38 protein-coding genes and 1 pseudogene are annotated in these 55284 nt (G+C 60.3%); 21 read left to right on the top strand and 18 right to left on the bottom strand.

Annotated elements, in window-relative coordinates; all coding sequences use genetic code 11:
• Positions 1 to 171: 171 nt before the first annotated feature.
• The 3 genes from V2I08_RS14705 to V2I08_RS14695 all read left to right on the top strand — a co-directional run bounded on the left by V2I08_RS14705 (position 172) and on the right by V2I08_RS14695 (position 1683).
• The gene (locus V2I08_RS14705; RefSeq protein WP_349635796.1) at positions 172 to 732 is read left to right on the top strand and encodes a YkgJ family cysteine cluster protein; all 561 of its coding nucleotides are present in this window, start codon (positions 172 to 174) and stop codon (positions 730 to 732) included.
• A gap of 220 nt (positions 733 to 952) precedes the next feature.
• Positions 953 to 1096 (top strand): hypothetical protein, encoded by a 144-nt coding sequence (locus V2I08_RS14700; protein WP_349635795.1) that lies wholly within the window; start codon positions 953 to 955, stop codon positions 1094 to 1096.
• A gap of 410 nt (positions 1097 to 1506) precedes the next feature.
• Positions 1507 to 1683, top strand: coding sequence for a hypothetical protein (locus V2I08_RS14695; protein WP_349635794.1), 177 nt, complete (start codon positions 1507 to 1509; stop codon positions 1681 to 1683).
• Positions 1684 to 2048: 365 nt separating this feature from the next.
• On the opposite strand, the gene V2I08_RS14690 is transcribed toward V2I08_RS14695, so the two are convergent.
• The 9 genes from V2I08_RS14690 to V2I08_RS14650 form a co-directional block, all read right to left on the bottom strand.
• Complete coding sequence (locus V2I08_RS14690; protein WP_349635793.1) at positions 2049 to 2732, bottom strand: Fe2+-dependent dioxygenase; 684 nt, start codon at positions 2730 to 2732, stop codon at positions 2049 to 2051.
• A 14-nt stretch (positions 2733 to 2746) separates the two neighbouring features.
• Positions 2747 to 3508 carry an energy transducer TonB gene (locus V2I08_RS14685; RefSeq protein ID WP_349635792.1) on the bottom strand — a complete coding sequence of 254 codons (762 nt, stop codon included), beginning with the start codon at positions 3506 to 3508 and terminating at the stop codon, positions 2747 to 2749.
• Positions 3509 to 3706: 198 nt separating this feature from the next.
• Entirely contained in the window at positions 3707 to 6148 is a 2442-nt protein-coding gene (locus V2I08_RS14680) for a TonB-dependent receptor domain-containing protein (protein WP_349635791.1), read from the bottom strand.
• A gap of 72 nt (positions 6149 to 6220) precedes the next feature.
• Positions 6221 to 6505: a ribbon-helix-helix domain-containing protein gene (locus V2I08_RS14675; RefSeq protein ID WP_349635790.1), complete on the bottom strand. Its 285-nt coding sequence runs from the start codon at positions 6503 to 6505 to the stop codon at positions 6221 to 6223.
• Positions 6505 to 7227, bottom strand: a complete 723-nt coding sequence (gene phbB / locus V2I08_RS14670) for an acetoacetyl-CoA reductase (RefSeq protein WP_349635789.1) — start codon at positions 7225 to 7227, stop codon at positions 6505 to 6507. The genes V2I08_RS14675 and phbB overlap by 1 nt, the downstream gene beginning before the upstream one ends.
• 19 nt (positions 7228 to 7246) lie before the next feature.
• Positions 7247 to 8257, bottom strand: a complete 1011-nt coding sequence (hemH, locus tag V2I08_RS14665) for a ferrochelatase (protein WP_349635788.1) — start codon at positions 8255 to 8257, stop codon at positions 7247 to 7249.
• The gene (locus tag V2I08_RS14660; RefSeq protein WP_349635787.1) at positions 8254 to 10521 is read right to left on the bottom strand and encodes a molybdopterin cofactor-binding domain-containing protein; all 2268 of its coding nucleotides are present in this window, start codon (positions 10519 to 10521) and stop codon (positions 8254 to 8256) included. The genes hemH and V2I08_RS14660 overlap by 4 nt, the downstream gene beginning before the upstream one ends.
• A 38-nt stretch (positions 10522 to 10559) precedes the next feature.
• Entirely contained in the window at positions 10560 to 10994 is a 435-nt protein-coding gene (locus tag V2I08_RS14655) for a CoA-binding protein (protein ID WP_349635786.1), read from the bottom strand.
• 182 nt (positions 10995 to 11176) lie between these two features.
• Positions 11177 to 12142 (bottom strand): P-loop NTPase, encoded by a 966-nt coding sequence (locus tag V2I08_RS14650; RefSeq protein ID WP_349635785.1) that lies wholly within the window; start codon positions 12140 to 12142, stop codon positions 11177 to 11179.
• Between the two features lie 74 nt (positions 12143 to 12216).
• Here V2I08_RS14650 and hflK point away from each other — a divergent pair, with 74 nt between their 5' ends.
• From hflK to rpoC, 11 genes are all read left to right on the top strand, one after another.
• A complete protein-coding gene (gene hflK / locus V2I08_RS14645; protein ID WP_349635784.1) occupies positions 12217 to 13353 on the top strand; it encodes an FtsH protease activity modulator HflK in 1137 nt (378 codons plus the stop codon).
• A complete protein-coding gene (locus tag V2I08_RS14640) occupies positions 13353 to 14201 on the top strand; it encodes a protease modulator HflC (protein ID WP_349635783.1) in 849 nt (282 codons plus the stop codon). Before hflK ends, V2I08_RS14640 begins: the two co-directional genes overlap by 1 nt.
• Positions 14202 to 14325: 124 nt before the next feature.
• Positions 14326 to 15825, top strand: coding sequence for a Do family serine endopeptidase (locus tag V2I08_RS14635; RefSeq protein ID WP_349635782.1), 1500 nt, complete (start codon positions 14326 to 14328; stop codon positions 15823 to 15825).
• 97 nt (positions 15826 to 15922) lie between these two features.
• The gene (locus tag V2I08_RS14630; RefSeq protein ID WP_349635781.1) at positions 15923 to 17521 is read left to right on the top strand and encodes a helicase HerA-like domain-containing protein; all 1599 of its coding nucleotides are present in this window, start codon (positions 15923 to 15925) and stop codon (positions 17519 to 17521) included.
• Between the two features lie 26 nt (positions 17522 to 17547).
• On the top strand, positions 17548 to 17949 hold the full coding sequence (locus V2I08_RS14625) for a hypothetical protein (protein ID WP_349635780.1): 402 nt from the start codon (positions 17548 to 17550) through the stop codon (positions 17947 to 17949).
• A 99-nt stretch (positions 17950 to 18048) separates the two neighbouring features.
• Positions 18049 to 19353, top strand: coding sequence for an MFS transporter (locus V2I08_RS14620; RefSeq protein WP_349635779.1), 1305 nt, complete (start codon positions 18049 to 18051; stop codon positions 19351 to 19353).
• Positions 19350 to 20279 carry a cysteine synthase A gene (gene cysK, locus V2I08_RS14615; RefSeq protein ID WP_333971415.1) on the top strand — a complete coding sequence of 310 codons (930 nt, stop codon included), beginning with the start codon at positions 19350 to 19352 and terminating at the stop codon, positions 20277 to 20279. The genes V2I08_RS14620 and cysK overlap by 4 nt, the downstream gene beginning before the upstream one ends.
• A 51-nt stretch (positions 20280 to 20330) precedes the next feature.
• On the top strand, positions 20331 to 21626 hold the full coding sequence (locus V2I08_RS14610; protein ID WP_349635797.1) for a cell wall hydrolase: 1296 nt from the start codon (positions 20331 to 20333) through the stop codon (positions 21624 to 21626).
• 67 nt (positions 21627 to 21693) lie between these two features.
• The gene (locus V2I08_RS14605; RefSeq protein ID WP_349635778.1) at positions 21694 to 23037 is read left to right on the top strand and encodes an aminotransferase class V-fold PLP-dependent enzyme; all 1344 of its coding nucleotides are present in this window, start codon (positions 21694 to 21696) and stop codon (positions 23035 to 23037) included.
• A 308-nt stretch (positions 23038 to 23345) separates the two neighbouring features.
• Entirely contained in the window at positions 23346 to 27512 is a 4167-nt protein-coding gene (rpoB, locus tag V2I08_RS14600; RefSeq protein ID WP_310225152.1) for a DNA-directed RNA polymerase subunit beta, read from the top strand.
• A 79-nt stretch (positions 27513 to 27591) separates the two neighbouring features.
• On the top strand, positions 27592 to 31848 hold the full coding sequence (rpoC, locus tag V2I08_RS14595; RefSeq protein ID WP_349635777.1) for a DNA-directed RNA polymerase subunit beta': 4257 nt from the start codon (positions 27592 to 27594) through the stop codon (positions 31846 to 31848).
• Between the two features lie 198 nt (positions 31849 to 32046).
• On the opposite strand, the gene V2I08_RS14590 is transcribed toward rpoC, so the two are convergent.
• On the bottom strand, positions 32047 to 32952 hold the full coding sequence (locus V2I08_RS14590; RefSeq protein WP_349635776.1) for a hypothetical protein: 906 nt from the start codon (positions 32950 to 32952) through the stop codon (positions 32047 to 32049).
• A gap of 34 nt (positions 32953 to 32986) precedes the next feature.
• On the opposite strand from V2I08_RS14590, the gene V2I08_RS14585 reads away from it, so the two are divergent.
• On the top strand, positions 32987 to 34141 hold the full coding sequence (locus tag V2I08_RS14585; RefSeq protein WP_349635775.1) for a hypothetical protein: 1155 nt from the start codon (positions 32987 to 32989) through the stop codon (positions 34139 to 34141).
• Between the two features lie 10 nt (positions 34142 to 34151).
• Here V2I08_RS14585 and V2I08_RS14580 read toward each other — a convergent pair whose 3' ends face one another.
• Positions 34152 to 35075 carry a hypothetical protein gene (locus V2I08_RS14580; protein ID WP_349635774.1) on the bottom strand — a complete coding sequence of 308 codons (924 nt, stop codon included), beginning with the start codon at positions 35073 to 35075 and terminating at the stop codon, positions 34152 to 34154.
• 59 nt (positions 35076 to 35134) lie between these two features.
• Complete coding sequence (locus tag V2I08_RS14575) at positions 35135 to 38452, bottom strand: glycosyltransferase (RefSeq protein ID WP_349635773.1); 3318 nt, start codon at positions 38450 to 38452, stop codon at positions 35135 to 35137.
• A gap of 395 nt (positions 38453 to 38847) precedes the next feature.
• On the opposite strand from V2I08_RS14575, the gene V2I08_RS14570 reads away from it, so the two are divergent.
• On the top strand, positions 38848 to 42702 hold the full coding sequence (locus V2I08_RS14570; protein WP_349635772.1) for a glycosyltransferase: 3855 nt from the start codon (positions 38848 to 38850) through the stop codon (positions 42700 to 42702).
• Between the two features lie 44 nt (positions 42703 to 42746).
• Here V2I08_RS14570 and V2I08_RS14565 read toward each other — a convergent pair whose 3' ends face one another.
• On the bottom strand, positions 42747 to 43133 hold the full coding sequence (locus V2I08_RS14565) for a hypothetical protein (protein ID WP_349635771.1): 387 nt from the start codon (positions 43131 to 43133) through the stop codon (positions 42747 to 42749).
• Between the two features lie 42 nt (positions 43134 to 43175).
• Between V2I08_RS14565 and V2I08_RS14560 the strand changes: the two genes are divergently transcribed.
• Entirely contained in the window at positions 43176 to 43841 is a 666-nt protein-coding gene (locus V2I08_RS14560; protein WP_349635770.1) for a glycosyltransferase family 61 protein, read from the top strand.
• A 115-nt stretch (positions 43842 to 43956) separates the two neighbouring features.
• Here the strand turns inward: V2I08_RS14560 and V2I08_RS14555 are convergent, their stop codons facing one another.
• Positions 43957 to 48111: a hypothetical protein gene (locus V2I08_RS14555; protein WP_349635769.1), complete on the bottom strand. Its 4155-nt coding sequence runs from the start codon at positions 48109 to 48111 to the stop codon at positions 43957 to 43959.
• Positions 48112 to 48822: 711 nt separating this feature from the next.
• Between V2I08_RS14555 and rfbA the strand changes: the two genes are divergently transcribed.
• Genes rfbA through rfbD form a run of 3 tightly spaced genes read left to right on the top strand, consistent with a single transcriptional unit; the run spans position 48823 to position 51103 of the window.
• The gene (gene rfbA, locus V2I08_RS14550; RefSeq protein WP_349635768.1) at positions 48823 to 49707 is read left to right on the top strand and encodes a glucose-1-phosphate thymidylyltransferase RfbA; all 885 of its coding nucleotides are present in this window, start codon (positions 48823 to 48825) and stop codon (positions 49705 to 49707) included.
• Positions 49704 to 50249 carry a dTDP-4-dehydrorhamnose 3,5-epimerase gene (gene rfbC, locus V2I08_RS14545; protein WP_069065107.1) on the top strand — a complete coding sequence of 182 codons (546 nt, stop codon included), beginning with the start codon at positions 49704 to 49706 and terminating at the stop codon, positions 50247 to 50249. Before rfbA ends, rfbC begins: the two co-directional genes overlap by 4 nt.
• Entirely contained in the window at positions 50246 to 51103 is an 858-nt protein-coding gene (rfbD, locus tag V2I08_RS14540; RefSeq protein ID WP_349635767.1) for a dTDP-4-dehydrorhamnose reductase, read from the top strand. Before rfbC ends, rfbD begins: the two co-directional genes overlap by 4 nt.
• A gap of 27 nt (positions 51104 to 51130) precedes the next feature.
• Here rfbD and V2I08_RS14535 read toward each other — a convergent pair whose 3' ends face one another.
• The 4 genes from V2I08_RS14535 to V2I08_RS14520 all read right to left on the bottom strand — a co-directional run bounded on the left by V2I08_RS14535 (position 51131) and on the right by V2I08_RS14520 (position 54916).
• Positions 51131 to 52261, bottom strand: a complete 1131-nt coding sequence (locus tag V2I08_RS14535; protein ID WP_349635766.1) for a glycosyltransferase — start codon at positions 52259 to 52261, stop codon at positions 51131 to 51133.
• Between the two features lie 92 nt (positions 52262 to 52353).
• Positions 52354 to 53010: an ABC transporter ATP-binding protein gene (locus V2I08_RS14530; protein ID WP_349635765.1), complete on the bottom strand. Its 657-nt coding sequence runs from the start codon at positions 53008 to 53010 to the stop codon at positions 52354 to 52356.
• On the bottom strand, positions 53007 to 53813 hold the full coding sequence (locus tag V2I08_RS14525; protein ID WP_349635764.1) for an ABC transporter permease: 807 nt from the start codon (positions 53811 to 53813) through the stop codon (positions 53007 to 53009). The genes V2I08_RS14530 and V2I08_RS14525 overlap by 4 nt, the downstream gene beginning before the upstream one ends.
• Complete coding sequence (locus tag V2I08_RS14520) at positions 53813 to 54916, bottom strand: hypothetical protein (protein ID WP_349635763.1); 1104 nt, start codon at positions 54914 to 54916, stop codon at positions 53813 to 53815. Before V2I08_RS14520 ends, V2I08_RS14525 begins: the two co-directional genes overlap by 1 nt.
• 183 nt (positions 54917 to 55099) lie before the next feature.
• On the opposite strand from V2I08_RS14520, the pseudogene V2I08_RS14515 reads away from it, so the two are divergent.
• Positions 55100 to 55284: pseudogene (locus V2I08_RS14515) on the top strand (UDP-glucose 6-dehydrogenase); the annotation flags it as partial.

Genomic DNA, 55284 nt, shown 5'->3' with positions numbered 1-55284 from the left:
GCAATCCATCGGCACCACAATGGATTGCTTCGCTGCGCTCGCAATGACGATCCGGCTTCAAGTCATCCGGCTGTAGTCGAAGCTGGGCGAGGGGTTCATCACCTCCGCAAGTCGCGTCACACGAACGCATCCCGCTTGCATTCCCGGCACGGCCGAGGCACCCCGACCCGGATGGATACAGAGACCGATCTGGAAACCACCCTGCTGGGGCCAGTCCTGCCCAATCGCGCCTGCGGCGATTGCACGGCCTGCTGCACCATCCTCACCGTCGATACGCCCGGTTTCCAGAAGCCGCCCGGCATCTCCTGCGTCCACCTCGGCGCGCAGGGGTGCAGCATTCATGCCGATCGCCCGCATATCTGCCGGACCTGGTTTTGCGCCTGGCGCAGAGTCGCCGCCCTCTCCGATGCGGCGCGCCCGGACCGATCCGGCATCCTGGTGTCGCTCGATTTCGTCCGCGAACCGCGCAACTGTTTCGAAGGCGTCTCGATCATGGTCCGCATGGAGCCGGGCAGCGACGCGATCACCAATGGCATGGCCGCCACCATCCTCGACGCCCTGTGCGATCAACTGATACCCGTCTGGTTCAGCGACGGGTCGAAGAAGATGTTGATGCACCCCGACAACGAAGTTGCCGCCCTCGTCCTGTCGGGAGACCCGGCGCCTGCTTATTTGAAGGTGGAAGTGGCCGCTTGGCGAGACGGATACAGCGCGTTCGCCACCAAGGGCTAGTGGAGGCGATCGGCGATGTTGAGTGAATAGCGGACACCCATCAAACGCCGTCACCCCGGACCTGATCCGGGGTCCATGAGCCTCACCCTATCAATGACGTCGCACCCCTGAGCTAATGGATGCCGGGTCAAGCCCGGCATGACGGAAAGGGTGGTTAGGCGACAGTCATGTTTTCGGAAAAATTCGTCGATAGCAGACGTTACCCACTTACTCGGAAGGGATGCTGGGGATTGCGCCGGATGAAATCCTCAACGTCGCGCAGGCGTTCTGGCATAGCCTCAATATCTCGCCATCGCGTATGATTGATGAAGCGAAATCCCGCATTCCAGAGCGCTCGAACCTTGGCCCATTGCTCAACGTCTGATTTTCGAGGCACCTTAAACGCACGCCCCGTCCAATGGAGATCAGCCTTGCATTCAGGGCATATGGCGCTCGCTTCGTCAGCCAGCTTCCATGACTTCCGGCATTCGAAGCAAGCATGTGGCCAGAGGCATTCTGGGCCACGATGCCGAGGCGGCGCATATGGCTCATGAACAACTCGGTTTCCCAACGCTCGCCGCAGTTCCATGCGCTCAGATTTAGACAGATCGGCCATTTTCTGAATTTGAACTATGCAAGGGGCGCCGACAATCAAGAATTACGGAACATGGGACGACTGGCAATTTCTGGTCGGTTCTCGACTGCGAGGTTTTTCGGATTAGGGCCACGGGTCGTTTCGCATCAAGATCGGCGCTCGTGCTTGACGGAAAGGAGAGGGTGCAGGATTGGGCTGTCATGACATCACGCACCGTTTGGATCAGAAGAGGGCTTGTTCTGTTTTCCGCAGCGATTGTGCTGCGTGCAATTGTAGAACGGCGACCTGAAAAGCTGCCTATGCTCGCACTGACGGCGGGCATCTTCGTTGTGGTTGTCGTGGTCGGATGGCTCTATTCCATGCTACGTGAGAAGTAGCCGAATGTCAGCTTTCAGGAAGCCAAATGCGGTTGCTGAAAGACTGACGCTGGTCATTATTCCCATTCCTCCTTCGTCAGCCCAAACCGCGCCCCTTTCAATGTAGGATTTTCTCTGGTCTATCCTGACGGATGACGCCCTCGGCCCTTTCCTGCCCTCTCCTCGCACCGCCCCAAACCACGCCGCGTCACCGTCGCGTAGGTGGCGCATGTGTGCCGCGTCACTGTCGCGTCGATGATACGCACCCGGTACGTCGCGCACACTTCAGCGGTACGATTGGCGCAAATCGCTGTGCAATCGCCCGACGATGGTGTGAACTTCGCGCTGTGACCCACTTGGCGCGTCCCGCCCGCCCGAAACGCCCCTCAGGCGTCGGCCCAGCGGCGCAGCAGATTGTGATAGACACCCGTCAGCCGGATCACTTCGTCATGACCCTGGCCCAGCGCGGCGGCGACGCCCTGCACGCTGCGGTCGAGGTCGAACAGCATCTGCCGTGCTGCATCGTCGCGGATCATGGATTGCAGCCAGAAGAAGCTCGCCACTCGCCGCCCCCGCGTCACCGGCTCGACCCGGTGCAACGAGGAGGAGGGATAAAGCACCGCATGGCCCGCAGGCAGCTTCACCTGCTGCACCCCGAACTGCGTCTCGATCGTCAATTCGCCGCCATCATAGGCGTCGGGCGCTTCCAGAAACACCGTCATCGACAGGTCGGATCGCACGCGAAAGCCCGTTCCCGCCTGAATGCGCACCGCATTGTCGACATGCACGCCAAAGGCTTGCCCACCCGCGTAGCTGTTGAACAAGGGCGGAAAAATCTTGAGCGGCAGGGCGGCGGCGATGAACAGCGGCGAGCGGCCGAGCGCGTCGAGGATGGCCTGCCCGGCCTGCTGCGCTGCAAGCGACTCTTCGGGCAATTGCAGGTTGCGCTTGGCGAGTGCCGATTGGTGGCCCGACGTCACATTGCCATCGACCCAGTCCGCCGGGTCAATGAGCGCCCGGATGGCGGCAACGCCTGCCGCATCGAGCAGGTCGGGAATGGCGATCAACATAGGAGAAAAATCCGTTACGCAGCGTCGGTGCGGATGATGAAGGGGATTTCGACCACGCCGCGAACCCGCACCGGCTGCCCGTCGCGGATCATCGGCTTCCAGCGCCAGCGCTTCACCGCGTCCCGTGCTGCCTCATCGAGCCGGGCAAAGCCGCTGCTCTGGCTGACGGCAACCGTCTCGACCGCCCCATCCAGGCCCAGCGTCAGCGTCAGCAGCACCGTGCCCTGCTCGCGCCTGCGACGGCTTTCGATCGGGTAGCGCGGTGGTTTGCCCGCCACCATTTGCGCACTTAGGTCGCCACCCTGGACGATGCTGGGCAGCGCAGGCGCCGCGGCAATCGGCAAGGCCGGGCCGGGCGTCACCGCCATGGTGGGCGCGGCCACCGAGACGGGCACTGGTTCGGGCGAGGTCTGAACCGTCGGCATGGGCGCGGGAGTCTGCACGATCGGCGGCGGCGCGACCACTTGCGGCGCGGAAGGTGGCGGGGGTGGCGATTCCGCAGCGGGCGGCGGCGGTGGCGGAGAGAGGTTCACCACCGTCAGCTTCGCCTCCTGTGCGCGCAGCACATGGCCACGCATCTGGATCAAGGCAGCGATCAGCAGGATATGGACAAAGAGAATGGCAAGGATCGCTAGGATATTCGGCCGCGCCCGCGCACCATATCGGTCCGGTGCGATGGCGGGGGTGGATGGCACCACGGCTGCAACCCATGACGCACCCGGCGGGTCAGGCATGACGATATCATCGTCGATCGGCCGAATTGCGGCATGCAACATGACAGCGCCTCCCTTCCCATCCTCGGTTCGAGTGTCGATATCGCAAAGCCTAATGCGAATCAATTGCGACATTTACATATGAGCAACAAAAGATGGGACGGACGACGATCCGAGGAGGTTTGGCCAATAGGCCGGGACAAAATCGCCGCCCGTCCGCTACCCACGGCACGGGACGCATGCCGGAGGATGGGGCACGCATCAGAACATATAGTTCAGGCTGAACATAGCCGACCGGGTCGGCGCAGGCTGTGCCCAGCTACCGTTCACATTATTGCGCACCGTCGTCACATATTTCTCGTTAGTGAAATTCTGGACGTTGAGTTGCGCCTTGAGCTTGTCCGTGATCGGATAGTTCACCATCAGGCGATGGATGGTGTAGCTTGGTACTTTATAGCCCACATAGGTTCCGGCGGCCAACTGCGCGAGGCTGGGCTGGTTGAGCAGGAACTTACCCTGATAGGTGAGGCCATAGCCCAGCTCCAGACCGAAGCCGAAACGATAGGTGGTGAACAGGCTGCCCGAATGCTTGGGCGTGTTGGTCAGCGCATATCCCGCCGTAGGATCAGGGAAAGCCGGGCTGTTGATCGCGCTGCAATTCCCAACCAGCGGATCATTCACGCCAGGATTAGCCAGGCAGAAGTCGGATACGCCCTGACGGATCTTCGACTTCAAATACATATAGTTGGCGGAAATCGTCCAGTTAGCCGTGATATTGCCCGAAGCACCCAGCGAAAGGCCTTCCACACGCTGGTTGCCGTCCAATGTCTGATCGGGAACATCCACATCGCCCGATTGCAACTTGATCTGGTTACGATCGTTGCGGAACAGCGCCGCTGTCAGCAGCAATTTTGCGTCGAAAAGGTCAGCTTTTGCACCAATCTCATAATTCAGCGTCGTTTCAGGCTTGAGATTGCAGTTGCCGTTCAGCCCGGTCGTCGCGTTAGGGGCGGCGCACGCTCCATCAACCGACACTTTCGAAGGCAGTTTGGAATTGCCGTAGGCGACGTAAAAGCTGGTATTCTCACTTGGCTTGATCACCGCGCCAATGCGGTAGGAGAAGAGATTATCGCTCACCTCCAGCCGGTTGCCGACGCTGCTGATCTGGCCAAGCAGCGGCGATGCGGGCGTCGTATTGTAACTGAAGCTGCGGTTGAATCCGTCGATCTTCTCATATCGAACACCACCGTTAACCTCGAAAAAGTCGCTGAACTTGATCGCGTCAAACAAATAGGCGGCATAGCTGGTCTGCTCGCCGACATTATTGCTCGCCAAGATGAAATTGACCGGGCCGGTATAGATGTTGCTGCCATATGTGTACCCTGCCGGACCCTGGACCACTTCTCCGGGATTGGCGATATTGACCAGCGGGAAGGCCGGGGTCGATCCGTCCGCATTGCGCGGCAATGTGCCCTGCTTCTGGCGATAATGCTCCCACATCGCAGACGCGCCGATGACCAGCGTATGCTGAAGTCCGCCAGTGCTGAAATCGGCACTGATATCAAACTGGTTATAGGCGGTTTCGTTGGTGATCAGACGCTGCACGCCACGCCCGCCGGTCGGCAGGTAATAGCCCGGCGTGGTGGTCGGCAGGCAGGCGGCACTGACGCCATTTATATCCATAGGCTGAAGATTGGTGGACAGGCAGAAACTGCCATTGGGCTGGCTGGTGACCGTGTTCTGCCGAATCTTTTCATAACGGGTCAGGTTGCGGATCTTCAGCGTGTCGCTGAAAGCATGGCTGAAGATCGTCTGCAGGCTGCTCGTCTTGCTGTTCTGCTGATCCAGATTGGCAAAACCATAATAGCCGCTACGGTCGAATTCCGGCAGAAACCCGCCATTATTCGCATAATAGCGCAGGCCATATTGCGGCATCGCCTTGTCATCCAGATATTCACCCTGGACCGTCAGGCTGGTCGGACCATCGATCCCGATGGTGATGGCAGGCGCGATGCCCCAGCGCTTATAATCCTCGACGTCGCGGCCAGGTACGTCATTTTCATGATAAACCGCGTTGATCCGTACCGCGAGCAGGTCGTTCAGCCGCTTGTTCGCATCGATCGTTCCGCGATAATAATTATCGGTCCCTACACCTGCGTTCAGGATTATCTGGTCGTCCGCCAGCGGTCGCTTGGTCACGATATTGATCGTCCCGGCGACAGAACCGCCGCCGTTCATGACCGAGTTGGCCCCGTTGGTGACTTCGACCTGCTCGATATTATAGACTTCGTTGCGGTTGAGGAACGCGCCGGACCGCACGCCGTCGATTGTCACGTCATTTTTTGCGTCCTGGCCGCGCAGGATAATGCGGTCACCATAGCCAAAGCCGCCCTCGCCCGCACCGAAGGTGATACCCGGCACCGTCGACAGAACATCGCGCAGGGTCAGAAGATTTTGCTGCTGGATCGTGGCTTTGCCGATCACCGTGATGGTCTGGGGCGTGTCGAGCAGCGGCCGCACATATTTGGGCGACTCTGCCTTTTCGACTTTTACCGTAGACTCGTCGATCGCCGTGTCCGTGACCGTCATGCCGCCCAACCGTGGGCCGATCGCGCCATCCTGCGCTTGCGCCGAGGTGGCGAAGGCGATCGCGCCTACGCAGGACAGCGCCAGAAACGATGGCGTAGATGCTGTATTCGACATGGATATCAATCCCCCTTATTGCTTGGAGGACCGATTATTGCGAATGCTTCGCAGAGTCAAACGCTATTGCGACTAATTATTATCTTTGTTGCTGACTGTCGCAAAAAGCCAGCAACGGATGGCGCTGGCCAGATTAGGAGGATTGGCGGCGGCCATGCGCATCACATCGATACGGGCTATCAGAGCATTGATGGGAAGCTGAGCTTCGTGAGCAGCGAGCCGCAGCGCGTCCCAGAATACCGGCTCCAGGCTGATCGCGGTCTGGTGCCCGGCGATCGTCACGCTCCGTTTGACCGGAGGGGCAAAGGGCGACCCCATCGGCTCGTGCGAGCTGTCAACAGGGTCGCCCTGGTCCATCAATACATGTGCTGCCCGCCGTTGAGCGACAATGTCGTGCCGGTCACGAAGCCTGCATCCTCGCTGCACAGGAAAGCGACGCCGCGTGCGATTTCGCTGGCTTGGCCGAGGCGCCCGACCGGGATCTTGGCGACGATCTTTTCCAGCACGGCAGGGGGCACAGCGGCGACCATGTCGGTGTCGATATAGCCCGGCGCGATGGCATTGACGGTGACGCCCGCCTTGGCCCCTTCCTGCGCCAGTGCCTTAGTGAAGCCATGGATGCCCGACTTGGCGGCGGCATAGTTGACCTGACCATATTGGCCGGCCTGCCCGTTGATCGACCCGATGTTGACGATCCGACCCCAGCCGCGCTCACGCATGCCGCCGAACGTCGCCTTCGCCATGTTGAAGCACCCACCAAGGTTAATGCGCATGACCTCGTTCCAGTCGTCGAAGCTCATCTTGGCGAGCACGCCGTCACGGGTGATGCCAGCATTGTTGACGACAATGTCGATCGGGCCAAGCTGTTCGGCCACGGTGGCACAACCATCCAGGCAAGCCTGATGATCGCCAACGTCCCACTTGAAGGCGGCGATGCCTGTGCGGTCGGTAAAGGCCTTCGCCTTTTCGTCATTGCCGCCATAATTGGCCGCAACGGTATATCCCATATCCCGCAACGCCAGGCTGATCGCCTCGCCAATGCCCCGCGTTCCGCCGGTCACGATCGCTACTCTCGCCATATGCGCATCCTCTTTCTACTTAAGCGGGCTGGTCGATCCAGCCCGAAAGCTCGCGGCCGATCAGCCTCTGGTACAAAGTGATAGCGTCCGATGAAGCATTTAGACAGGGTAAATAGGCAAATTTTTCGCCGCCCGCAGACAAAAAGGCCTCTTTTGCGCGCAAGGCGATTTCTTCCAATGTTTCAAGGCAGTCGGCGGAAAAGCCCGGTGTTACGACAGCAATATTACGGACACCATCGCGTACCAATCCGGCCAGGGTTGCTTCGGTCTCCGGCTCCAGCCATTTTGCCCGTCCAAAGCGCGACTGGAAACTCATATGGACCGGCAGCGTCAGTGCTTCGCGGAGCAGGCGGACGGTCTTGACCGACTGGCAATGATAGGGATCACCCAGATGCAAGGTGCGCTCAGGCATACCATGGAAGCTGGCGAGAATGGCGTCCGGCGCGAAATCAAGCGCCGCGACATGCGCGTCGATCGTGGTCTTGAGCGCCGCGATATAGGCCGGGTCGTCATGATAGGGCGGCAGGGTGCGGATGGCGGGCTGCCAGCGCATCGCCTTGAGCGCCGCAAAAGCCGCGTCATTGGCGGTCGCCGTCGTGGCCCCGCTATATTGCGGATAGAGCGGCGCGAGCAGGATGCGGTCGCAGCCCGCCTTCTTCATCGCCGACAGGCGCGAGGCGATCGACGGATTGCCGTAGCGCATGGCCCAGTCGACCGTAACGCCCGGCCCCATCGCCGCTGCGAGCGCCAACGCCGTGTCGCGGGTATGGAAAGCGAGCGGCGAACCCTGATCGGTCCACACCTGTTGATAGGCATGGGCGGATTTCCTGGGTCGGGTGGTCAGGATGATGCCGCGCAGAATCGGCTGCCACAGGATCGGCGGCAGTTCGACCACGCGGCGGTCGGACAGGAATTCGCCGAGATAACGCCGCACCGAACCGGCGTCGGGCGCATCGGGCGTGCCGAGGTTGATGAGGAGGACGCCGACTTTGGGGGTCGGAATGGCGGGATGGTTGGGGGGCAGGGTCATATCGTGGCCAATAGCGGAAGGTTGCGCAAACGCTGACCTGTCCATGTGTACAATGCATTGGCAATAGCAGGGGCGACCAGCGGCGCGGCAAGATCGCTGACGCCGACCGGGGATGCGGTGCTGCGGATCAGTTCGACCGTCACTTCGCCGATATCGGCCAGTTGCGGCAGGTTCATCCGGCCCAGCATGGCGCGGGTCGGCAGGCCGCGCGCATAGGAAACGGACGCCCCCATCGCAAAGGCGAGGCCATAGATCAGGCCGCCCTCGACCTGCTGCCGGGCAATGTCGGGATGAACCTGATCGCCGACATCGACCGCCGCGATCATGCGGCTGACGCTCAGCCGGTCGCCGCGCATTGATGCTTCGACCATCACGGCGGCATAGCCCCCCTGCAGGACGTGCGCGGCGATCCCCTGCCCGCTGCCCGCTATACCGCCCTGCCAGCCGCCCATTGCCGCTGCGGTGGACAGGCAATGGGCGAGGCGCGGATTGCCGCCCAGCATCTGGATGCGGAAGGACATCGCCTCCATCCCCGCGAGGTGCGCGAGTTCATCGACGAAACTTTCGGTGAAGAACGCGCCATGCAGATGGGCGTTGCCCCGCGCGAAGCCGAGCGCCAGGCCGACATCGGCGGGATAATGATCCACCGCCCAGTTGGGGATGGCATAGGGCGGGGCCATGCCTGCGACCGCCAGTCGGGATGCCTTGTCAGCCGTCTGCGCCGCCGCCGCGTGGGGTAGCGCGCCATCGGCAATCCGTGCCCAGGTTTGCGCCATGGCGCAGGGCGCCGCGACCTTGGCCAGCCAGCCCTCGATCGCGCCGTTGCGGCCGATCTTCGCAGCCATCCGGGCCTGCGCGGGCGCGGAGGGTCGGTCCTGCACGACATCCTCCAGCCGCGACCAGAGCAGTTGCACCGGGCGGCCCACATCGCGCGCGATCAAGGCGGCCTGAACGCCGACGTCCCAGTCCATCTTGCGCCCGAAGGAACCGCCAGCGTGCAGCGGGTAAAGAGTGACGGCGGTTTCGGATAAGCCCAGAGCAGCGGCAATGGCGGCACGCGCCAAGCCGGGTGCCTGGGTCGCCATCCAGACTGCCGCGCCGTCCGGCCCCACCCGCGCGGTGGCGCACAGCGGTTCGAGCGCCAGGTGAAGTCCTGGATCGACACGATATTCGCTGGCCAATATCGTCGCGCCTTCGAACACCGGGAGCAGGTCGCCCTGGGCATAGAGGCGGCGGCCCGCCGAGCCGGAAAAGGCCGCTTCCAGCGCGGCGTCGATTGCAGCGCTATCGACCGGCTTGCCGCGCAGGGTGAAGACCGGATCGGCGAGGTCCAGCGCCTTGTTCGCCGCCCACCAGTTGGTCGCGACGGCAGCGACCCAGCGTTCGGTGCGGACCAGTTTGAGGAAACCGGTGACGGCGCTCGCCGATCGCTCGTCCAGCCCGGCGAAGATCGCGTCGCCGATCGGCCCCTGCCGGATCGAGGCATGGACCATGTCGGGCAGGCGGATGTCGGCGGCGAAATTATGGCTGCCGTCGATCTTCGAGGGGGTGTCGAGCCGGGGGACATCCTGCCCCGCCAACCGCCCGTCCTGCCCCTGCCGCAGCGGCAGGATGGCGGGGAGGTCGAACTGTGCCGCTTCCTCGACCAGCTCGCCGATCTTCAGCCGCCGTTCGCTGCCGTCGGAGACCAAGCCATCTACGATGTCGCAGCTTTCCCATGGCACCGACCAGCGCGCCGCCGCCGCCTTGCACAACAGCACCCGCGCCGCCGCACCGGCATCGCGATAGGCGTCATGGAACATCGGGACCGATGTGCCGCCGCCGGTCAGCATCAGGCCGCTGCGCGTTGCATATTGGCCGATCGCCCAATCGCCTGCGTCCCCCAGCAAACGGGTCCAGTCGCTCGCCAGCCATTCGCGCGCCAGCAGCGTGTTGGCGTAGAGCGGGCTGATCGGCGCGCTTTGCACCGCGACCGTGCGCCAGTCTGCGCCCAGTTCGTCGGCCAGTATCTGCGGCAGGACGGTCGTTACCCCTTGGCCCGTTTCGGTTTGCGGCACGATGACGATGACCTGCCCTGTTCGGTCGATCTTGAGGAAGGCGTTGACGATCGTTTCGCCGGGACCGGCATTGAGGTTGGGCGGGTACTCGCGCGGCCAGACAGCCCATGCAATGAGCAATCCGGCTGCTGCACCACCGCCGACCAGCAGCGTGCGTCGGTCGATGCCCTTGCGGCTGTCCGATATTGTGCGCGAGGGGCGGGCCATGGCCGACTGATAGGGGCGCGATGGCCGGGTGGAAAGCGTTAATCGGCGCTGATTGGCGCGATGCCAAGGCGGGGTATTTCGATCGCTGGGCAGCGGTCCATCACCACCTTGAGGCCTGCTGCTTCGGCGCGGGCAGCGGCGGCTTCATCCATAACGCCAAGTTGCATCCAGACAGATTTCGCGCCGATGGCGATCGCGTCGTCCACCGCTTCTCCGGCGGCATCGCTGCGCCGGAAGATGTCCACCATGTCGATCGGTTCGCCGATGTCGGACAGGCGACCCCAGACAAATTCGCCATGGACATGTTCGCCCGCAATCTGTGGATTGACCGGCAGGACGCGATAGCCATGGTCCTGAAGGAAGGCCATGACGCGATAGCTGGCCCGTTCCGGCCGATCGGAGATGCCGACCAGCGCTATGGTGCGGGTTTCGGTGAGCAGGGTGGCGATGTCCTGCGGGGCGGTCAGCGGCATGGAAATTCTCCTTATGCAGCCAGGACGAGCCAAGGACCGGGACGTTCCCGATGATGGAGACGGATCGCTTAACTTCGCACATTTCCCGCTGATTTTGACATAATCTTGCGCGTCCCTGATCCTATCGCAAAGTCATAGTGCGCGGACATCCGACCATAGCCTGTTGCCCCGCTGTAGGACAGTCACACCGCACCATCGAGCCACGCGGCCACCTTCTGCGCGATGGCCCGGAAGGCTTCGGCGTGGATGCCCTCGCCCGCCGCCGGGGGATCGCCCGCGTCGGACTGGCGGCGAATGTCGATGGCGAGCGGGATGCGGCCAAGGAAGGGCATCCCCATGTCGCCTGCCGCCGTCTCCGCGCCGCCAGTGCCGAACGGGTCGGAGATTTCGCCGCAATGGGGGCAGGCATAGCCCGCCATATTCTCGACGAGGCCGATCATCGGCACGCCCGCCTGCGTGAACAGGCTGACCGCGCGGGTCGCGTCGATCAGCGCCAGATCCTGCGGCGTCGAGACGATGACCGCGCCGACCGGCTTATGTTTCTGCACCATGGTCAATTGAATGTCGCCGGTGCCCGGCGGCATGTCGACCACCAGCAATTGCGTCTCGCCCCAGTCCGCGTCGATCAGTTGCGACAGGGCATTGCCGACCATCGGCCCGCGCCACGCCAGCGCCTTGCCCGGTTCGACCAGATGCGCCATCGACAGCATCGGAATGCCGAGCGTGCCGGTGACGGGGATCATTTTCTTTTCGCGGGCCTGGGGCTTTTGATCTTCGCTGCCCATCAGTCGCGCCTGTGACGGGCCATAGATGTCAGCATCAACCAATCCGACCCGATGACCCAGGCGATGCAGCGCGATGGCAAGATTGGCCGACAGGGTGGATTTGCCCACCCCACCCTTGCCCGACGCCACGGCGATGATTCGCAGCGGCTTGCGTTCCGCCGTCTGGGCGATGCGGACATCAGTGACGCCCGGCACGGTCAAGCCGCCTTCGCGGATTGCGGCAACAAGGCCGTCGCGCCGGTCGGGCGTCAGGCCGCCGACATCCAGGGCGATCGTCATGATGCCGTCCTTCACGCGCGGCGTGCTGGCACGGCCATCGGTCAGAGCGGTCAGGCGGGCGGTAAAATCGGCAATATCGGTCATGACGACGCCCTGTAGGAAATAATCGCTCCTAAGGGCACTGTTTTTCGCGGGCCAGCCTTCCTATAGAAGAGGACATGAAAAGATTATTCGGGTGGATGCCCGGCATCGTGAGCATGGCGCAGGGCCCCTGGGGCGGCAAAGGCGACGGGCCGGAGAGTAATGACGGATCAGGCGGCAAGGGCGCGGGCGGCGGTGGCGGCCCGCGCAATCCCTGGACCCAACCGGGACGCCCGACCGGGCAACGCGGCCCATCGGCGATCGAGGAGATGCTGCGGCGCGGCCGCGACAGCTTTGGTCAGGGCGGCGGCAATGGTGGCGGTTTTGGCGGCCTGCCCCAAAGTCCCAATGGCAAGGCGCTATGGCCAATCGGGATCGCCATCCTCGTCATCCTGTGGCTGGTGTTGACCAGTTTCCACCGTGTCGGGCCGCAGGAACGCGGTGTCGTAACATTTCTGGGCAGCTACAGCCGTACTCTGACGCCGGGCATCAGCTTGACCCTGCCTGCCCCTTTCGCAGCCGTGACGATCGTCGATGTCGAAGAGATTCGGACCATCGACGTTGGATCGACCACGGCCGAGAATGAAAATCTGGTGCTGACCGGCGACCAGAATATCATCGACCTTGCCTATTCGGTGCGCTGGAACATCCGCAATCCCGAATTGTACCTGTTCCAGCTATCCAACCCCGACGCCGCCGTGCGCGAAGTCGCCGAAAGCGCGATGCGCGCGGTGCTGGCCAGCGTCAGCCTGGACGATGCGCTGGGCGCGGGTCGGACCGCGATCGAACAGCAAGTCGAACAGCGGATGCAGGAGATTTTGGACGGGTATCGCTCCGGCATCCGCATTCAGGGCATCGCGATCAAGCAGGCTGATCCGCCAGCGGCGGTCAACGATGCGTTCAAGGCCGTGTCGGCCGCGCAGCAGACGGCGCAGACCTACCTCAACGAAGCTCGCGCCGCCGCCCAGCAGGTGACGGCCAAGGCGCAGGGCGAGGCAGCATCCTTCGACAAGGTCTATGAGCAATATCGCCTGGCACCGGACGTGACCCGCCGTCGCATGTATTATGAAACCATGGAGGGCGTGTTGGCGAACGTCGACAAGACCATCGTCGAAGGAAGCAATGTGACGCCCTATCTGCCTCTGCCTGAAATCAAGCGGCGCGCTGCATCAGATGCGGCGGCGACAGCCACCCCCAGCACGGGAGGCCAGTAATGCCCGCATTCCTGCGTAACCCCGTCGCGCTCGCCCTGATCGTTCTGGCGCTGCTGATCGTCCTGGGCAGCACCGTTGCGATCGTACCTGAAACCAAGCAGGGCGTGATCGTCCGCTTCGGTGATCCCAAGGCGATCATCAATCGCTATCGCCAGAATGAAACCTTCGGCAACACGGGCGCTGGTGTCATCATGCGCTGGCCGTTCGTGGATCAGGTGGTGTGGATCGACAAGCGCGTGCTGTCGGTCGAAATGGAGCGCCAGCAGGTGCTGTCGACCGACCAGTTGCGATTGCAGGTGGATGCTTTTGCCCGCTATCGCATCGTTGACCCGCTGCGCATGTATATCGCGGCTGGCAGCGAGGAACGGGTGTCGGAGGCTTTGCGCCCGATCCTGGGTTCCGCACTGCGCAACGAACTGGGCAAGCGCCCCTTCGCCGCGTTGCTCAGCCCGGAGCGCGGCCAGGTGATGCAGAATATCGAGGCGGGCCTTGATCGTGTCGCGCGCCAATATGGGGCTGAAATCGTCGATGTGCGAATCAAGCGCGCCGACCTGCCCGACGGCACGCCGCTTGACAGCGCCTTCACCCGCATGCGGACAGCGCGCGAGCAGGAAGCGCTGACCATCCGCGCGCAAGGGGCCAAACAGGCGCAGATCATCCGGGCGGAAGCGGACGCCAATGCCGCGCGCATCTACGCCGCCAGCTATGGCAAGGACCCGGCATTTTATGATTTCTATCGTGCAATGCAGAGCTACCGCTATACATTCTCGCCCGACAGGTCGGGTGAAACCAATATCATCCTGTCGCCCAACAATGAGTTCCTGCAACAATTTCAGGGGCGGCGGTGAGTTGCCGCAGATCATTACGGAACCAGCGTCATTCAATGAGGGTTAAGGGAAGGCAGCGCATTTTCAGGCTTCGTCAAAGTCCCGCCTTCCAATCCCTTCGCAGTTCATGAGAGGACCGTCACGAGTGCGTTACGCTTATGCCATTACCGGCGCCCTGTTGCTGGGCGGCACCGCCATTGCCGTTACCACCAGCTCCAATGTTGGCGCCCAGACCGCACAGAATGAAGGCCTGACCGCTGCCGCGCCACAGGGCGCTCCGGCAAGCCTGGCCGACATGGTCGAGAAGTTGCAGCCCGCCGTGGTCAACATTTCCACCAAGCAGCGGGTGCAGGTGCAAAATCCCTTTGCGGGCACGCCTTTTGGTCAGTTGTTCGGCCAGGGCGGCGGACAACCGCAGACGCGGCAGGCCCAGTCCCTGGGATCCGGCTTCCTGATTTCGGCTGACGGCTATATCGTCACCAACAACCATGTGGTGTCCGCTGGCGCGGAAGGTGCCACGGTGGACTCCATCACCGTCACCTTGACCAACAAGACGGAATATACTGCCAAACTGGTGGGCCGTGATCCCGCGACTGATCTCGCCGTATTGAAGATCGATTCGCCCAAGCCCCTGCCCTTCGTCAAATTTGGCGACAGCACCAAGGCGCGGGTCGGCGACTGGGTCGTCGCGATCGGCAATCCCTTTGCCCTGTCGGGAACGGTGACGGCGGGGATCATTTCGGCTGTCCATCGCAATACCGGCGGTGGCTATGAAAAGTTCATCCAGACCGATGCGTCGATCAACCAGGGCAATTCCGGTGGCCCGATGTTCGACATGCGCGGCAATGTGATCGGCATCAACAGCCAGATATTGTCGCCGTCGGGCGGGAATGTCGGTATCGGCTTCGCCATTCCTTCAGAGCAGGCCGCGCCGATCGTGGAAACGCTGCGCAAGGGCGAAACCGTCCGTCGCGGCTATCTGGGCGTGCAGATCAGCCCGCTGGGCGAGGATCTGGCCGAATCGCTTGGTCTTGCCAAGAATCGTGGTGAGTTCGTGCAGGGCGTCGAGCCGGGCAAGGGCGCGGAGAAGGCCGGGATCAAGGCGGGTGACGTCATCGTCAGCGTCGCGGGTCAGGAAGTCAGCCCGGAACAGAATCTCTCCTCCATCGTCGCGTCGCAGCCGATCGGTTCGCGTGTGCCGATCGTGCTGATCCGCAATGGCCAGCGCCAGACGGTCAATGCCGTGGTGGGCGAGCGGCCGTCCGAGGATGAACTGACCAACTTCGCGCCGCAGCAGGATGAGGATTTCAGCCAGCAGCAGCAAAATCCGGGTCAGGCGGCGCAACAGTCGCTGGGCATTTCCGCGATTCCGTTGACGCCGGGCATCATCCGGCAGTTGGGCATTGCGGCGGATACGCGCGGCGTGGTCATTACCGGCGTGGATGGTTCGACCGACGCGGGAGCCAAGGGGTTGCGGCGCGGCGACGTGATCATCACCGCCAATAACCGCCCGGTCGCCAGCCAGGCGGACCTGGACGCGCAGGTGAAGGCCGTTGCGGCACAGAACCGCAGCGCGATCCTGTTGCAGGTCTTGCGTCGTGGCCAGTCGCCCATCTTCCTGCCCGTGCGGTTGCGGGACAAGTAAGCCGCTTCCGCGCTTGCGGAACTGGTCTGACTAAGCGTAATTTTCGTCATCCCCGCGCAAGCGGGGGTGACGTTTTTTTTGGGGGGCGCAGGGCGATATGGGCGAAGGCATTTTCATCGGACTGGGCGCGCCGGAAAAAGACGGCGGCGTGCGCCAGTTGCTCAACCTGCGCCGCGCCAACCGGCATGGCCTGATCGCGGGGGCGACCGGGACCGGCAAGACGGTGACGTTGCAGGGCATTGCCGAGAGTTTTTCCGCGCTGGGCGTGCCGGTGTTCCTGTCCGACGTGAAGGGCGATCTGTCGGGCATTGCGATGGCGGGTTCGCCGACGTTCAAAAATGCCGACAAGCTGGTGGCGCGGGCGGCCGAGATTGGGCTGAGCGACTATGGCTATAGCGACAATCCGGCGATTTTCTGGGATCTTTATGGCGAACAGGGCCATCCGGTTCGCACCACCATCAGCGAAATGGGGCCGCTGCTGCTGGCGCGGTTGATGGGGCTTAACGAGACGCAGGAAGGGGTGCTGACGGTTGCTTTCCGCTATGCGGACGAAGAGGGTTTGCTGCTGCTCGACCTTGGCGATTTGCAGGCGATGCTGGCCTATTGCGCGGAGAATGCCGGGACGCTGTCGGCGCGCTATGGCAATGTGACCAAGGCGAGCGTCGGGGCGATCCAGCGGCAATTGCTGCAACTCGAAGCCCAGGGCGGCGACCATTTCTTTGGAGAACCCGCGCTCGACATCAACGATATGCTGCGGGTCGACGAGCAGGGCCGTGGCTATATCAACATATTGGCCGCCGACCGGCTGATGCAGAGCCCGAAACTTTATGCGACCTTCCTGCTGTGGCTGTTGTCCGAACTGTTCGAGACGCTACCGGAAGTCGGCGACCCGGACAAGCCAGTGCTGGTCTTCTTCTTCGACGAGGCGCATCTGCTGTTTGATGATGCGCCCAAGGCGCTGACCGACAAGATCGAGCAGGTGGTGCGACTGATCCGGTCCAAGGGGGTCGGCGTCTATTTCGTGACCCAGAACCCGATAGACATTCCTCAGGACGTGGCGGGCCAGTTGGGCAACCGGGTGCAGCATGCGCTGCGCGCTTTCACGCCACGCGACCAGCGGGCGATCCGCGCGGCGGCGGAGACGTTCCGTATCAATCCCGACCTGAACGTGGAAACCGCAATCACCGAGTTGAAGGTGGGCGAAGCGCTGGTGTCACTGCTGCAAGCGGATGGATCGCCAGGCATCGTGCAGCGCACGCTGATTGCCCCGCCCCGGTCGCGGCTCGGCCCGGTCAGCGCGAAGGAACGGGCGATCATCCAGTCGATTTCGCCCTGCGACGGGAAATATGACGCCGCCGTCAATCGGGAGTCGGCAGAAGAAATATTGGCGGCGCGAGGCGAGGCTGCGGCCGCCGCTGCGCTGGCAAGTAAGGCGCAGGCGGAAGCGGACAAGGCCGCTGCCGCGCAGGCCAAGTTGGAGGCGAAACAGCGCGAGGCGGCAGCGCGGGAAGCGGCCAAGCCGTCCGCCATCGACAAAGCGGTTCAATCCGCAGCACGATCGGCGGCATCCTCGGTCGGTCGGCAGGTCGCCAATGAACTGGGCAAGGCCGTGTTCGGATCAAGCCGACGCAAGGCATCGGGGGGCGGCATTGCGGGCAAGTTGATGCGCGGGATATTGGGTGGCCTGTTCAAATAAGCTATGAAGGCATCAACAGGGAGGAGATGGACGTGAAAGCAAATGTGACACTCATCATGATGGCGGGGTTCTTACTGGCGGCTCCCATTGATGCCCAAATAGTTACACCGCCGCGCGACGTGATTGGCGCGGCCATTGTCAGCGACATCGCCAGGGACAGACAGGCGGAGCGTGAGGCCAGGCGTCAACCCTATGCCACGCCCGGATATGGTCCGATCGCGTCGGCGGCAGCGGCGGGCGATGCCTGCGCCGCGAAGGCACGGCAACAGGCGGGGCCGAACGCCGCGCTGGTCGGGCGGCCCGTGGCGAGCAGCATGTCGACCGGATGGGAGGTAGAGGGCAATATCGGCTTGCCCGATGGCGGGAGCATCCCGTTCATCTGCTCGGTACGCAACGGGTCGGTCACTGGCATAATCCTGCGACAGTAAAGCGCGCGAAGCCCGGTCATCGGGCGATAAAGATATGCTCTCCCCCTTCCCGTCGCGCGCGATTGCCTAATCCTTGCGCGGGCGGCTAAAGCGCTGGGCATGACCGCCCCTTCCCCGCCTCGGCACCCGCTGCATTATCCCAATTTCAGGGCCTATCTCGTCGGGCGGTGCGCCGCCGTACTGGCGCAATATGGCATGATGATCGTGCTGGGCTGGCAAGCCTATAATATCGCGCGGGAGACGATGACGACATCGGGCGCGGCGGCGCAGTTGGGGCTGATCGGGCTGGCGCAATTTTTGCCGCTCTTTTTCCTGACGCCGATCACCGGCTGGGTGGCGGACCATTATGATCGGCGGATGATTTCGCGCACGACGCTAGCGGCACTGGCGCTGGCGGCGGGGTTGCTGGCCTTTGCGACCTTTGAGGGCTGGGTCAGCCTGCCGCTGATCTTTGGCATCGCCGTTATCGTGGGGATTGCGCGCGCGTTCAATGGCCCGGCCTATGGCGCGCTCGCGCCCAATCTGGTGCCGCCGGCCGTGTTGCCCAACGCCATCGCCATATCCGCGGTGGTGTGGCAGGCCGGGTCGATCGTGGGACCAGCGCTGGGCGGCTATGCCTATGCGGCGACGCCCTGGGGCGCTTATGCGCTGGCGGCGCTGCTCTATGCCGTGGCGTTCGGGGCGATGATGATGATCGGCCCCGTGCCGCAGGCCGTGCGCGACCGGACCCGCCATCCGATCCGTCAGATGATCGACGGGCTGCATTATGTGCGCACCAACCGGCTGGTGCTGGCGACGATTACGCTGGACTTGTTCGCGGTGTTGCTGGCTGGCGCGACCGCGTTGTTGCCGGTCTATGCGCGCGACATATTGCAGGTTGGGTCGACGGGCCTTGGCCATCTGGCCGCAGCGCCGGGCATTGGCGCGGGGCTGGTGGCGCTGTGGTTTTCGATCCGGCCGATGAAGCGCGAGGTTGGCCTCAAAATGCTGGTCGCCGTGATGGTGTTTGGCCTGGCCACCATCGTCTTTGGCTGTACCGCCTTCCTGCCGCGCAGCATTGCGATGGAGGTCGGGCTTGGCGCGCTGGTGGTGCTGGGCGCGGCCGACATGGTGTCGGTGTTCGTGCGCCAGTCGCTGGTGCAGTTACATACCCCCGACGCGATGCGCGGGCGGGTGTCGAGCCTGTCGCAACTGACCATATCGGCATCGAACGAACTGGGCGAAGCGGAATCCGGTTTTCTTGCCGCCTTGGTCGGGCCGGTTGTCGCTGTCATTGGCGGGGGCATTGGTGCTATCGTCATCACCCTGTTCTGGGCGCGGCTCTTTCCCGAATTGCGCCTTGCACGCACCTTCGACCCACCCGACATAAGGGCGGCGGACCATAGCCAGGAGAAGGCCCTATGAAAGTCACCTCGATACTCGAAACCATCGGTCACACGCCGCATATCCGCATGGCGCGCTTGTTTGGCGACGCGCCCGAAGGCAGCGAAGTGTGGATCAAGTCGGAACGCTCCAACCCCGGCGGGTCGATCAAGGACCGGATCGCGCTGGCCATGATCGAAGCCGCCGAGGCGTCGGGCGAATTGCAGCCGGGTGGCACGATCATCGAGCCGACATCGGGCAATACCGGCGTGGGGCTGGCCATGGTGGCGGCGGTCAAGGGCTATAAGCTCGTTCTCGTCATGCCCGAAAGCATGTCGATCGAGCGGCGGCGGCTGATGCTCGCCTATGGCGCGAGTTTCGACCTGACCCCGCGCGAAAAGGGGATGAAGGGCGCGATCGAGCGCGCGCTGGAACTGGTGGCGCAGACGCCGGGTTCCTGGATGCCGCAGCAGTTTGAAAACCCCGCCAATATCGCAGTCCATGCCCGCACCACGGCGCAGGAGATATTGGCCGACTTCGCCGAAACTCCGATTGATGCGCTGATTACCGGGGTGGGCACTGGTGGGCATATCACCGGCACGGCGGAAGTGCTGAAGGCGGTCTGGCCGGGCATCAAAATCTATGCGGTCGAGCCGACTTTGTCGCATGTCATCAGCGGTGGGCAACCGGGGCCGCATCCCATTCAGGGCATCGGCGCGGGCTTCATTCCGGCCAATTTGCATACCCAGTTGCTCGACGGGGTGATCCAGGTCGATCCGGCGGATGCCAAGGACTATGCCCGGCGCGCGGCGCGGGAGGAAGGGATGCTGGTCGGCATTTCGTCGGGGGCCACGCTGGCCGCGATCGCGCAGAAATTGCCCGACCTCCCCGCAGGCAGCCGGGTGCTGGGCTTCAACTATGATACTGGCGAGCGCTATTTGTCGGTGCCCGATTTCCTGCCGGAATAAGCGGTCGTTACGACACTCGTGAAGAAGAGCGATACGCCTCACCCCTTGGCGATGCTGTTCTGGGCGCTGATGTTCGTCGGCCTGCCCATGGGGGTGGCTGGCTGGGACAGTCGGCAGAGTGTGACGGGTGATCCATCAGGCTTTGCGGCGGGGGCGGAAGGGCGCGCGGTGCGGCCGCCCAGCCCGCCGCCGCCGGTCGAGCCGGTGGCGGTCTATGCGCTGGATGCGGACAGGGCGCGGGCACTGAATGCCGCCATTCCTTTCTCGCGCCTTGCCAATCCCCCGGCGCGGCCTTTCCTGTTTTCGGGATCGGAGACGGATCTGGCGCGGGCGGTCGATTGCCTGGCGGCGGCGGAACTCTATGAGGCGGGCGATGATCCCGTTGGCGAGCAGGCGGTGGCGCAGGTGGTGCTGAACCGTGTGCGCCATCCCGCCTTCCCCAAGACGGTGTGCGGCGTGGTGTTTCAGGGGCAGGAACGGCGGACCGGGTGCCAGTTCACCTTTTCCTGCGATGGCGCGCTGGCGCGGACGCCGTCGCCAGCGGCGTGGGAACGGGCGCGGGCGATTGCGCGGGCGGCGCTGGCCGGACAGGTGTTCGCCCCGGTCGGGCATGCGACCCATTATCATACCAATTGGGTGGTGCCCTATTGGAGCGGGAGCCTCGACAAGATCGGGGCGGTCGGCACGCATCTCTTCTTCCGCTGGCGCGGATGGTGGGGCACGCCGCCTGCCTTTCGCCGGGGGAGCGCGGGTGGCGAGCCGTTGATCGGGCGGATCGCCAAATTGTCGCTGGCGCATCAGGGGGGCGAGGATGGGCTGCCCGACGGGACGGTTGCGCCGGTCGAGACGATCGCCGCCAGTGCGCTGGCGGCGCAGCCCAAGCAGGCGATCGGCGAGGCGATGCTGGGGCGGACGATCGCGGGCGTGCGGCTGGCGGTGCTGGGGCCGGATGGCACCAGTTTTCTGGTCGAACTGCCGCGCGGTGGCGCGCCCGACCAATGGCCAGAGCTTGCCAAGACCTTTTGCGCGGGGCGGCCCGAATGTCGGATCATGGCATGGCGGGCAGGTGCTGCCCCGACAAAGATTCCGCTGAGCGATGGGCAACTTGAAACGATGAGCTTTGCCTATATCCACAATAGCGCGAGCGGGTTGCAGCGGGCGCTGTGGAATTGCGCGCAGACACCGCGCGCCAGCAAGGCGGAATGTATGCGCCAGCGGGTGCCGACCGCCGCCCCTGCCCCGTCGCCCGATGCCGCGCTGGCCGGGGTGCGGCGCAAGGAACGGTTCGAGACGGTGAAGATCGCGCCGCTGGAGTCAGCGAAGAGTACAGCGACCCGGACAGACTAAACGCATAGTGGCATGGCCACGCTCATTCGTTATGATATGCTGTTACATTATAATGTGAGGGCAGTTTATGGTGACGCGGCGGGCATTTCTGGGCAGCGGCGGGATGGCGGTTGGCGGGGCGATGGGGCTGGCTGTGGGCGGCGGAACAGCGCAGGCGCAGGGGATCGTTACGGATACGCAATGGCCTGAGGAAGCGCCGTTTCGCTTTAGCGGCGACATGGCGGATTTCGACGCGGCGCAGGCTGCGCTGGCGAAGCTCTATGCCGTCAATCGCGATGTCGCGACCTTCGATGCGGCCTATTATGGGGCGATGACCCTGCCCGTACAGGCGGCCTATGCGGCGCGGTCCAACTGGGTCAATCACAATCATGCGCTGTTCCTGCGCAATGGCGCGCCGGGTCATCCGCGTGATGTCGAACTGGACAAGTCGCGCGCGGCGGTGGCGACGATGCTGGGTGCGTCGGTCGAGGAGATCGCGCTGGCGGGCGGCGGGACCGAGGCGCTGTACGCTTTGATCGCCAATTATGCGCGGCTCAAGGCCGGTGATGCGGTGATCTATGCCGATGTCGATTATGATGAGATGCAATTTGCCTGCGACTATCTGGAGCAGAGCCGGGGCGCGCGGATCGTCCGCTTCGACCTGCCCGAACCGCATACGGAGGCCAATATCCTGGCCGCCTATGAGCGGGTGCTGAAAGATACGCCGCGCGCCAGGCTGCTGTTGCTGACGCATCTGTCCAACCGCAACGGGCTGGTGCCGCCGGTCAAGGCGATCGTCGCCATGGCCAAGGCGCGCGGCGTCGATGTGATCCTCGACAGCGCGCAGGCGGTCGGCCACCTGCCCTTCACGGTCGAAGAAACGGGCGCGGACTTTATCGGCTTTTCGCTGCACAAATGGCTGGCCGCGCCTTTGGGGACCGGGGGCATCTATATCCGCAAGGACCGGCTGCAGGACATAGCACCATGGCTGGGCAACCGCATCCATGGGGCGGACGATATTCGCGCGCGCATTCCGACGGGCACGGTGGATTTCGCGGCGCGGCTGACGGTGCCCTATGCGATCGCGGTGCAGGAGGCGATCGGCTTGCCGGCCAAGCATCGCCATCTGCTGGCGCTGCGCGATTACTGGATCGACCGGGTGCGCGATGTGCCGGGCGTACAGATCCTATTGCCCGAACGGCCGGGGCGGCATGGCGCGGTGGCGGCGTTCCGTTTGCCGGGCATGGGTGGGCCGGACGATGCGAAGAAGGCGGCGGCGCTGTTCCTCAAAAAATATGGCCTACTGGTGGTGGCGAAGGCGGGGCTGGCGTCCGGGCCGGTGCTGCGCTTGACCCCTGCCCTGTTCAACACGAGCGCCGAACTCGACCGGCTGGTGGCGGCGATCCGGGCGGAACGCGGGCTGTTTGCCTGACACCCCCCTTCCCAAAGCCGGACAAGCAGACTATATGGGCAGCAATCCGGTCGTCCTGTCGCCAGCCTTGGCAATGGGTCGACCGTCTCCCGCATCGTCCGGGGACCGGGGCCGGTTAGCGCGTGGCCAAGGGCAGTATTGGGCGAAAACGGCGAGTCATCAGGTGCTGACAGTGCGGATCGGACAGTCCCGACCCGCACTTTTTTGCGTGGAATGAAGAGGCGCGAATCGCCCCTTTCTCCATCGCGCTTCGACTGAATTTTCGCTGGGATGCGGAAAAATGCGACGAATGAAGGCAAGGACCAAGCATGGCGACCAAAGCTCTCCCCCCGATCAGTAACACCGGCGCGAAGAAGCGCATCCGCAAGGTGTTCGGCGACATCCACGAAGTGGTGCAGATGCCGAACCTGATCGAAGTGCAGCGGGAGAGCTATGAACAGTTCCTCCGTTCGGACCACTCGATCGGCTATGTATCGGGCCTGGAAAAGACGCTGCGCAGCGTCTTCCCGATCCGCGATTTCGCGGGCACCGCCGAAATGGACTTCGTCCATTACGAGCTGGAAGACCCGAAATATGACGTCGAGGAATGCCGTCAGCGCGGCATCACCTATGCAGCGCCGATGCGCGTTACCCTTCGCCTCATCGTGTTCGAAGTCGATCAGGACACCGAAACCCGCTCCGTGCTCGATATCAAGGAGCAGGACGTTTACATGGGCGACATGCCCCTGATGACGGGCAACGGCACCTTCATCGTCAACGGCACCGAGCGCGTGATTGTCAGCCAGATGCACCGTTCGCCGGGCGTCCTGTTCGACCATGATCGCGGCAAGACCCATTCGTCGGGCAAATATCTGTTCGCCGCGCGCGTCATTCCCTATCGTGGCTCGTGGCTGGACTTCGAGTTCGACGCCAAGGACATCGTCAACGTCCGTATCGACCGCAAGCGCAAGCTGCCGGTCACGGCGTTGCTGTTCGCGCTCGGCCTGAATGCCGAAGAAATCCTGGGGCATTTCTACAACAAGGTGACCTTCGTCCGTGGCGAAGGCGGCTGGCAGATTCCCTATACGCCCGAAGCATGGCGTGGGCAAAAGCCGTCGTTTGACATCGTGGACGCCAAGTCCGGCGAAGTCATCTTCCCGCTGGGCACCAAGATTTCGCCCCGCGCCGCCAACAAGGCGGAGAAGGACGGCCTGACCCAGTTGCTGATCCCGACCGAGGAAGTCTATGGCCGCTACAGCGCCTATGACCTGGTCAATGACGCAACCGGCGAAATCTATGTCGAAGCCGGTGACGAAATCAGCCCGGAAAATCTGGAAAAGCTGGACCAGGCGGGCATCGACCGTCTCGAACTGCTCGACATCGACCATGTCACCACGGGCCCTTGGATCCGCAATACGCTGAAAGCCGACAAGGCCGAAGAGCGCGACCAGGCCCTGAGCGATATTTATCGCGTCATGCGCCCCGGCGAGCCACCGACCAAGGAAACCGCCGAAGCGCTGTTCGCCGGCCTGTTCTTCGATCCCGAACGCTACGACCTGTCGGCCGTGGGCCGCGTCAAGCTCAACATGCGCCTTGAACTGGACGCCGAAGACACGGTCACCACCCTGCGCGTCGAGGACATTCTCGCCGTCGTCAAGGAGCTGGTGAACCTCAAGGACGGCAAGGGCGACATCGACGACATCGATAACCTCGGCAATCGTCGTGTGCGTTCGGTCGGCGAGCTGCTGGAAAACCAGTATCGCGTCGGGCTGCTGCGCATGGAGCGCGCCGTCAAGGAGCGTATGTCGAGCGTGGACGTGTCGACGGTGATGCCGAACGACCTGATCAACGCCAAGCCTGCCGTGGCCGCCGTGCGTGAATTCTTCGGCAGCTCGCAGCTGTCGCAGTTCATGGATCAGACCAACCCGCTGTCGGAAGTCACCCACAAGCGCCGCGTGTCGGCGCTTGGGCCGGGCGGTCTGACGCGCGAGCGCGCAGGCTTCGAAGTCCGCGACGTTCACCCGACCCATTATGGCCGTATCTGCCCGATCGAAACGCCGGAAGGCCCGAACATCGGTCTGATCAACAGCCTCGCGACGTTCAGCCGCGTCAACAAATATGGCTTCATCGAAACGCCCTACCGCAAGGTGATCGACGGCGTGGTAACCGATGACGTCGTCTATCTGTCGGCGATGGAAGAGGCCAAGCACACGATCGCGCAGGCGAACGCGGAGCTGAACCCCGACAACACGCTGGCCGAAGACCTGATCTCGGCGCGTGAAGCGGGCGAGTTCCTGATGGCACCCAAGGATCACATCACGCTGATGGACGTCAGTCCCAAGCAGTTGGTGTCGGTTGCGGCCTCGCTGATTCCGTTCCTGGAAAATGATGACGCCAACCGCGCACTCATGGGATCGAACATGCAGCGCCAGGCGGTGCCGCTTGTCAGCGCCGAGGCCCCGTTCGTGGGCACCGGCATGGAAGGCACGGTTGCGCGCGATTCGGGCGCAGCCATCGCCGCCAAGCGTCCGGGCATCGTCGATCAGGTCGATGCGACCCGTATCGTCATCCGTGCGACCGGGGACATCGAACCCGGCCAGTCGGGCGTCGACATCTACACGCTGCAGAAGTTCCAGCGGTCGAACCAGGACACCTGCATCAACCAGCGCCCGCTGGTGAATGTCGGCGACCTGATTGAAGGCGGCGACGTGATCGCCGATGGTCCGTCGACCGAGTTTGGCGAGCTGGCGCTGGGCCGCAACACGCTCGTCGCGTTCATGCCCTGGAATGGCTACAACTATGAGGATAGTATCCTCATTTCCGAACGCATCGTGAAGGATGACGTCTTCACCTCGATCCATATCGAGGAGTTCGAGGTCATGGCGCGCGATACGAAGCTGGGGCCAGAGGACATCACCCGCGACATCCCGAACGTCGGCGAGGAAGCGCTGCGCAACCTCGACGAAGCGGGCATCGTCTATATCGGCGCCGAAGTGGAGCCGGGCGACATCCTGTGCGGCAAGATCACCCCCAAGGGTGAATCGCCGATGACGCCGGAAGAAAAGCTGCTGCGCGCGATCTTCGGTGAAAAGGCGAGCGACGTGCGCGACACGTCGCTGCGTCTGCCGCCGGGCGTTGCGGGCACGGTCGTCGAAGTGCGCGTGTTCAACCGTCACGGCATCGACAAGGACGAGCGCGCCATGGCGATCGAGCGGGAGGAAATCGACCGCCTCGCCAAGGATCGCGAAGACGAACGCGCCATCCTGAACCGCGCAACCTTCAACCGTCTGCAGGAAATGCTGACCGGCCAGGTCGCAACGGCCGCGCCCAAGGGCGTGAAGAAGGGCGTCGAGATCGACGAAGCCCTGCTGAGCGAAGTCGAACGGCATGAATGGTGGAAGTTCGCGGTTGCGGACGACATTCGTCAGGCCGGTATCGAAGCCGTCAAGGCACAATATGACGAAGCGGTGAAGTCGATCGTCGACAAGTTCGAGGATCGCGTCGACAAGCTGCAGCGTGGCGACGAACTGCCGCCGGGCGTGCTCAAGATGGTCAAGGTGTTCGTGGCGGTGAAGCGCAAGCTGCAGCCGGGCGACAAGATGGCCGGTCGTCACGGTAACAAGGGTGTGATTTCGCGCATCCTGCCGGTCGAGGACATGCCGTTCCTGGAAGATGGCACCCATGTCGACATCGTGCTCAACCCGTTGGGCGTGCCGTCGCGCATGAATGTCGGGCAAATCTTCGAAACGCATCTGGGTTGGGCTGCCCGTGGCATCGGCCAGCAGCTCAAGCATGCGCTGGAAGATTGGCGTGAGGCCAATCCCAACCCTGAGCCGGGCGTCATGCCCGACGCGGTGCGGGATCGGTTGCTGACCGCTTATGGTCCGCAATATGCCGACGAGATCAACGCCCGCACGGCCGAGCAGATCGTCGACCTGGCCGAACATCTGCAGCGCGGCGTGCCGATGGCAACGCCAGTATTCGACGGCGCCCGCGAAGCGGACGTGTCGGCGATGCTGGAGCTGGCGGGGCTGAACACATCGGGTCAGAGCGACCTGTATGACGGCCGCACCGGCGACAAGTTCGACCGTAAGGTCACGGTGGGCATCATCTATATGTTGAAGCTCCATCACCTTGTCGACGACAAGATCCATGCCCGTTCGATCGGCCCCTACTCGCTCGTCACGCAGCAGCCGCTGGGTGGTAAGGCGCAGTTCGGTGGTCAGCGCTTCGGGGAAATGGAGGTCTGGGCACTCCAGGCCTATGGTGCCGCCTATACGTTGCAGGAAATGCTGACGGTGAAGTCCGATGACGTGGTCGGCCGCACCAAGGTCTATGAGGCGATCGTCAAGGGTGACGACACGTTCGAGGCCGGTATTCCCGAAAGCTTCAACGTGCTGGTCAAGGAAATGCGCTCGCTGGGCCTCAACGTCGAACTCGCGACGATGGACGCGATCGCCGACGAGGACGACGGCTTCGCGGCGGCGGCGGAGTAAAGGGATGGCGGGCGCTGCCTGACCGCAGCGCCCCTTCCCCTCAGCCCATCAGAATTTCCCTCTCCATGAGGACATGAACATGAATGAACTGACCAACTTCGCCAATCCGGTCGCCAAGACCGAGACGTTCGACCAGATCCAGATCGGCCTTGCCTCGCCAGAGCGCATTCGGTCCTGGTCCTTCGGCGAGATCAAGAAGCCCGAAACCATCAACTATCGCACGTTCAAGCCCGAACGCGATGGCCTGTTCTGCGCGCGCATCTTTGGTCCGATCAAGGATTATGAATGCCTGTGCGGCAAGTATAAGCGCATGAAATATAAGGGCATCGTCTGCGAGAAGTGCGGTGTCGAAGTCACGGTGAGCAAGGTGCGCCGCGAGCGCATGGGCCATATCGAACTGGCCGCCCCGGTTGCGCATATCTGGTTCCTGAAATCGCTGCCGTCGCGTATCGGCCTGCTGCTCGACATGCAGTTGAAGCAGTTGGAGCGCGTCCTCTATTTCGAAAGCTATATCGTCACTGAGCCGGGCCTGACCCCGCTGGAAAAATATCAGCTTCTCAACGAAGACGAACTGCTCGACGCGCAGGACCAATATGGCGAAGACGCCTTCACCGCCGGGATCGGCGCGGAAGCGGTCAAGATCATGCTGATGGATCTCGACCTTGAGGGCGAAAAGAAGATCCTGCTCGAAGAGCTGGCGACGACCAAGTCGGAGCTGAAGCCTAAGAAGATCATCAAGCGCCTTAAGGTCGTCGAGAGCTTCCTGGAATCGGGCAACCGCCCCGAATGGATGATCCTGGACGTCGTTCCTGTCATCCCGCCAGAGCTGCGCCCGCTGGTGCCGCTGGACGGTGGTCGTTTCGCGACGTCGGATCTCAACGATCTCTATCGCCGCGTCATCAACCGCAACAACCGCTTGAAGCGGCTGATGGAACTGCGCGCGCCGGACATCATCGTCCGCAACGAAAAGCGCATGTTGCAGGAAGCCGTCGACGCCCTGTTCGACAATGGCCGTCGCGGCCGTGTCATCACCGGCGCCAACAAGCGTCCGCTCAAGTCGCTGTCCGACATGCTCAAGGGCAAGCAGGGCCGCTTCCGTCAGAACCTGCTCGGCAAGCGCGTCGACTATTCGGGCCGTTCGGTCATCGTGACTGGTCCTGAGTTGAAACTGCATCAGTGCGGTCTCCCTAAGAAGATGGCGCTCGAACTGTTCAAGCCGTTCATCTACGCGCGTCTGGATGCCAAGGGTCTGTCGATGACCCTGAAGCAGGCCAAGAAGTGGGTCGAGAAGGAGCGCAAGGAAGTCTGGGACATCCTGGACGAAGTGATCCGCGAGCATCCCGTGATGCTGAACCGCGCGCCCACGCTTCACCGTCTGGGCATCCAGGCTTTCGAACCCGTGCTGATCGAGGGCAAGGCGATCCAGCTTCACCCGCTGGTCTGCTCGGCCTTCAACGCCGACTTCGATGGCGATCAGATGGCCGTCCACGTTCCGCTGAGCCTTGAGGCCCAGTTGGAAGCGCGCGTGCTGATGATGTCGACCAACAACATCCTGTCGCCTGCAAACGGCAAGCCGATCATCGTGCCGTCGCAGGACATGGTGCTGGGCATCTATTATCTGTCGATGGAACGCGAAGGCGAGCCGGGCGAAGGCATGCTGCTCGCCGACATGCAGGAAGTGCATCAGGCGCTGTTCGCCAAGGCGGTGACCCTGCACAGCAAGATCATCAGCCGCGTGCCGCAGACCGACGAGGCGGGCAACAGCTACCTCAAGCGCTATGAGACAACGCCGGGCCGCATGTTGCTGGGCGAATGTCTGCCCAAGGCGCACAAGGTGCCGTTCGACGTCGTCAACCGCCTGCTCACCAAGAAGGATGTGGGCGACGTGATCGACGAGGTCTATCGTCACACCGGCCAGAAGGACACGGTGCTGTTCGCCGACGCCATCATGGCGCTGGGCTTCAAACATGCATTCCAGGCCGGCATTTCGTTCGGCAAGGACGACATGGTGATCCCGGATTCGAAGACCGCGATGGTCGATGAAACCAAGGCGAACGTGGCCGACTATGAACAGCAATATCAGGACGGCCTGATCACCCAGCAGGAAAAGTACAATAAGGTGATCGATGCCTGGTCGCAGTGCGGCGACAAGGTGGCGAACGCCATGATGGACGAGATCCGCGCCCAGCCCAAGGACCCCAAGACGGGCCGCCTGGCACCGATCAACTCGATCTATATGATGGCGCACTCCGGTGCCCGTGGTAGCCAGGCGCAGATGAAGCAGTTGGCCGGTATGCGCGGCCTGATGGCCAAGCCTTCGGGCGAGATCATCGAGACGCCGATCATCTCGAACTTCAAGGAAGGCCTGACCGTCCTTGAATATTTCAACTCCACCCACGGCGCCCGCAAGGGTCTGGCCGACACCGCGCTCAAGACGGCGAACTCCGGTTATCTGACCCGCCGTCTGGTCGACGTCAGCCAGGATTGCACGATCGTCGAGGAAGATTGCGGCACCGAAAAGGCGCTGGAGATGAAGGCGATCGTCCAGGGCGGCAGCGTCATCGCATCGCTTGGCGAACGTATCCTGGGCCGCACCACGGCCGAGGATATCGTCGATACCAAGGATGGTTCGGTCATCGTGCCGATCGGCACGCTGCTCGACGAAGCGCTGATTACCCAGATCGAGGCGATCGGGACGCAGTCGGTGAAAATCCGCAGCCCGCTGATCTGCGAGAGCAAGATGGGCGTCTGTGGCAAATGCTATGGTCGTGACCTTGCCCGCGGCACCCCGGTCAATATCGGCGAAGCGGTCGGCGTCATTGCGGCGCAGTCCATCGGCGAACCGGGTACGCAGCTCACCATGCGGACCTTCCACATCGGCGGCGCGGCGAACTTCAACGAAACGTCAAACCTGGAATCGATGGCGGACGGCACGATCGAATTGCGTGACATGCCGACCATCACCGACAAGATGGGCCGTCGCCTGAGCCTCGCCCGCAACGGCGAGATCGCGATCATCGACAGCGAAGGCCGCGAGCGTGAAACCCATCGCCTGCCTTATGGTGCCACCATCCTGTTTGCGGATGGCGACACGATCAAGAAGGGCGATCGCTTTGCCGAGTGGGACCCGTTCACCATGCCGGTGATCACCGAGCGTCCGGGTATCGTGAAGTATGTCGACCTGATCGACGGCAAGACGCTGGCCGAACAGACCGACGAAGCGACGGGCATCGCCCAGCGCGTCGTCACCGAACATCGTGGTGCCGCGCGCACCAAGGAGGATCTGCGTCCGCGCCTGACCCTGCTGGACGATGGTTCGGGCGAAGCCGCCCGCTATATGCTGGCGGTCGGTGCGACCCTGTCGGTCGAGGATGGTGCCACGGTGTCGGCCGGTGACGTGCTGGCGCGTGTCAGCCGCGAAGCGGCCAAGACCCGCGACATCACGGGCGGTCTGCCGCGCGTGGCGGAGCTGTTCGAAGCGCGCAAGCCCAAGGACAATGCCATCATCGCCAAGGTGTCGGGCCGCGTCCAGTTCCTCAAGGATTATAAGGCGAAGCGCAAGATCGCCATCAATCCAGAGGATGGCGGCGAGCCGGTCGAATATCTGATCCCCAAGAGCAAGGTGATCGACGTCCAGGAAGGCGATTTCGTCAAGCGCGGCGACAATCTGATCGGGGGTTCGCCCGATCCGCATGATATTCTCGAAGTGCTCGGCATCGAGCCGCTGGCCGAATATCTGGTCGCCGAAATCCAGGAAGTCTATCGTCTGCAGGGCGTGAAGATCAACGACAAGCATATCGAGACAATCGTTCGTCAGATGCTGCAGAAGGTCGAGATCATCGAGTCCGGCGACACCACCTTGCTGGTGGGCGAGCAGGTCGACCGTGAGGAAATGGACGAGATCAACAGCAAGCTGGCACCGGGCTTCCTGCCTGCCGCTGGCAAGCCGGTGCTGCTCGGCATCACCAAGGCGTCGCTGCAGACCCGTTCGTTCATCTCGGCCGCGTCGTTCCAGGAAACCACCCGCGTCCTCACCGAGGCGGCGGTTCAGGGGAAGAAGGACACGCTCATTGGCCTGAAGGAAAATGTCATCGTCGGCCGGCTGATCCCGGCGGGTACGGGCGCTGGCATGAACCGGATGCGGGTTGCCGCTTCGTCGCGTGACGCGGCGATGCGCGCCTCGCTGCGGGCCGCGAGCCAGATCGACCTGATCGCGCCCAAGACGGCGGCGGCCGAACATGCCGCCGAACTGCGCCAGGGGCCGGAAGCGGCGATCGGCGACGATCCGCTGGGCGCCGTGCAGGGTGAAGACTTCACCACGCAGGACGCGGAGTGATCCGATAGGGTGCGGGGGCCACATGCCGTTCAGGCTGTGGCTCCGGCGCTGACGGTGCCTTGAGCGCCTACCAAAAAGCCCGCCGCAGCGTTTGACGCTGCGGCGGGCTTTTTCGTGGGGGTGCGGCGGGGATGGGAGTCCCCTGCCCTGACCGATCAGCGGTCGATGGTCACATCGTCGAAATAGTCGGTCTGGTAGTTATTTTGTGGATCGCCAAATCTCTACATCATCAAAATACACAATTTGCCGTCCCGTTCTATCGGGTGTCCGGTAGATTCCAAGATCGATACCTAGTGTATCAGACGAACCAAATTTCTGAGGAGAGAACCCAATAGGGCCATTATATGCCACCTTCTGTTTCCCATTCAAAAAAAATTTAAGGTTTCCGTTTGGCTGATCACCGCTAGGTTTAAAAGTGAAAGACACTCTGAACCGGTTCCAATCGCCAACCTTAACCTTTCCTCTGTATATAACTGAACTATCTCGTAGATCATAAAACTTGAATTTATTAGCGCCTGGATATCTAATCGACAAAACAAACTCTTGATATTCGGGATTTTTAATTGCTCTCCGACTTAGGGGCACAATGTTAATTGAGAGAACTGGTCCAGCCGGAACGTAGCTCATATTCGCAGAAAGCGATTTATTGTTTAACGTTTGTGAAACTTGAAAGTGCAAGAGACTATGGATTGGTGTCGAATAATGTTGGCCGAGCTTCATAGCAAAACGAATATTTGTTTCGCGATTATCATTGATCCTAATGATACCATCTTTTCCACCCGGCACAATTTTATGATGGGACCATACATTAAATAATATTTTGTTCTTTTTTGAATTGGGTGCCGAAGGTGCCATTGACACCTTAAGGCACGCTGGCGGTGAATAACAGTCTGATGACACAATTTGTGGAGCGCTTCCTAACACCGTGCCAGGATCGATCGTTGCAAACAGTTTCTGACCCGATGAGACTATTTGAGGCTGCACCTTGCCTTCAATTCTTTCTCCATTGTCAAAATTCAGCTTGCGGTTAGGTTGCGATTGCTGAGCATGAATGATGTTTAAAGATGAACTCACTGCGAGGCAGATCGCAATCTTGTACCACATTCAACTTATCCTTCATTGGCAAAGCGCGAAATATATGATCAATTACCCGTTGCTGTACTCGAAGGCAGATTATATGCTTAGCAACATGCAAGCCCCATCACGAAAATTGACTGTTCAGACATGCAGGAAAACATGCGTCTATCCATACCGTTTTGATCAAGGCAAGTTTATTGGAGGCTTTTGCGCCGAGCAAGTAGTCGACAACGCTCGTATGCCGGGTGCCCTTGAGCCACGAGATGTGCCATTAGCCGTAGCCTCGCCCCCTCGTCATCATTATGAGGGCCGCTATCTCTATGCTGGCCCACTCTGGAATCACTTTGGGCATGTCTTAGTCGATTGCATCCATCGTCTATGGGCCGTGCTCGAAAATCCAGATCGCTATGTCGGCATTGTATTTTCCAACGTCCAAAACCTCAGGCCTAGTGACACCCCGCGTGTCCCTTCATTTGTTCCGGCTTTGTTTGATTTGATGGGATTACCCTCGTTACCAACTATCTTGGTCGATGAAGCAAGCTTATTTGAAACCTTAGATGTTCCACAACTTGGTAGTGTCTACAAGATCGGCCTGTCTCCTGCTTATGAACCTTACCTCCAACGCTACCAAGAAACGATATCGCAAAAGACATCTCTTTTTAAAGGGAAGACGCCAGCGAGAATCTTCTACGGGCGCAGCCACGCATTGCGAGATGGAGGTGTTATCGGTTCAACATTTTTCGAAAAAATGTTGGCACACGCGGGGTTTTCATCCTGTATACCTGAAGAGCTGAGCTTACGCTTCCAATTTGCTCATGTCTTGCAAGCTGAAGAGATTGTTTTTGAAGAAGGAAGTTCAATCCACATAACAGAACTCCTTCTCAGCGTCGCGGCAAACGTGCGAATGCTCCCTCGACGACCCAACCCACACGTATTCCGCAAAGCGTTGGATCCTCGCTGCCCCTCTTTCTTCGTATTGGCCAAGGGAGAGAACGTTGCGCTGCTTCCGGACAGAAACGGGAAGATGTCGCCTGCCTCGCTAACGTTTTACAAAGATGGTAGAACAGTATACGCGGGATTAGAACAGGCCTTTAACCTGCCGACTTTCGACCAGAAGCTATATCACACTACGGAGCTTGAAGATTTGCGATCAGCGCCTGCGAAGAATGCAGCGTTAACTCAATCTCGAAATCTGATTCTTCAAACCTATAGATGATCGAATTTCATTAAACTCTCATCAACTTCGGGAGCATCGATCTCGCGATAATTCTGATCTGATCGACGTTTAGGGACAGTTGAGGTTCTAAATCCTGTACAAGATTTTCTTCCAATTGGAGGGCTTGCGATGCGGGAATTAGTCCATTGATTTCGCTGATTGTGCCTTTGTTTCTCTCAATAAACGCCCTCCAAGAACTCGCCGGAGGCAAAATTGTATCCGCCTTCAAGTCCGGCAATTCTTCACATACCAAATCGGAAAACAAATCGCCTGATTTCCCAAATACCTTGTTAACCTCTTGTTGAAATACCAGTTCCGCAAAAGTTAGTGATCGATTAACAACCGGATAAGGCACAGAATACGTATTCTTAGACCCCATCCACTCGGAAATGACTTTTGATATCCTTTTTTTGCAAAGAGAATAATTATAAACCGTTAGCTCTAACTCAGGATTCTCTAGAGATTTCTTTATAAAAACCTCAACACTGCGATAAAATTGAAATTTTTCAATGTATTCTGCTATAGTGCCAGTGTATCCACTGCGTTTTACCGCCTGCTGATAAGAAGAAGACAACATTTCATCTGGATTTCGGACAAAAAGAAGAATTTTTATATTATCATAGTGCTCTTTCAGCGATAAAATATTTTTACGATTGAGCCATTTTCTTTCTAGCGCAAACAAAAACTCTGAACTATACAATGTAGACAAATCTTCATTGCCGCGACACACATGTAATACATCGCCAGGGTTCTGTAAAAATATTGATCCATTCCCCGAAGAAATCTTTCCTTCGGATGATCTGTCGCTTTCTAAGACAGGATATAGGATCGACAAATCCTCTTTAAGCTTATCGCGATGTGTCGACAATATAGATTGAATATAGCTGCTACCGGTCTTTCCATGGCCGACATGCAAATAAAGCGATTTTTCCATCAAATACTCCAGGGAGATACCTAGATGGCATCTCTCAGTTAATCTCTGCAACCTAAATTTTAACCAGCTTGAGCGATCGGTTCGCTCTCGGCCTCCACGATCTTCGCCCGCCAGCAGGCAATGCCCGTTTCTTCCAGTTCCGGGCGGTCGATCTGATATTCGGCGACGGTGAAGCCGTCCCTGGTATAATGATCGACATCGTCGCCGGGGAAGGCGTTGCTCCAGCGCGCGGCGTAGCTGTAGCGGTTGTGGGTGATAAAGCGACCGCGGCCCTTGGTGCGGCCTTCATGATGGATGACGGTGGAACCCGCCACATATTCGAACACATTGGCCCCATGGCCGACTCGATAGCAAAGGTCGATATCTTCCTGGCCGTTGATGAAGACCGGATCGAAGCCGCCGACCGCCGCGAAATCCGTAGCGCGCATCGCGAAGCAGGCGCCGGTGATGGCCCGGAAGCGGCGATTATCCTTTACCAGCGGGGAATCGGCGGCTTCATCGACATAGATGGGATAGCCAAGCGCCGTCTTGCCGGAAAAAACCACGCCCATGCACTGGAGGCGCCCGTCGGGGTAGAGCAATTTGGGCTGCGTCCCCTTGACTTCCGGGTCGGCGAGCGGGGCGAGCAGCGGCTCCATCCACCCGGCCTGCACTTCGGTATCATTGTTGAGGAAGACGACCCGCGCGCCCTGCGACGCGGCAAAGCCGACATTATTGCCGAGCGAGAAGTTGAGATTGTCGAAATTATGGATGACGGTGACCCGCCCGTCCCGCTCCGCCCAACTGTCGAGCAGGCCCGACGTTTCCTCGTCGCTGCCATTATTGACCATGATGATCTCGACCTTCGCCCGGCCGCAATGGCGGACGAGCGCGTTGAGACATTTGTTGGTCAGCGAATATTGGTTGAAGACGCATACGATGATCGAGACGAGGTCGGGATCGCGCTGCGGCGCCTGGCCGCGAACGCTGTGCCAGTCGATCACCATCTGGTTGAGCGAGAGGAAGCGCTTTTCCGGGCCAGCGCGATAGCCGTTATGCGCGATCGGTTCGCCGACCGGCGCGGTGCGCCACGCGGGGGGCGTCGGCACGGGGCCGCCCTCGAACGCCTTGGCCGACAGCGCGCGCAGCGCCTTCATCCGGCCCGACCCGAAGGCGGATTTTACCCGGCGGGCATAGTCGGGATAGCGTTGGTGAACGATCTCCATCGCGCTCTTGATGAGGCCGTCCTTTTCGCCGCCGAAGCTGGCGGTGCGCTGGTGGAAGACATAGGCATGGGGGGTGATGAAATTCTTCCACCCGGCCTTGATCGTCCGCATGCAGAAATCATTTTCCTCGCCATAGCCGCGCGGGAACGTCTCTTCGTCGAACAGGCCGATATGGTCCATCAGGTCACGGCGGATATAGAGGCAGAAGCCATTGCCGGTCGGCACGTCGATCGGTTCGGAAACCTGGGTGAAGGCGATGATCCGCTTGGCCCAGTCGTCATGGCTCATATCGTCGGGCTTGGCATTGACGATATTGGCGACCGGGAAGGAGAAGCTGCCCGAATTGTCGCCCATGGCCGTGACCGTGCCCGCCTTGGGCGTGCCAAAGGCAATCTTGCGCATGCCTTCGATCCAGCCGTCATGGACGATCGTATCGCTGTTGAGCAGCAGGATATCGTCACCCTCGGCCCAGCGGATGCCGCGATTGATGGTGCGGGTGTAGCCCATATTCTGCGGGTTCACGAGCAGATGGAAGCCGGGATGGCGGGCGAAGCGATCCAGCAGGGGCTGCACCAGTTCGTTGCTGCTGCCGTCATTGATCATCAACACGCGGTCGCGGGTGAGATCGGTCTTGGCCAGCACAGAGGTGAGGCAGCGCTCGACCGCTTCGGGCGCGTTGTAGACCGGCACGATGATGGTGAGTCGGCGCGTCTCATCGTCGCGCAGCGGGATTTCCTCCGCCAGGATCGCGGACAGCGCGTGGCGCAGATTGTTGCGCAGCACCACTGGCGAGAATTGGCGGAGGATTTTTTCGCGCCCGGCTTCGCCCATGGTCGCGATCAGGCCGGGATCCTTGCATAGCGTGTTGACGCGCGCGACCACCGCCTCGACATCCTTGTAGCCGACCAGGAAGCCGGTCTGGCCATCGTCGATCAATTCGGGCACCGCGCCCCAGCGATAGCCGATCACCGGCCGCCGCGCAGCCTGCGCCTCGGCGACGGTACGACCGAAGGATTCGGCGAAGTGGGAAAGCGCCATCACGACATTGAGCTGCGCCATCGCTTCGGCCGGGCTGTCGGCATAGCCCGCAAATTCGAGATTGCCGGGCAGGCCGGCGGCCTTCAATTCCTCGACATAGGCATTTTCCGGGCCGATGACGCGGAAGCGGGCGTTAGGCACCAGTTCCTCCGCCCGGCGCGCGACCTCCACGAAATCGGCAATGCCCTTTTTGGGGATGTTGGAGCTGACGATGCCGAACACCACATTCTCGCCCACGACATTGGGCATGTCGAGCGAATCGACCTTGGCGACATTGGGGACGTGGAAGCTGCGCCGGCTGTGCGCGAACAGCTTTTGCGTCGCGGCGGAATTGGCGATGACATAATCGGTCTGTTGCAGGATGCGCTTGATGATCCCGGCCGCGTCCATCCCCATGCGGTCGCACAGATGCTCGTCATGGTCGATCAGTTCGCGGGCATGGATGGCGGTCAAGCGACCGGCGCGGCGCGCGGCGATCAGCGGATCGACCAGGACGATGGTGTTGCAATAGACGAGGCTGATATTGCGCCGTTCGATGATGTGGATGAAATCCTCGATCGAGGTTTCGTCGGGCCCGCGATTCTTCGTCCACTGGAAATAAGGGAAGGAATAGAGGCCGCAGCTTTTCTGCCGCAACAGCTCGATATAGTCGGGATTGCCTTCGCGCGGGACAGCCACATAGACGTTGAGCTTCATCTGCGCGAGCGCGTCGATGAAGCTGCGTTCACCGCCGAACATCTGCGGATTGACCTCATGCGCGCACAGCAGCACCGAAGGCGCGGTGTCGATCACATCGATCGCACCCTGACGCCAGGCGGCGGGGTCGGCCGCACGGCGGCGCGGGGCGATCTTGCGGCCTTCGCGCTGTCCGTTCTTGGCATAGTGGGCCAGCGGATTGGCACCTGCGTCGCGGACGTCGGGGTTGACCTCCAGATAGGCGGTCGTGCTGAAATGGGGCGACGGATCGCGCTTCAGCCGCGCGCCAAGCCAGAGATAATGTTCGACCGGGTCCATCTGCAAAATGCTGACATCCGGATAGGTACGCAGATACCATTCCTCATCGAACAGACCCGATTGCTTGATCCGCGCTACATCCTGCGCAGACACTGCGGCGGCCACATTGATCTGACTCACAAAATCCCCCGTACAATCCATATCGATTCAACGGCACCGAACCGCCCAGACCGGCACGCTCCCCCATTGCGACCTGTATGGCATCGCTCTTTCCATCACGGAAAGACATGCATTGTTATCGGGCGAGAAGGATAGACCGAAAGAAGCAGAAGATCAACGCAAGTGCGAAGTCATTTATCATGCAACGCATCATTAAGTAACAAAGGCGAGCGGCCTGACGCATAGCCACAGCATTGCAAATTTGTGATGAGGGCGCGACCATCTCGCTGCACTGCGCCAAATTTATGGAAAAAGTGGGGTGGACGGTCGATCACATTTATATATCAAGAGCGCGACACATCTCACCTCCGGTCATCAAGTGCTTTTGCTTGCGACACAATAATCAGAGTGGCTGTATGAACGATACCCTGCCCCAAATCGCGCCAAATTCCGAAGAGTCGGCTATACCGCCAAGCTTCATCGGCCATATTGACGAGATTAGAAATGGCGTCGTCATAGGGTGGGTGAAGGCGGAACATATGGATGATCCGTTGACCATCGACATTCTGATCGAGGGCCAGCGGGTCGTCACCGGCTTGTTGGCCGATGTGTTACGGCCGGACGTGATGGCAGCCGGCTTTGACCAGGCCTGTTGTGGATTTGCGGGCACGCTGCCTGACGCGCTGCCGGATGGCACGGTAATTCAGAACGGCACGGCAGTGCTGGTGGACATCGTTCTGGCATCCGATGGATCGTCCGCGCTGAGCGGGATGGTAACCATGCAATCCGCGCCTGAGGTGGTGGAATTCGAGCCTGAGCAATCCGCGCCTGCTTATGCCTGCAAGGCCCGGATTGAAAGCGTGTCGAAATCCGAACTGCGCGGCTGGGTGGTCAATACGCTCGATCCCGCCGAATGTTTTTCGGTCGATATCTTGATTGATGGCGTATTGTTCAAGGCAGTTCGTAACGAATATCGACGTAATGATCTCTTACGCGCCGGACTGTCGGACGGCATCGGGGGTATCCGTGCAACTCTTCCGCTCGCAGATCTGGGATCGGGCACCTATGCCGTTTCCCTGCGAATGCCAGACGGTCAGATAGAAACGCAGACAGTCACGATCGAAGGAGCGAGGCGGCGAAGCCCTCGCCATGGCCAGACCGCGCCCATCATGCCGCAGGATACGGCAATCATCGTTCCGGTCTATAATGCTTATGATGATGTGGAGAATTGCATCAATCGCCTCGCCGCCTTTACGCCGGGCGATGTCGAAATCCTGTTCATCGATGATGCGTCGCCCGACGGTCGGATAGCCGAACTGATGGAGCGCGCCCAAAGCTATCCGAACATGCGCGTTTTACGTAACGAAACCAATCTGGGCTTTACGCGCACGGTGAACCGGGGATTGACGGACGTCGGACAGAAACATGCTGTCTTGCTCAACAGCGACGCGCGCGTCACGCCCGGCTGGCTGGAGGGCATGTTGACGGCTGCCAGTTCGCGTCCCCGTGTCGCCACCGTCACTGCCATGTCGGATCGCGCGGGTGCCTTTTCCGCACCCATGATCGGCAACGACAATGAATTGCCGCCGGGCGTCGATGAAGTCACCTATGCGCGCGCATTCCGCCGCAGGAGCATGGGCCTCTACCCGATCGTGCCGACCGGCAACGGATTTTGCATGTTCGTTAATCGGGCGTGCATCAATGAAATCGGCGCGCTGGACGAAGCGGCCTTTCCGCGTGGCTATGGCGAGGAAAACGACTTCTGCATGCGGGCGGGTCGAGCCGGTTGGTCAAATCTGATCGACGATCGTACCTATGTTTTTCATGATCGATCCAAAAGCTTCGGCGAAGCCAAGACCGATCTGATGAAAGCGGGCCGCGCCGTCATTGACGCGCGATATCCGGAATATAAGACGGCTATTCGTGCCTATTCGACCGATCCTGACCTCGGCCTCGCGCGGATGCAAGCGCGGCTGGCCCAACGGGACTGTGCTATTCCACGCGAAACGCAGCCCCGTCTATTGTTCGTGGTCGCCACTCAAACCGGAGGAACCCCTCAGACCAACCTGGATCTGATGGGCGCTCTTGCTGACGGATTTGATTCCTGGCTGATGCGGTGCGACAGCAAGCATATTTTCCTGATGCGTCGCGAAGGCGATAATTTTGAGGAAGTTGCGCGGCACGAACTTCAAGAGAGATTGGAGCCGATCCGCCATACCTCCTCGGAATATGATGCGGTTGTTGCGGAGTGGCTTCGCTGCTATGATTTCGAACTGGTACATATCAGACATCTCGCCTGGCATAGCTTGAACCTGCCGCGCGTGGCCAAGGCACAAGGCTGCACGGTCGTTTTCTCATTTCACGATTTCTATGCTCTTTGTCCCTCGATCAAACTATTGCGTACCGACGGGACATTTTACGGCGGCGACCTTGAAAAACTCAACGGCCTGGCTCTTCCCGAATTGTGGCCGGTGGAAAACATGCCACCCGTTGACGCGCAATGGATCAGCTATTGGCGTGAGCGTTTCGAGCAAGCACTTGCGCCATGCGATGCCTTTGTGACGACATCAGAGAGCGCCCGTGATACAATTTTGACATATCTCCCCGGCATTTCGTCCGAGTGTTTTCATGTCATCCCGCATGGACGCAATTTCTCCGAACTGTGTTTCCTGCGGAAACGCCCCCGCCACGGCGAGCCTTTGCGTATCCTTGTTCCTGGGAACATCAGCATGGCCAAGGGACTGGGAATTATAAGGGATTTGTTGAATGAAGACAGGGCAGGCCTGATCGAATTTCACGTGCTCGGCAAGATCGACAGCACGCGAGGAATTAGCCACCCGCGCCTTATCGTCCATGGCACATATAAAAGGGACGAGTTTGCGAAGCGCGTGAAAGCGCTGAACATCCATCTCGGCGCGGTATTCTCGGTATGGGACGAGACGTACTGTCATACTCTAACCGAATTATGGTCTGTTGGCATTCCACCTTTGGTATTTGATTTTCCGACAGTGGCGACCCGCGTGCGCAAAAGCGGCGCTGGATGGGTGCTACCACACGAAAATATTCAAGACCTGTATACGCAGATACTGACCCTGGCCTTTGATCCAATCGAACAGGATCGCGTGGATGCCGCAATCGCCGCATGGCAGGATATGACGGGACCGGGCGAAACCACGCAGTTGATGGGAGGCCGCTATCTTAACGTATATCGCCAAGCCCGTGGGCTCAAACCCGCCCCAATCATAGCCGTAACGGCCCCTTCGGAGCGTCGGTTGCAACGGGAGAACGCCTCCACCGATGTTCGTGTGTGGGAACGCACCCGCAATGGCTTCGAGCGCGATGCCGTCTTCGTGCGGATGGCGCCCGACAGCCTGCTCGCCAATTTGCACGCCAAATCGATCGACGGGGCTATCATTCAGCGCAACGTCATTCCCGCAACTATGGTCGACCCGCTTATAGCTGCGTTCAAAACGGCGGGAGTGGGCTATGCGGTGGATCTCGACGATAATTTGTTAGATGTACCCGCAGACAAAGATCCCAACGGCAGCTATGAAGCTTACGCCCCCTATCTGCGTCGTTTATTGACCGAATCCAAGGGAATAACTGTATCGACGCCACAGTTGATGACCCATTTGGCCGATATTAATAAGCAGATTGATATATTACCCAACCGCATAAGTGAGCCACTTTGGCGAGGCTATAGCGAAGCGCGACAACCTGATACTATTATACGCGCGCTATATTTTGGTAGTGTGACGCATGGCGAAGATTTAGCAATGATCCATCCTGCGCTCGAACACATTGCTGCTCAATACCCGAATTTTCGCTTGGCTGTGGTAGGTGTTCATAATGACTCATTGCCGGAGTGGGCGGAACGGATAGCTGTGCCTGCTGGGGTCGAAAATTATGGCTACTTCGTGCCATGGCTACGGGAACAAGCGAAAGATTTCGATTTCGCGATAGCGCCGCTGATGGATACCCAATTTAATCAACATAAAAGCGGACTGAAGGTCATGGAAGCCACTGCGCTCGGCCTACCAGTCTTGGCGTCAAATGTCGTATCCTTCCAGAATATGGAGGCAGAGATCGAGAGTCTGACGCTGGTCGACAATGACGTTCATGCCTGGACCGCAGCACTGGAAGCTGCGCTTAAACAGGCAAAGTCTAACCTATCCAAGCGCGATGCGATCAAGAAAAGCGCCTTGCAGTCATTCGGCCTGCAAAAGACCCTCCCTCAATATGATGCTCTGATACTGAATATTTTGATGTGAGAGCGTTTGATTCACTTTCAGAAGAATGAAATTTGTAATAACCATTATAAACGATGACCGATAACCATATTTTCCAAGTAGAGGATGCGGCCAAATGTGGAGCGACGCTCCGCAGGCTCGATCGCGTACACACCTATCCGAGCATGATGCCGCAGTTCGCCAATGTCGAACAGCTTAAGGGTGTTTGGCAAAGTCGAACCGAAGCGGTCCTCAAGCGGGATGTAGCGCGGCTGCCGACCGCCTTTTTGGCCACCATGCGCAATGCCGTTGTCTTCCAGAATGGATTTGTGCGGTCTGAACAGGGTGTGGTTGTCCAGGAGACAATTGTCGATGGGCGCGACATTGCGCCGCCTGACGATAATGCCATCGTCCGCCGTGAAACTCGCCCCACGCTGCTCTTGCGGAAAGCGGGGGATAGCAATGTCGCACACTGGCTTGGGGAGTTATTGCCGCGGGTGAGAGAGTTCCGGGCCATGTTCCCCAACCAGTCGATGCTGTTTGCGGTGCCCGCCAATCCAGCCAATATGCGGGCGATGCGCCAGCGGACGCTGCAATGGATGGGTGTGGACGAAGCGGACATCCTCTGGCTGGGAGCGGAACCGACGCAATTCGACCTGCTTCATTTCATCACGGCCAATTCGATCCACAGCCACACCCATGATTTTACCGGGCTGCGCCATATATCCGCACAAATCCTGGCCCAGGTGCCGCATGGTAAGGTGCATCGCCGACTTTATATCAGCCGAGACGATGCGACGCGGCGCCGATTGTTGAACGAACCCGATATTCTGAGCCAGTTGACGAAGCGTGGCTTCAGCGCGGTCGCGACACAGGCGATGAGCATCGATGAACAGGTTGCCCTGTTTGCCGAGGCGGAAATGGTCGTGGGGACAACCGATGTCATGATGGCCAACATCTTGTGGGCCCCTGAACACTGCGAAGTCGTGACGCTCAGCCCCGATCATGGGCATGAATTTTTCTATTGGGACATGGCCGGCATAAGGGGCCAGACATTCTCTTTCATTTTCGGCGAGAGCGCAGATCCATCGCAATTGGGGAATGCCGATTTCACCGCTGATCCGGCGCTGCTATGCAAGGTAGTCGATGCTGGATTAGCGCGTATTGCGCGACGAAAATAGGAAGGGTTCTGCCGTTTTCGCCGCGCGATTGATGATCGTCAGGCAGCAGTCTGCGCGGATTAGGGCGTGGCCATAGCCGCCGAGCGGCTGGCCGCGCTCATTCTGTTCCTGACCGTCAGAAAGATGCCCGACGCAATGCCTCCGTCGCAGCGTTGGGGGAACGCCCTTCCCCAAGGCCGTAATTTATGAAGTGAAGCACCGGGTCCATGCCGGAATCGGCCACATCGGAATAATTTGCCAGATACCAATCGGCGTCAAACTCCGCATGGTCCTTCACGATGCGGCGCTGACGCTGCTCTGTCATTTTTGCGGTCAAAGCAGGAAAGGGCAATACGGCCTGGGCAAGCATCGTCTGAAGCGTCTTGGACATTTGCTGATACACGAGCAGGCTGGCGGCGCACGCACCCTCGACCTTTCGGTCCCTTTCACTTACTTCGGCTTGCTTGGCCAGCATTGTCGCCCGCAGCATTTCCTTTTGCCGACCGGCCTCCTCTTTCGCCTTCTCCAGGTCGGCCAGCACGGCCCGATGCGCGGCTTCGGCTTTCATTAACCGTATATTTCTATCCTGCAGAGTTTCCTGCGCGCGGTCAATTTCCTCACCATGCTTGGCCAACTCAATACGCAATTGCGCCTTCGCGGCCTGTTCTTCGGCAATGCGGCGTTGATGCTCGGCCAAACCCTCTTTCAACTGCGAAATCTGCAAATAGCGTTTATTCGTCTCATTTTGATTATCGTCGATGATCGTCGAGAGTTGCCGGATACGCGCATCCTTCTGCTCCACCACGGTCTGCTGTTCCGCAAATCCCTGGCGCGTCTCCTCCAATTCACGGCTGACACCAGCCAGATGCGCGCTGCGCTGTTCGAGCGTATCGCTCAGCGCTTCGACTTGCGCGCCGCGTTCGCTGGCGAGCCGTTCCATCTGTTCGAGCGCCTGACGATGCTTGTCCAACTCGCCCTGTACGGCCGCTAGCTTGGTCCGTCGCTGTTCCAGGGCCGTTTCCAGTTCGGCGACCTGCTTATCCCGGTCACTGACGGACTGCCGCATCTCGTCCAGCGCGCTGCGCTGTCGCACCTGTTCGTCTTGCGCCGCCGACAGGGCCGTTTCGCGGGCGCGGATCTGGTCTTCAAGCTCTCCGACCTTCGCATCACGATCGCCGACGGCGGCACGCATGGTTTCAAGCGCTTTGCGATCCTGTTCGAGGGCATTCTCTAGCGCCGCGAGATCCGTCGACTGACCGGCAACCGTCGTTTCCAGATCCAAAATGCGGGCCTGCCGCTCTTGCGCTGTTCGATTGATCGTTTCCAATGTCCGCGCATGCTCATCAAGCGCGTTCGATATCGCGGCTTCATGCGCGCGAATCTGACTTTCAAGCTCTCCCACCTTTGCATCACGATCGCCAATGGTAGTGCGCGCGTCCTCCAGCGCTTTGCGATCGCGTTCGAGAGCCGTCTTTACCGCTGCGAGATCCGTCGACTGACCGGCAACCGTCGTTTCCAGATCCAGAATGCGGGCCTGCCGGTCATGCGCTGTCCGGCTGATCGCTTCGAGCGCACGGGCATGGTCGTCCAATGCGAAGCGCGCCGCTGAAAGATCGCCCTCGCGCCGCGCCAATTCTTCACTGACAAGCGCAATTTCCCCAAACCGAGCCTGAAGCGCTGCCTCCGTCTCGGCGCGGTGCCGCTCCAGTTCAGCGGCCTTCCGGCCCGCTTCAGCGAGCTGATTTTCAAGCGCCGCCTGTCGATCGGCCCAATCGGCACGGTCTTCATGCGCCTGCTTGCTGGCAGCCAATAGCGCTTCGGCGGCCTGCTCTGTTTCAAGCTGACGCTGGCGCAGGGCACTTTCGGTTTGCGCCAGCCGGTTCTGCAAATCCGCAATTTCAGCTTCATTGGCGGCGCGCAGCGTTTTGAGCTGTTCGTCCAACTGCCGCGAACGATCTTCCCATTCGCGGGCGATCTGCTCGGTCTGGTTAACCTTCATCTGGCTGTCGGCGACGGCCTGTTCCGTCTCCGACAGCGCTTGGGTCAAGCTGGCCAAGTCCTGATCGCGGCTTGCGATCGCCTCGTCCTTTGCCGCCATCGCCCGATGCAGCGAGTCAACCATCTGGTTGCGTTCCGCGAGAGCCGCCCGCGCCGCATCCCGTTCCTGCCGCGCTGTCTGATAGCCTTGTTCCAAGGCCGCCTGGGCCTGCTCCAGGGCCTGAGCGCGCTGGGTCTCCCTCCCCAAATTCGCTTCAAGCGCGCTGTTCGCTGCGCTCAGCGCATCGCGCTGCTGCCGGGCTTCTGCCATAGCCTGGTCAAGGGCGAGCGCCTGCGCTTCCAGCGCCGCAACCTCCTGCAACGCCTCGGCCTTCTCGGTCGCGAGCAGTGCGCGCTCTTCGCGAAGCGAATCGCGCTCCTGCTGAGCGGCGAGATACTGCCCTTCCAAGACGCGCGTTTCTTCCTGGCCTTGTTCAGCCTGCTGATGCGCGGCAGCAAGTTGGGCTTCGAGCTCGGCCTGGGCGGAAAACAATTCCGCCTGCTTCTCTTGCGCCTGTGCAACGGCAGCTTCGAGCGCCAGCTTGTCAGCCGCGAGTGCCGCATTCTGCTCGGCGGCGGCTGCCTGCTCCGCTTCCAGTCGGGCGCGCGCTTCTCTTAGGGCATCCCGCTCCTTCTGCGTGGCAAGATGGCGTTCCTCCAAGGCGATTTTCGCCCGCTGAATCGAATCGGCCTGTTGCCGGGCTGCGGCAAGTTGCGCTTCAAGTTCGCTCTGGCCGGTGACCAGTTCATTTTGCTTCTCTTGCGCCTGTGCAACAGCTTGCTCCAACGCCAGCTTGTCAGCCGCGAGCGCCGCATTCTGCTCGGCGGCGGCTGCCTGCTCCGCTTCCAGTCGGGCGCGCGCTTCTCTTAGGGCATCCCGCTCCTTCTGCGTGGCAAGATGGCGTTCCTCCAAAGCGGATTTGGCGCGCTCAATCGCCCCTGCCCGTTCCAGTGCGGTTGCCGCCTGAGCTTCAACTTCGGCATGAAGCGCTTTCAGCGCATCCCGGTCCTCGCTGGTTTCGGCCAGCATGGCCGCCAACGCTTGCTTCTCTGCGGCAAGCGCAGCCTGTTGCTTGGCGGCCTCCGCCTGATCGGCTTCGAGCCGAACGCGCACCTCCCTTAAGGCATCGCGCTCCTTCTGCGTGGCAAGATGACGTTCCTCCAAAGCGGTCTTGGCCCGCTGGATCGAATCCGCCCGTTCCAGTGCGGCCGCCGCCTTGGCTTCGATGTCTGCGCCCTGCGCCTTGAGCGCATCGCGGTCCGCGCTGATTTGGGCCAGCGTCGCTTCCAGCGCCTGTTTTTCGGCAGCAAGTGCATTCTGCTGAGCGACCGCCTCCGCCTGTTCGGATTCCAGTCGGGCGCGATCTTCCCTTAGGCCATTGCGCTCCTTTTGCGTAGCGAGATGGCGCTCCTCCAAGGCGATTTTGGCTTGCTGAATAGCATGGGCTTTTTGCTCGGCAGCCTTCGCCTTCGCCTCAATCTCGGCATGGCTGGCCTTTAGCGTGTCAAAATCCTGACTGGTTTGGGCCAGCGTGGCTGCCAACGCCTGTTTTTCGGCCAGCAGCGCATCGCGTTCGCCCTGAGTTGCCCGTTCGCGCTGTTCCAGTTCGGCCTTCGCCCGCTGCAAGGCATCCAGTTCGGCCTTCGAAGACTCGGCCTGCTTCTCAATTTCGATCTGACGCGATTTGATTTCATCGCGTTCCTGTTGAATCTCAGCGACCCGCGCAAAACGCTCGTCATTGTCTTTCGCTATGGAAGCAAAAGCATGTCCGGCAACATTAAATTCACTCCGAACCGAGTCCAATATTGCCCGACCCGCTTCATTTTCTCCATTAGCAGCAAAATCGCTAAAAACAGTGAAGCAAGTTTCAGCCCACTTCCCACCATAGCTCAGCGCTCGAAGCGATTTTGCGCTATCTTTATGATGGCGCATATTATCATTCAAGAAATTCGCCAATTCACGTCGTGCTTTATCAGAATTACGCGGCCAATATAGTCCAAGCGCTTCTTCCGAACGATTGATAAAGCCGCTGGTATCCTCCAGCAATTCGTCATAGCTGGTGAAAAAGCGGCGCATGCCGCGCGTGGCGCGTTCCCCGTCGAGCATGTAACGCAGCCACATGAAGACGCCGCGCGACATCAGAAATTTGTTACGCCGTTCCAGCGAGCGAGCAACCTCTACGGGGTTGCGCAATGTATGAATCGCGACCGGCTCGATATCCAATTGCTCAAAAATCGTACGCCAAAAAGGCATCAAGACGCATAGACGCGGGTCCTTGAACACAAAAAGTGGCGACTCGCCGAATTCACTTTGCATCAGATCAATGGCGCGATCGCGGAATCGCTGCATGGCAGAGGAGCGGAACCAATCCGGATTAAATTCCTGCCATTCGCACCATTCCGAGCCTCCCGAAACGAGCATTTCTTCATTCAAGTCTTTTATCGGCTTCGATTCCCAATAGCCGGGCGAATTCCATTGGTCGGCCCCTATTAATTTGGGCGGCATATCACACCCAAGCAGGTTCAGGGTGCGGGAGAGGGCGCTAGTGCCGGAACGATGCATGGCCACTACCAGCACGGCGGTCCGCTTCGTACCCATGCTCATAGGTTGGGCCTGCTGTTGCGGCGCAGCGACAGAGCGTCCCCGTGACGGTTGCTTGTTCGTCGCGTTTGCATCCTTAGTCGAAACTGTATCGTTCACCTAAAGCCTACCCCTATTTGCCTTGGTCGCCACATCTCTGACCGCCAGACCCTTCCTGTCAATGACAAACCCCCGCTCTTCGCTAGATCAGATGCCCTACGCAAAGGGCGTGACGATTTGCTGACGGCACCAGCCGGCCGATGCGCGGCAAAATGCATCCAATCAATATCCAGCATCTCTTGCCCCATGTGGCATCGCAACATCATCTTGCAATCGTCTCAAGCGCAATTTAGACCCGCGAACGCCTTTCATGGGGAGTGAGACGTGCGTAAGGGAATAATATTGGCGGGTGGTTCCGGCACAAGACTATATCCATTGACCAAGGGCGTCTCCAAGCAATTGATGCCGGTTTATGACAAGCCGATGATATATTATCCGCTCTCGACATTGATGTTGTCGGGGATTCGCGACATCATGATCATCACGACACCCCATGATGCACCGTCTTTCCAGGCCTTGCTTGGCGATGGCAAGGAATTGGGCATCAACCTGACCTATGCCGTGCAGCCAGAGCCCAAGGGGTTGGCGCAGGCCTATCATATCGGTGCCGATTTTGTTGGCAGCGATCCTTCCACGCTCGTTCTGGGCGATAATATATTCTATGGTCACGGCCTAATCGACCTGCTGAATCGCGCGAGCGAGCGTGAGAGCGGGGCCACGGTCTTTGGCTATTATGTCAGTGATCCCAAGGCCTATGGCGTCGTCTCTTTCGACGCGAATGGCCGGGCCGAGACGATCGAGGAAAAACCCGAAGATCCAAAGTCAAACTACGCCGTCACGGGCCTGTATTTCTATGATGGCCGGGCGGTCGACATGGCGCGCGACCTGGCTCCTTCGCCACGCGGCGAGCTGGAGATTACCGATCTCAATCGCCTGTATCTCGAAGAAGGTTCGTTGTCGGTCGAAATCATGGGTCGCGGCTATGCCTGGCTCGATACCGGAACGCATGGGTCACTGCTCGATGCCGCGCTCTATGTGCGTGTGACCGAAGACCGGCAGGGATTGAAGATTTGCTGCCCCGAAGAAATCGCCTGGCGGCAGGGCTTCATTGATGACGCCCAGTTGGAAGCGGTGGCATCGCCGCTGCGCAAGAGCGGCTATGGCAATTATCTGATGGACCTTCTCAAGGGCAAGGGTGCGATCGCATGAACATCGTGGAAACCGCCATTCCCGGCCCGCTGATCATCGAGCCGCGCGTGTTCGGCGACGATCGCGGCTTCTTTTATGAAAGCTGGAACGCGGACGCTTTCAAGGCCGCGGGGCTGGACCTGGACTTTGTGCAGGACAATCACAGCAAGTCGGCGCGCGGCGTACTGCGCGGGCTGCATTTCCAGAACCCCAATCCGCAGGGCAAACTGGTCCGCGTAGTCGCCGGGCGGGTCTGGGACGTGGCGGTGGATATCCGCAAGTCCAGCCCGCATTTCGGCAAATGGGTGGGGCTGGAACTGTCCGCCGCGAACAAGAAGATGTTCTGGGTGCCGCCCGGCTTTGCCCATGGCTTCATCAGCCTGGAGGATGGCACCGAATTTCTCTACAAATGCACGGCCACCTATGATCCGTCGGCCGAACATTCGCTGATGTGGAACGACCCGGCGGTGGGCATCGAATGGCCGCTGGAAGGGATCGAGCCGATCCTGTCGGGCAAGGATGCGCAGGGTCAGGCGCTGGGCGAGATCGAGGCTTTCGCATGAAGGCGGTGATCGTTGGGGCCAAGGGCCAGTTGGGACGCGGTTTGCAGGCGACGGCACCGGCCGGAGCCGTGCTAAGCTGCGTCGATGTCGATGAACTCGACATCACCCAGGCTGACGCGGTGCAGGCCTATCTGGCGCAGGAAAAGCCGGACCTGTTGCTCAACGCCGCTGCCTATACGGCGGTCGATAAGGCGGAGCAGGAAGAGGATCTGGCACTGGCGATCAACGGCACGGCGGTCGGCACGCTGGCCGATGCCGCACGCGCCGTTGGCGCACGGTTCGTCCATGTCTCCACCGATTTCGTGTTCGATGGACTGGCGGGCGTGCCCTATGCGCCCGATGCGCCAACCGCCCCGTTGAGCGCCTATGGCCGCACCAAGCTGGTCGGCGAGCAACTGGCCGGTCCCGATGCGCTGATCGTGCGGACGGCGTGGGTTTATGCGCCGACGGGCGGCAATTTCGTGCGTACCATGTTGCGCTTGATGGCCGAGCGCCCGGAAGTGCGCGTAGTGGCCGACCAGATCGGGACACCGACCTATGCGCCGGGCCTTGCCGCAGCGCTGTGGACGATGGCGGGCGCAGGCGTCACCGGCCTGCACCATTATACCGATGCCGGGGCCGCGAGTTGGTACGACTTTGCCGTGGCGATCCAAGAGGAAGCGCTAGCGATCGGCCTGTTGACGCAAAAGGCGACGATCATTCCGATCCCAACCAGCGCTTATCCGACGCCCGCCACGCGGCCGCATTATTCGGTGCTGGACAAGGCATCGACCTTCGAGGCGCTGGGTGGCCCGACGCCGCATTGGCGCGACAATTTGCGAGTCATGATGGCGCAGATCAAAGAACAGGGTTGAAGGCAAAAGCCCCGGTCAGACTGACAGTCAGGCAGGGGCTTTTTTTTGCTCCAGACCAAGGGCGTGCAGCAGGATGGCGACGCTATCGTCCCACTCCTCGCCGACAGGAATCGGCGGGTCAGCTTCCTGCAATGTGGCGAGGATGCTGCCTGCAAGTGCCGCCGGGCTATCGTCATCGAAGTAGAAAAGCCCCGGTCGCGCCAGTTCGCGGAAGACCGGCAGGTCGCGCGCCAAAACCTTGCGCCTCTGCCGCAACGCCTCGACGATCGGCAGGCCGAAGCCTTCACCGCGTGAGGGCATGACGACGAGGGCGGCGCGGGCATAGAGCGCCGCGAGCAGTTCGTCCGAGGCTTGACTAAGCCATGTCAATCGATGGTCGCTTTGTGCCTCCAGCGCAGCCAGACGCGCCTGCATGGCTTGCATGCGCCAGCCTGGCCGCCCGACGATCAGGACATGGGGTGCTTCGGCGGGTTGCGTTTGCCAAAGATAGTCCATGGCATCGAGCACGCAATCATGGCCTTTGCGCGGTTCGATCGTGCCGACCATCAATATGGTGCGCGCCTGTTCGGCGCGGGCTATTGCCGCCCGCCCCTTCTCCCCGATGCCGCGGCTGGGGTTGGTCGCATCCACCGCGCCACTGAGCGGCATGACGGTCACGGTGATGGCATCGCGCCGCGCGATCTTGCTGGCCGCCAGCCAGGCGTGAAAGTCAGAGGCAACCTGTTGCGAAATACAGATGGCCCGATCAGCCATGCGGCCCACCACGTCGATCCATTTCCTGAAATTACGCCCTGTGCTGCGCGGAAACCAGTGCGGATGCTGCAGCGGCAGCAGGTCGTAGATCACGATATTGATGGAAGCTCCAGCGCGACGCCAGCGCCCCAACTGCCGCTGGTGCCGCGACAAACGATGGGCGGCGAGATCAAGGCCCAGAAAGATATCGCCCGGCCCAGCGTGCATGAGCGGCGCATCGGCAGACGGCAACGACAGGACGCCACTGGCCGCATCCACCGTGGCCAATGCATAGCCCCGTCTTGCCGTAGCAGCGACCGGCAGGACAAGGATGCCGTCCAGTTGCATACGGGCAAGATGGAGCCAGATGGCACGTACTACCCGTTGAATGCCGGTTCCGGCATCATGTTGGGCGATGGTGGACATATCGACCAGGAGACGGCATGGGGCGGCTGGAAGCGGGTCCGTCCGCCGGGCTGCCGAAGGAATTATCCGATCGAGCAGTCCTGCAATCCAGTTCATTCCCGCTCATGCGCCTTATAAAAGGCGTAAGCTTCATCCATATCCGCAAAATTGGTCAGCGTATTTTGCGCCAACACACCGGCGCGATCACAATGTTCGCGAATATAGCCATCATTATGCGACACGATAATCATCGACCGATCACGCCGCTTGACGAACAGTTCATCATGACATTTCTGCTGAAACCGCGCGTCGCCGACCGCAACGATCTCATCGATGAGGAAACAGTCAAAATCCACAGCCAGCGATACACCGAAGCCAAGGCGAGCGCGCATGCCAGCGGAATAGCTTCTAATCGGCTCGTTCATATAGGCACCCAGTTCGGCAAACTCATCGACCAAGGCGATTATATCCGGGATATCCTTATTGTAGACCCGGCAGATGAAACGCACATTGTCAGCGCCGGTGAGCGACTGTTGAAAAGCGCCCGAAAATGCCAGCGGCCAACTGATCGACATGTCGCTGACGATCCGGCCTTCATTTGTCTGCTCGATGCCGCTGATGACGCGGATCAGCGTCGATTTCCCTGCACCGTTCCGACCCAATATCCCGATCTTTTCGCCCCGCCCTATGGTCAGATCGACGTTCCGGAAAACCCATCGCGGGCCACGGCGGGTTTCATAAGCCTTCCCGACATTTTGTAGCTGAATCATGCGGGTACCAAATTACGGCTTGCACGCCGTATCTCCGCCAAAGCGAATAATGACAGGCCAAGATTGCATAGGGCCATATAGCCCAAATCATAATAGGGCGTGAAATAGGACCCGAAGAAGCCGTCGCGGACGCATTCAACGCCATGCACCATCGGCAGATATAAAATCCACTGCCGGAATTCGGCAGGCAGCGACTCTACGAGAAATGCCGCGCCTGATAGAGGGAACAGAAGATAGGCCATCGGGTGCCAGAATTTATCGATCAATTCGCTTCGATTCGACAAGGCTCCCAGGAACATACCCAAAGATGAGCCAAACCACACCAGCATCACCCATCCGAGCACGACCTTGAGTGGATCTTCCGGCAGCTTAATCCAGCCGACAGCCGCGAAGAACAACGTCAAAATGAGAAAGGAAATGCCCACGCCAACGGCTTCAAGCAAAAGGCGCGCGGAGAATATATCAATAACCTTGACGTTGCGATGATACATTAACGACAAATTAGGTTCAATCGAACCAACAAGGCGTGACGGCATGTTGCGCCATACCAGCACGCTTGAATAGCCCGTCAGAGCGAAGGCAGAAATCGGCAGATCGGACCCGTGGACCGCTTTGGTTGCAGTCCACAGCAGCGTGACACCGATGGTGAAGATCATTGGCTCCACGAACAGCCAGAGAAAGCCGATATTATGCCTGCCATAGCGGGTAATAACCTCCCGCATCAACAATGCACCAATCACTCGCCGCTGAATCGCCCAGGATTGCAGCAGACTGGCCGGCGGTGGCTCGTGCATCTGCGCCATTAGTCGCGATGTTCCTTGACGCCGCTGACCAGCATCGACAGCACGGCCCAAATTACCAAGCCGACGACGAAGGTGCTCAATATGCCCCGCAGTCGTTGCGGCTCGGCGGGATAATCGGGCTTGCTGGGTTCTACGATCCGTTCGACATAGGCCCGTTTCCGACGCGCTTCGTTGCGCGCTTCCTGAAGCGAACTGATAGCCGCGCCAAGTTGCCGGTCGGCCAACTGGCTTTCGAGTTGCAGACGCTGGAATTGCGCCGCCGTCGCCGCCAGGGATTTCTGGTTGCCCGCGACCAGACCCGTCTGCTTGTCGATCTCGCGATTGAGCGACTGAACGCGGTTCTGCAATACAGGTATTTGCGGGTTTTGCGGCGTGAAGGCCCGTAACTGAATCAACTGGGTCTGCGTCGCAATCATCTCATCCTGCAGTTTCGAGATCATCTGCAACTGGACGGTCGCCTGTTTTTCAGGATCCACGACGCCTTCGCGATTGCGATAATCGGATAAGGCCAGAGCCGCCGTGCGCGCTGCCGCCTTCGCCTCATTCAATTCATCGGTGGCATAGTTAATGAGGTCAGAGCGGGCACGGCCGTTCAATTTATTCACCAGCGCTTCGGCCTGAACCAGCAGGCGGCGATTGATCTCGTGCGCATCCTGCGGGGTAAAGGCCCGCACCCGCAAGGCAGTGATCGACGAGGTGACGTCATGGGCCACCTCCACCTTCCCGCTATAATATTTGTACAGCTTTTCCTTTACGCCGCCCCGGTTGAAGGGGTTGAAACGATTGAGGATGGATACATTATCGTTGCCATAGGCGTTGGAAACCAGATTGTCCCGGTTCAGTGCCGCAAGGGCATCGCGCGAAATGATATAATCCTTCGTCGCATAGCCCTCATTGGCGTCGTTCGACATCCCGCCTGCTCTAAACAAAGCACCAAGACCGCTCGTGTTGCTCTTTTCAGGACTACGAACGACAAACCGCGACTCCGACATATAAACGTCGGAACTCATCGTGAAATACACGATGGAGATCATGGTCGGGACAAGTACCGTCACGACAAAGAGAGTCGGCAATTTGCCGATACGTTCAGGAATTTTGATCATCAGTACCCGGCATACCCTTTGTTCGCTCTCGTGTTAGGAGGTGCGTTTCTCAAAGTCCAGTGGATTGAAACCAGCATGCGACAGCCTGTGATCACTGGAAAACAGGGGCGCACGCTCTCTTTATAATATCAAAATCGCGTGCTAGGGCGCAGCCTTACCTTACAGCGGGGATCGTCCAAGGCTATGAAAATCACGATGATCGGCACGGGTTATGTGGGCCTTGTGTCAGGGGCCTGTTTTGCGGATTTCGGCCATGATGTGGTCTGCGTGGACAAGGATGCGGGCAAGATCGCGGCGATCGAAGCGGGACGGATGCCGATTTTCGAGCCGGGCCTCGACCAGCTCGTGGGCAATAATGCCGAGGCGGG

Origin of the sequence: Sphingobium sp. MK2, from assembly GCF_040170545.1 — a bacterium.
GTDB lineage: Bacteria > Pseudomonadota > Alphaproteobacteria > Sphingomonadales > Sphingomonadaceae > Sphingobium.
This window is presented reverse-complemented; position numbering and strand designations above follow the sequence as displayed.

Bases quoted from the DNA above. Each gene is read 5' to 3' on its own strand.
- V2I08_RS14590 (WP_349635776.1), bottom strand. From the start codon at position 32,952: ATGTGGTACAAGATTGCGATCTGCCTCGCAGTGAGTTCATCTTTAAAC.
- V2I08_RS14625 (WP_349635780.1), top strand. From the start codon at position 17,548: ATGGACGTGAAAGCAAATGTGACACTCATCATGATGGCGGGGTTCTTA.
- V2I08_RS14555 (WP_349635769.1), bottom strand. From the start codon at position 48,111: ATGCCTTTTTGGCGTACGATTTTTGAGCAATTGGATATCGAGCCGGTC.
- V2I08_RS14535 (WP_349635766.1), bottom strand. From the start codon at position 52,261: ATGTCCACCATCGCCCAACATGATGCCGGAACCGGCATTCAACGGGTA.
- V2I08_RS14630 (WP_349635781.1), top strand. From the start codon at position 15,923: ATGGGCGAAGGCATTTTCATCGGACTGGGCGCGCCGGAAAAAGACGGC.
- phbB (WP_349635789.1), bottom strand. From the start codon at position 7,227: ATGGCGAGAGTAGCGATCGTGACCGGCGGAACGCGGGGCATTGGCGAG.
- V2I08_RS14680 (WP_349635791.1), bottom strand. From the start codon at position 6,148: ATGTCGAATACAGCATCTACGCCATCGTTTCTGGCGCTGTCCTGCGTA.
- rfbC (WP_069065107.1), top strand. From the start codon at position 49,704: ATGAACATCGTGGAAACCGCCATTCCCGGCCCGCTGATCATCGAGCCG.
- V2I08_RS14605 (WP_349635778.1), top strand. From the start codon at position 21,694: ATGGTGACGCGGCGGGCATTTCTGGGCAGCGGCGGGATGGCGGTTGGC.
- V2I08_RS14610 (WP_349635797.1), top strand. From the start codon at position 20,331: ATGCTGTTCTGGGCGCTGATGTTCGTCGGCCTGCCCATGGGGGTGGCT.
- V2I08_RS14690 (WP_349635793.1), bottom strand. From the start codon at position 2,732: ATGTTGATCGCCATTCCCGACCTGCTCGATGCGGCAGGCGTTGCCGCC.
- rpoC (WP_349635777.1), top strand. From the start codon at position 27,592: ATGAATGAACTGACCAACTTCGCCAATCCGGTCGCCAAGACCGAGACG.
- V2I08_RS14695 (WP_349635794.1), top strand. From the start codon at position 1,507: ATGACATCACGCACCGTTTGGATCAGAAGAGGGCTTGTTCTGTTTTCC.
- V2I08_RS14525 (WP_349635764.1), bottom strand. From the start codon at position 53,813: ATGGCGCAGATGCACGAGCCACCGCCGGCCAGTCTGCTGCAATCCTGG.
- V2I08_RS14585 (WP_349635775.1), top strand. From the start codon at position 32,987: ATGATCAATTACCCGTTGCTGTACTCGAAGGCAGATTATATGCTTAGC.
- V2I08_RS14640 (WP_349635783.1), top strand. From the start codon at position 13,353: ATGCCCGCATTCCTGCGTAACCCCGTCGCGCTCGCCCTGATCGTTCTG.
- rfbD (WP_349635767.1), top strand. From the start codon at position 50,246: ATGAAGGCGGTGATCGTTGGGGCCAAGGGCCAGTTGGGACGCGGTTTG.
- V2I08_RS14530 (WP_349635765.1), bottom strand. From the start codon at position 53,010: ATGATTCAGCTACAAAATGTCGGGAAGGCTTATGAAACCCGCCGTGGC.
- cysK (WP_333971415.1), top strand. From the start codon at position 19,350: ATGAAAGTCACCTCGATACTCGAAACCATCGGTCACACGCCGCATATC.
- V2I08_RS14700 (WP_349635795.1), top strand. From the start codon at position 953: ATGCTGGGGATTGCGCCGGATGAAATCCTCAACGTCGCGCAGGCGTTC.
- hemH (WP_349635788.1), bottom strand. From the start codon at position 8,257: ATGACCCTGCCCCCCAACCATCCCGCCATTCCGACCCCCAAAGTCGGC.
- V2I08_RS14570 (WP_349635772.1), top strand. From the start codon at position 38,848: ATGAACGATACCCTGCCCCAAATCGCGCCAAATTCCGAAGAGTCGGCT.
- V2I08_RS14705 (WP_349635796.1), top strand. From the start codon at position 172: ATGGATACAGAGACCGATCTGGAAACCACCCTGCTGGGGCCAGTCCTG.
- hflK (WP_349635784.1), top strand. From the start codon at position 12,217: ATGAAAAGATTATTCGGGTGGATGCCCGGCATCGTGAGCATGGCGCAG.
- V2I08_RS14620 (WP_349635779.1), top strand. From the start codon at position 18,049: ATGACCGCCCCTTCCCCGCCTCGGCACCCGCTGCATTATCCCAATTTC.
- rpoB (WP_310225152.1), top strand. From the start codon at position 23,346: ATGGCGACCAAAGCTCTCCCCCCGATCAGTAACACCGGCGCGAAGAAG.
- V2I08_RS14685 (WP_349635792.1), bottom strand. From the start codon at position 3,508: ATGTTGCATGCCGCAATTCGGCCGATCGACGATGATATCGTCATGCCT.
- V2I08_RS14655 (WP_349635786.1), bottom strand. From the start codon at position 10,994: ATGCCGCTGACCGCCCCGCAGGACATCGCCACCCTGCTCACCGAAACC.
- V2I08_RS14560 (WP_349635770.1), top strand. From the start codon at position 43,176: ATGTTCCCCAACCAGTCGATGCTGTTTGCGGTGCCCGCCAATCCAGCC.
- V2I08_RS14675 (WP_349635790.1), bottom strand. From the start codon at position 6,505: ATGGACCAGGGCGACCCTGTTGACAGCTCGCACGAGCCGATGGGGTCG.
- V2I08_RS14660 (WP_349635787.1), bottom strand. From the start codon at position 10,521: ATGGCCCGCCCCTCGCGCACAATATCGGACAGCCGCAAGGGCATCGAC.
- V2I08_RS14580 (WP_349635774.1), bottom strand. From the start codon at position 35,075: ATGGAAAAATCGCTTTATTTGCATGTCGGCCATGGAAAGACCGGTAGC.
- V2I08_RS14650 (WP_349635785.1), bottom strand. From the start codon at position 12,142: ATGACCGATATTGCCGATTTTACCGCCCGCCTGACCGCTCTGACCGAT.
- V2I08_RS14520 (WP_349635763.1), bottom strand. From the start codon at position 54,916: ATGATCAAAATTCCTGAACGTATCGGCAAATTGCCGACTCTCTTTGTC.